This window comes from Mucilaginibacter sp. A5337 (genome assembly GCF_059690695.1).
Window position 1 is genome coordinate 230,686 of the sequence record NZ_JCAWEC010000001.1, and the last position, 57,450, is coordinate 288,135.

The window sequence follows — 57,450 nt, forward strand, 5'->3', positions numbered from 1 at the left end:
TATATAGTTAGCAAGCGCATGGTCTGAAGTTGCAAAAACTGCAAACAGGTTTGGTACGCGGCCTACTACTTTGGTTAATGTATCAAATATTGCCTGATTTTCTGGGGTTACTTGTTCTCTGGTTGGAATTGCGAAAGTTTTCATTTTTGTAATGTTAATTTTTGTTGTTTTGAATTAACAATACAAAGGTGGCAAGTTTAGCGGCCCTGAGGAATGGGCAAATTTCCCGGGTTCTTGTAATTATTTCCCTTCAGCAACTAAAACCTTGTTATTTCTGAAATCAGTAGGCGAAAACGAGGTGTGTTTTTTGAAAAAATTGCTAAAATAAGCCGCATCATCAAAGCCAAGTTCATAAGTAATTTCTTTGGCCGATTTATCGGTATAATACAACAGGCGTTTTGCCTCAATAATCAGGCGTTCCTGTATCACCTGTAAAGGTGTCTTATGGTTATACAAGGCAAAAAGGTTGGAAAGCGTTTTGGGCGATTTATTTAATTGCCGCGCATAATAGGCCACGGTATGGTGTTCACGGTAATTATTCTCCACCAACAGATTAAACTTACGGATAGTACCAAATTTTTCATCGGCCAAAGCTTCGCGTGGGCCACTGTGAGCCTTAGCAAGGCGCGTCACGATAATAATAAGCCGCTTCAACAGCATCCTGAGCATATCTATCTGGATATTATCTGCCGTTTCAAACTCTTCGATGAAAATATCAAGCAGGCGCTGCAATTTAAACTGCATGGTTTCGTCAAGGGTAACAAAAACCTGGTCGGAGCTACCATAAAACAGGAAACCTACGCAACTTACTTCTTCATCATGATCAACAATACAATAAAAATCGCGGTTAAATTGCCAGGCCACTATTTCTTCCGGCCGCTCAAAGCGGAAGGATTGATTAACCATTAAAGGCAGAATGGTATTAGGCAAAAAATCATAATCAATCTCATCAATAGTTACGGTTTGCTTCTCGCCGCGGTTCCAGGCTATAGTCAGGTATTTATGATGACGATCGCGGGTAAAAAACATCCTGTCGAAGTGCCTTTCATTAATAAGCAGCAGCAGATCGCCGCCTGTAGATTGTTCTGTAGCTGATAGTTTCATTTTTGCGCGATAGCAAAGATATTTAGAAAATATGTCACAATAAAGGTCATTACTCCATCATAATTCTTAACAACCGCTTAACATACTTCATCAAACATTCATCCAAAAGATAGAAATTGCCTCTTTAATTGCCCGCTGCCATTGCTTGAGGTGATTACCCCTATTAATTTAAGATGACTATTACCCAATTCCTCGACCGGCATCAGGATGCCGTGCAAATTGTATTATATGCTTTTATCATATGCTCTTTGTGGCTGGTAGAGGTTTGTTTTTCGTCAGGTATAATTTCGGTAAAAAAACGCTGGCAACACAATAAAACCAACCTGCTGTTCATTTTTACAGCCCTCCCTATCCAGCTATTGCTCACCACTATTGTTTTGATCATAGTTGGCTGGACCAACGCACATCATTGGGGGCTGATCAACTATATTCCCGGTCATCACAATAAATGGGTTTATTACATAAGCCTTTTTATGCTGCTTGACCTTTGTGAATACATTTACCATGTGGTAATGCACAAGATAGACCCACTTTGGAAATTCCACCTGGTGCATCACAGCGATCTTCATGTTGACGTTTCAACCACAGTACGTGAGCACCCCGGCGAAACCTGTGTACGTACCTGCTGTTTAATGCTTTGGGTATTTATATGCGGCCCGGCCGTTGGCGTTTTGGTATTAAGGCAAACCTTTCAATCGCTATTTAATATCCTTGCCCATACCGAGTTCAGGTTACCTAAAAAAGTTAATAAAGTAGTTGGCCTGATCTTCATAACGCCTAACCTGCACCACGTACACCATCATTATCAACTGCCCCACACCGACCGCAACTATGGCGATGTGCTAAGCATCTGGGACAGGCTTTTTGGTACTTTTGGCGAGCTTGAACAGGAAAACACCCGCTTTGGCATAGATACCCATATGGATAAAGAAACTACCGGCAAGTTTGTAAATATTCTTAAGATACCGTTTCAGAAGCTGGAGCGGCCGAAAAAGTAAAAGCACTCAGCATCTTATTCGCTTTGGCTCCATTCAGCAATTATTTTATTCCAATTTGGTTCAGCTTGCCCGTGGGATGCATCAAGCATCAAAACATTACCCGCATCACCGGAACAATATAACGCAAACCAAAGGGCATCGCCTAAGCCCTCATTATGCCATGTGGTCGTGATATCATACATTGGTAGATGTCCTTCAACTACACCTACCTTACGAAGAACTATTGTTTCGTCTATATAATCATGTAAAAACTCGCCATAGCTGCCCGTACAACAGGCATAATATACATTATGATTTATCGCGTTGCAGGCTATATCTTCAAATTTTGTTTTATCTTTTTCGTCAACCCTAACAACCAATACCCATTTTTCCCCTGGGATGTTTTTCGTCCAATCCATATCCGGCATGTATTTTTGATAATACAGTTTCCGGTTGTTAATTATCGTTACTTCCTTCATAACCGGGTTGCTCGGGAGTTACCCTTACTCCCCATCCTCTCCAAAATCTTCCATAACGCTAAAATACTCTTCCCATTCAGGGTCGTCGATAACGGTGATATTTATTGGGAGTTCATCAAATTCGGCTAAAGCCTCATTAAGCCTGTCGCCTGCAATATCAATATCAGTGGTATACCAGGCCCACCAGCGTTCATTTTCGCCGGTAAATACAAAAGCCAGGATACTTTGATAATCATCTTCAAGGATATCCACCAATGCATCCTCTATCTGTTCCATCAACAACATTTCATCGGCAGGAGGCAACAACGATGGATCAAATGATTCATAGTTCCAGGTTACATCCATCCGTTGCAGATAAACACCGGTTTCAAAAAAATTTGCCAGGTTGGGCCTGTAGCGCACCAGCAGAGGAATATCATCGTCGGATACGGCTTCTACCGACACCCAGGTATCATCTAAAATCATAGGTTTGTTTTTATAAGGTTTAGCAGGGTAATTTTACAGATAAAATATTATAGCCGAACAACAGGGTTTGCAATGATTTTATTCCTCAATAACAGATCTTTAGTTTCACTCTGCTTTCTGCATATAAAGATAAGCATGCCCGGCAAAATACGGCGCATTTATTCAAAAAATCATTGACAAAGGCGTCCCTGGCTTGGTGAATAAGAGACTTACGAAGTTTTAAACTTCGTAAGTCATAAACATCTCTTTTATTCTATCTCAAACTCTTTTTTCAATTTAATATCAACCGACGAGCTGCCTATCATCACCATAAATTTACCCGGCTCAACCGTCCAGTTCATATTTTTATCTAACAGCGCCAGATCATCGGGGTGCAGGGTAAATTGTACTGTTTTCTTTTCGCCTGGACTAAGGGTAATCCTATCAAAGCCACGCAAATCATATTCATACGTAGTAACGCTGCTTACTTCATCCTTAAGGTAAAGCTGTACCACATCATCGCCTTTGCGCTGCCCGGTATTGGTTACATCAACACTTACCTGTATAAGTCCCTGCGAATTACCTTTTTCGGGCGATACCTGCAGGTTACTGTACTCAAATGTGGTATAGCTTAAACCATAGCCATACGGATATAAGGCACCTTTTACGCTGGTTTTACCCCAGCTGTTTTGCCCGCCCTGTTCGGCCTGTGATGATGGCTTAAAAGGGAAGTTATACTCCAGTTGCCCTGTAGTTTTAGGGAACGTGATCGGCAGCCTGCCACCGGGGTTATTATCACCGAATAAGGTTTCAGCAATCACCTGTCCGCTTTGAACACTGGGGAACCAGGCCTCTAAAATCGCAGGTACATATTTGTTTTCCCAGTTGATGGTTAGCGGCTGTCCGTTGATCATCACCATTACCACTGGTTTACCGGTAGCCTGTAAAGCCTGGATCAGCTTCAATTGCCTGCCCGGCAGATTTAAGCCGGTACGCGATAAACTTTCGCCTACACGGTCAACATCTTCGCCTACCACAGCAATCACAATATCTGATTGTTTGGCCTGCGCCACTGCCGAATCAATGCCGGCCTGCTCCTGCGCAGTTAGCGGTGTTTCAATAATCTCGCTCTCCGGCCAGGTAGCATCAATCATGTCGCAACCTTTAGCATAGCTTACTTTAGCATCGCCGCCAACATAATTTTTAATCCCATCAAACACAGTGGTAACAGGGTTGTGCGATGGGCCGTACCTGCTCACAGCGTAGTTTGTTTCCTTAGCCAGCGGACCGGTAACCAGGATATTAGGATATTTCTTTTTATCCAACGGTAACAGGTTATTAGCGTTTTTCAGCAGCACCATTGATTCACGGTTCATTTTCAGGCTCATTGCCTTATCTGCATCGGTATGCACTATTTTATCGGCCGCTTTAGGGTCTTTAACATAAGGGCTGTCAAATAATCCTAACCTAAACTTCACTTTCAATACCTCGCCAACACGGGTGTCGATGATTTTCATTGAAATACGGTTTTCTTTGATCAGATCGCGCAGGGGCATGATAAAGGTTTGCGGCATGGTAAAATTAGTGCGCACGTTAAGCCCTGCTTCAACAGCCTGCCTTACGGCTTCCTTATAATCGGCCGCAACGTGATGTTTAGAGTAAAGGAACTCAACGGCCTCACTATCGCTCACAACATAGCCATCAAACCCAAACTGCTGACGTAATAACTGCGTTAAAAAGTAATAGCTGCCTGTTATGGGCACACCATCCCAGTCATTGTAACTGCTCATTACGCCCATAGGATGCGCCTCCTGGATCACCCTACGGAACGGATATAAATACAACTGGTGCATTTCCCGTGGAGCCACATGCGGGTCGGTACGGGCACTACCGTCGCGGCCCCCTTTAGGTACGCTGTATACGGCAAAGTGCTTAAGTGTTGAGGCTACACCGCTTTCCTGGATACCCAGCACCATCTGCTTGCCCATTTCGGCAATATGAAACGGATCTTCACCATAACATTCAACCACGCGGCCCCAACGCTGGTCCCGGGCAGGGTCAAGTATAGGAGCGTAAACGTTGGTATAACCCAGGGCTTTGGCTTCGCGGCCAACGGTTTTACCTGCTTCATAAACAAGTTCTTTATCAAAGGTACTGCCGATAGATATCGGCGCAGGCAGCGGTGTAGCCCTGTCATGGTTAAGACCGTGAATGCCCTCGTTGGTAAAATCAACCGGGATACCTAATCTGGTTTCCTCAACAAACCATTTTTGAATGGTATTGATGGCTGCAGCATGCTTGCTAAACGGATATGAATACTGTGTTGGCGCATCGTCTGTATGTGAGGTAAGGTTATTCAGCTCCTCATCAATATTGGCTATCCCATCTTTCCATACTTCGTTTTTCCAGTTGGGTACAGGCATTTCGTCTTTCAGTACCCGTTTGTACCCGTAAAGGGTGGCCATCTGGCAGGTTTTCTCTTCAACAGTCATTTGGCTTACCAGGTCGGCCACACGCTTATCAATGGGTTGCGAGGGATCTTCGAACACATCCATTTTGCCGTTCTTGTTAAAATCTATCCAGCCCTTGTGGTAGATATTTTTTTCCTGCGCCGATGAAGCCAGGCTAAAACTAAGCGACAAAGCAGATGCCACGAACACCCGCGGCAGGTAGTATTTATTTCTCATGAGGGTTGTATTGGAGTTGGTTTTGCCAAATATATAGCTTTAGGCCTAACCAGTACCGTTACAACTATCCACCGAGTAGTATATTTTAACTATATCGTTTGAGTAACATATCAGTTGCATTATTCAGAAACTTTACGCTATTTTTAAACTGTCCATGAGCTTAAAACAACCTGTCACCCTAATTTCGCAAGCGCTTATTCAGGCCGCTATCTGCGTACCTTTCCTGATAATTACATTAATTATTTATGGCATTGCCCGCGAGGGAAACGAGGTAGGCGCAGCAGTTATGTATGCGTTATTTGCTATTCCGGGTTATATAATTGCCGTTTGCAGTTATCTGCTATATAATGTTATCGAAACAAAAATAAAAACTACCTGGAGCATCCTTAAATATGCGGCTCCGTTATTTTTACTGGGAGTTGGCTTGTTAACTATAGTAAACTATAAGGAAAGTGACCGGCAAATATTTCTTGTCATCATAGTCACTATCCTGTTCATCGAACCTGTTAAGATCATTTATAATCGGGTAATGAAAACATTGTAGTCAGCTGTTTAAGAATTGAGTTTAGCCTGCTAATACTTCAATTCTTTTCTGAAAAAACTAACCGCCAAACTATCTACCTGTAAATGGATGGCGTGCCTGTTAACAGAGGGGGCATCGGTAAAATAAATCGGCGCTTCTTTTTTTACGGCATCAATTGCTTCGCCAAGCATAACGTAATGACCTACCTTACCCGGTAGCTCTGTATAAGTTGATTTACTGATTAACTGATGATAATGCCTGGCGTTGGTTTTAACAGGTGCGATACTATCGCTTTGCGAGCCCACGATATATAAAGCGCCTTTAATATCGGCTACCTGCTCCTTGCGGACAAAACCGAAACCCAAAGCAGGCGATATGGAAAAGAAAGCTTTAATTCTTTTATCTTTTAATGGCGGCACGTATTTGGAGTCGGCAATCAGCGTACTATCGTCCAACAGTTTTACCAAACCCGGAAATTCGGGAATCTCCAGTTCTTTGCGCCCTGTAGTTTTATAATAATTACGGGCTTGCTCAAAGTCGAGCTTTGCACCGGCGAGGGCGATCATGGTGTATCCTCCAAAAGAAAAACCTGTTGCCCCTATCTTTTGCTGATCAACAAGCGGGCCAACCGCCGGATCATTTAATAATGCGGTAAGGGCGAAGCTAATATCTAACGGGCGTTCCCAGGGCTTCACAAACTCAAGGGGGATTTTATGATCATAGGTATTACCATAATGATCAACAGCAGCAACTATGCAGCCGCTGTTTGCCAGGGCCTGGGCAAGCCATTCCAAAGTTAGCCTGCCGCCGCCTGTACCATGCGAAAGCAGGATGAGCGGTAACTTATTTACCGGAAGCTTACCATTACGCACGGTTGGCTGACGTAAAAAGGGCGAAAAATGTTTATCAGCAGGTTTTAAAGTATCTGTTGTGGGATACCATATTTCGGTAACCACCGGGCGATTTTTACGGCTGCCATCCTTCAAATTAAAAGTACGTTCGCCGAGGTTTTGGGCCCGGGCTGTTGCAACCGATAGCAGTAAGATGATAGCGATAAGTATTTGTTTGCACATAATGTTTAGCGTTTACTTCACAAAACAAGGCAATTAGCACATCAAAAAGATTGACAATAGTCAATAAATTATTTTTTTGATTTGAGCCGGCTCAGGGTTTCCTGCGAAATGCCAAGGTAGTCGGCCACTATTTTATTGGGTAGCCTTTTGATGATCTCGGGCTGGGTTTGCATGAGGATATTGTACCGGGCTTTTGAATCCATGGTGATGAGGCTTTCTATACGTTGGATGGATGCGATATAATCAAGCTCAAGTCCTAAACGGTACATGGTTTCAAATCCGGGGATCTCCTTTAGCAACAGATCACGATCAGCATAGCTTAGCACCAGTAACTCAGATGGTTCCGGGCTTTGAATAGAAGCGACAGATGGCTCCTTCAATATAAAACTTGGGAATGCGGTACCCATGCGCCCTTCAAATATCAGGAACCGGGTTGATTCGTTACCATCATCATCGGTTAAGAACACCCGCAGGCACCCCTTCACAACAAAATATAAATACTTCGCGACACTTCCTTTTTCAACCAATATCTCATTACGTTTTGTAAAGCGGGATTTAAAACAATTAGCCACCAATTGCTCGTGTTCGGGCGAGAGTACTAATTTATCTCCGATATGTTGTTTTAAAGCGGCATGCATCGATGCAATTTATGCACTTGGCACGGGGTTGACAAATTCCAGATTATTTTAACCAGTGAAGACTTACGAAGTTTTAGAAACTTCGTAAGTCTGGGTCTACAACATATAATGGATAAGCACAGCTGCTGCTAAGTCAGCAGCTTGTTATACAAGCCGTAATTTTCGTTATCGAAGCAAACAAATATCACCTTCTCAACCACTTTATCTTCTGCCAAAAACTCATTAACAGCTTTAACAGCAATTGCCGCGGCCTTATCTTTTGGGAAACGATAAATACCAGTACTGATGTTTGGGAAAGCTATACTATGTACATTGTTTTCGGCAGCAAGCTTCAAACTATTTGAATAAGCTGAACGTAACAGCTCATCTTCTCCCCTTTTACCACTATTGTAAACCGGGCCTACCGTATGGATCACGTATTTTGCTAGCAGTTTACCACACGTAGTTATTACAGCCTCTCCAGTTTTACAACCGCCTTGCCGGGCAACAATCTTTCGGCAATCCTCCAGTATTTCCGGTCCGCCTGCACGATGGATAGCACCATCAACGCCACCACCGCCCATTAACGAGGTATTAGCGGCGTTTACTATGGCATCGGCTTTAATTTTTGTAATATCGCCCTGTACCAACTCAATAATACCCATAGCATTTTGGATTTATAGCTTGTGTAACAAACAGGAAAATGTTTTGCTTTTAAAAATACAGCTGCACCATTTTACGCCAGTAACGGGCTCGGTGGGCTTCTTCATGCCAGATGTATAAACTGTTTTGGATCCCCTTGCTGGCCAGTACTGTGCTCAGGTATTTATTATCCTCTAAAAATGCATCTTCTTCGCCTACGGCCAGTATAATTTGAAGGCGCTTAATCTGAGCAATAATTTCGGGGCTGTGCAGGTTATTCAAAAACTGGTTAGGCATATTAAAGTACACATTCTCATCGCGATAGCCATCCAACAGGTCGCGGAAGTTACCCATAGCCTGTGTAATGTCATAGCGCCCGCTCATACCTACCACTTTAACAAATACCGAAGGATGTTTGAAAGCGATATTTACAGCGTGATAAGCACCCATACTGCACCCTGCCGAAATAATTGAACCATCGGCATTAAGTGTTTTCATTAAAGGCACCACCTCCTGTAAAATGTATTGCTCATAATGCAGGTGCCTTTCCATGCGGTGATAGGGATGGCTATACTCGTTATAAAAGCTTTCGCGATCGATACTGTCAACACAGTAAATTTGCAGATGCCCGGCTTCAATTTTGCTTCGCAAAGCCTCAATTACCTTCCAGTCTTCATAATCATAAAACCGGGCTGTACGAGTGGGAAAAAATAAAATAGAGGCACCTGCGTGGCCAAAAACCAGCAATTCCATATTACGCTGAAGCGACGGACTGAACCACTTGTGGTACTCTCTTTTCATCTTTTAAACCGCTGAAAGATGACAAATGTGTGTAAACCCTATATTAAGCTAATTTGATACTTTGCGGCATTCGCTGTAAAACAGCATTTTTCCACAAAGCGTAACCGGCGCTGCTTAAATGCAAACCATCTTTATCATAATATTCTCGTATTGGTTTACCGGAAGCATCTATCATCTGATTAAATATATTGATGAACTGCCAGTTTTTATGGCGGTGAATTATTTCGTTTTCAATTAAACTGTTGGTATACCTGTATTTTTCAACAATAGGCCAGCGTGCAAAGCTCGGCTTAAGCGAAATATAATAACAGGGAATATTACCAAAAAGCCGCTCAACCTCAACGGTTAGCTGCTTAAAAAATATAAAAACCTCCTCGGGGTTGCGGCCATCGCCCAAATCATTGTCGCCTGCATAAACCACGATAGACTCGGGGTTGTAGGAATGAAGAATACGCTCAAAAAACCAAACGCAGGCGGCCAGCGTTGAGCCGCCAAAGCCCAGGTTAACAGGCTGCATGTCGTCAAAATCAGCATCAAGCGTATTCCATAAACGAATGGATGAGCTTCCATAAAAAATTACCCGCGGCACATAATCAAGCTTAGTTCGCTTAATCTCCAACTGCTTCACATCCTCTTCGTACCAGATCATATTCTATTTTGTAGACCGTATTAATTTAAGGGCTAAAGATAATACAATAGCCCTAACTTAATGTAAGTTGATAAAATAATGGTATTAAAATTGTAAACTTGTTACTCTTCTGCCGCTTCTTCTCCTTTCGTGCCCAGTTCAACAATATCGCCCTTTTTAAAAAGGATGGCCTGCAAAGTGGTACGCCAAACGGGTTTCTTACGCAACAAAAACTCCAGGTCCATACCAAAATGCTTAAACTCTTCCTGTTGGGCATTTTGCATAATAGCTTTTGCCTGTTTATCTTTTTCAACCGAAATGCGTTGTTCGTACCAGTTTATTGCCTCCGCCTCTTCGGTTAATGAAACTATCATTCGGGCAAAGGTGCGGGTTTCGTCCGATAATTCATTTGGGGGTTCGTGATATTGATCAAATGACATACTGCTCTTTTTTAAGGAGATAAATGTAATTTGAACGCTTTTGTTTTAGCCTGTAAGTATTTAGAATTATTATTAAACCACATGCTTCCTGATTTTAACAGTGACCAGTTTTGACGTTGGTGTATTGCTTTGCTCGGCAACGCTGTTGATAGGGATCAGCACGTTGGCTTCCGGATAATAGGTGGCTGTATTCCCTTCGGGGATGTTATAGGGTACCACCACAAATAACCTTGCTACCCGCTCAACCCAATCATCATAATTAAACAAGTCAACTTTTTCCCGGGCCTTAAAGCCGGCCTTTTGCATGTCGTTCTCGTTCATTAATATTACCCGGCGCTCGTTGTGAATGCCCCGATAGCGGTCATCAAGACCATATATAGTGGTATTAAACTGATCATGACTGCGAATGGTTGCCATATGATATTCGTCGGCCGCCAGTTCATGCTTAGGCAGCGGGGCGATGTTAAAAGGTATAATGCTTCCGTTTTTTTCGGTGATAAACTTACCCTCTTGTGCTGCGTTAGGCAGGTAAAAACCGCCGGGCAAACGAACCTTCTGATTATAATCCTCACAACCCGGAATTACCTTGGCTATCACATCGCGCACAGCATCATAGCTTTGGGCATATTTATCCCAGTCGATAACCGAGCGGTTACCAAACGTGGCTTTGGCAAGGTTGCAGACAATCTGGTTCTCGTTCATCAGGTGTTCGGATACCGGCGTCAACATTCCTTTCGACATCTGGACAACCCCCATTGAGTTTTCACAGCTAATGAACTGCTCTTCGCCATTTACAATATCCTTGTCGCTTCGTGATAGTGTTGGCAGTATTAAAGCCTCTTCGCCATGCACCAGGTGACTGCGGTTTAATTTGGTTGACACATGAACCGATAATCTAAGTTTACGCATAGCCTGCGCGGTAAACAGGGTATCCGGCGTAGCCGAAAGAAAGTTACCCCCCATTGCAAAAAACACTTTGAGCTTGCCCTCATCCATAGCTTTGATGGATTCCACAACGTCATACCCATGTCCCCGCGGTGGCTCAAAACCAAAAACTTCTTTGAGCTTATCTAACTGTTTAGGTTTCGGCTTATCCCAAATCATCATAGTGCGGTTACCCTGTACATTGCTATGGCCGCGCACCGGGCACAAACCAGCGCCGGGTTTACCAATGGCGCCTTTAAGCATAACCAGATTCACAATCTCTTTCACAACAGCTACACCGTTTTTATGCTGGGTAATACCCATGGCCCAGCAAATGATGATGCGGCTTTTATTTTTAATCAAATTAACAGCCTGCTCAATTTCAGTTACTGTTAAACCCGCAGCTTTAGCCAGATCATCAACTTCATATTGGTTCAGGCTATCTAAAAACGCAACATAACCTGTGGTGTTCTTTTTAATAAATTCATGATCGAAAACAGTACCCGGGTTTTCCAATTCGGCCTTATACAGCAGCTTTTCCATGGCTTTGAGCAGCGCCATATCACCATTTATTTTCACCTGTAGGTACAAGTCGGCCAGTTGGGTTTTGATACCCAAAAAACCTTTTACTTTTTGTGGATTCTTAAAACCCATTAAACCGGCCTCATGCAGCGGATTTACGGCGATGATCTTCGAACCTTTTTCTTTTGCTTTTTCAAGTGCGCTGAGCATGCGCGGATGATTAGTGCCGGGGTTTTGCCCCATAATGATGATTACATCGGTATCGTAAAAATCATTAAGAGTAACTGTACCCTTACCAATGCCAATGGTATCCGCAAGGCCAACACCGGTACTTTCGTGGCACATGTTGGAGCAATCGGGCATGTTATTGGTGCCAAACTCGCGCACAAACAACTGGTAGGTAAATGAAGCTTCGTTACTGGTACGGCCCGATGTATAAAAGGCAGCTTCATCGGGCGATGCCAACGCGTTAAGCTCCTCTGCTATTTTTTTAAAAGCGAAGTCCCAGCTTACCGGGGTGTAATGTGTAGCACCTTTGGCGAGGTAAACCGGCTGGGCAATGCGCCCTTTTTTCCCAATTTCGTAATCATTAAGTTTGGCAAGATCCGCCACCGAATTTTCGGCGAAGAACTCACCGGTCAATTTTTTGGTGGTGGCTTCCTCAGCAAGGGCTTTGGCTCCATTCTCGCAATACTCGGCTATGGGCGAACGGTCGTCATCGGGGTCGGGCCAGGCACAGCCAGAGCAGTCAAAACCGTTCTTTTTGTTCATGTGAAACAGGCCTTCCATACCCCTTACCAGGCCTGTTTCCTTTAATATATCAACCATAGCAACTGTTACAGCGGGAATACCAGCTGCCCAGTCTTTGGGATGTGTTATTTTCAGGTCGAGCAGTTCTTCGGGGTTTTCAGCTGCAGGTTCCTGTTCTGGTTCCTTGCTCATATCTTTTTAGCTGCTAAAGGATTGGGGTAATTATCGCTCTGATCTTCAGCAACCTCATCCAAACAGGTAAAATCTTTTTCAACCAGTAAATGTAAGCTGCCGTGAGTGCCCTCATAACCTACTTTGTCTTCATCAGCAAAACCGGTAATCATAGTTTTGGGCGCGTACAGTGTTATAGCGTTTTCTTTATAAGTGGCCGACAGTTGCTCATCATCAACCAGCCTTAAAGCGTAAATAAGTTGCTGGCTGCCAAAATCAACCGTTTCCTGCACGTAACCATCTTCGGCCAGTTTAGCTACGTCGGTTTTAGTGAGCCTGTATCGTAGTGAATTACCTTTTATCCTTATTTTCATTGATATCAAATCAGTTTATACTGCCGGTACTGTTGACACAGCATCATCGGCAGGGATCATTACACGTTGTGCACCTGTATAAATATTAAAGCGTTCATCGCGTAAAAATCCTATCAGTGTTATGTTAAACTCGTTTGCCAGCTCTACGGCGAGGCTTGAGGGGGCGCCTACAGCTGCAATAATACTAATGCCTGCCATAGCCGCTTTTTGAATAAGTTCAAAACTGGCCCTGCCGCTCAGTAACAATACCGTTTGTTGCAAAGGAAGCCAATCATAATTCATGGCGGCCCCGATCAACTTATCTAAGGCATTATGCCTTCCTATATCTTCTCTAAGTAACAGCAATTCGCCTACAGGAGTAAATAATGCAGAGGCATGGAGCCCCCCTGTATCATCAAATACACGTTGATGCCTGCGCAATATCTTCGGAAGCTGATTAAGTACAATGCTGTGGATCATGTTGCCATCATCCTCCCTCCCAGCAAAACCATTCACCGTACGTATAGCGCTGATCGATCCCTTACCGCATACACCGCAACTGCTGGTGGTGTAAAAATTGCGTTCGGTATTTTGGAGGTTCGGCAGAACGCCCTCCTCCAGTGTTACCAGTATGGTGTTCTCCTTGTTTTCGGCACAGGCAATAAAGCTATGTTTAGTCGATTTTATCTCATCGGCATTTTTAATAATGCCTTCGGTAAACAAGAAACCGGTTGCCAGTTCGGCGTCGTGCCCGGGAGTACGCATGGTTACTGAGATGTTGCGTACCTCTCTTTGATCGGCCGGACCATATTCCAGCTTAATTTCCAGGGGCTCTTCAATGGCGATACTATCCTCTTCCCTGGCGCTTTGGTTAGCGTTAACTTTTACAACCGGGATATGAATAACTGATGGCGTAGACATATTCAAATATACAACTTAACCGGCGCGTTTGTTTATGCAAGTTTATGCGCGAAAAGCAAGTTCAGGCGTTTGCGTTTGACTTATTTTTGAAGTAAGCGTCCACGTAAGAGCCGTTAACTTAGATCAGAAGGGGGTTAACAGGGTTAACAGAAATCCGGAATACCTTCACACTCTATATTGACAATCAACACCTTAAACAAAACAGGGTATTAACACGTGTGCCCCCCGGCAAAATTAAGCGTCCCGGCTCACGTTACTGGAAAGTAAGCGTGGACGCTTAAACCTGCGTAAGTGGATTTGTTAAATTTAAACCCATTGCTCATTTTGTAAGCTAATTTGAATATTTTTGAGATATGAAGATCAACATACTGGCTTTTGGGGTGACCAGGGAGATATTTGGATGCAGCGAAGTTAGCCTGGAAATGACCAACGATGCTACTATCTCCAATTTAAAATACCTGCTTGAGCAGCAATATCCGCGTTTAAAGCAGCTTTCATCATACATGCTGGCTGTTAACAACGAATACGCCCTGCCCGGTGATACTATTCACGAGCGGGATGAAATTGCGATCATTCCACCCGTAAGCGGGGGGTAGTCAGTTGGCAATTCAGTAGCAGTTATGAGTGGCAGCGGCAGTAGTTGTGTTCAGTCTGCAGGTTTTAGTTAGCTGTTTGCGGCAGCTTTAAGAAGGTACTTTATTACAAATCCATTCAACATAACATAACAATGGCTATCAGAAGCGCTACACTTGCCGATCATTCAGCAATATCAAACCTGCTTACACAATTAGGCTATCCCGGTACCGAGGAGCATTTACCGGAGAACCTTGAACTAATGTTAAGGCAACCTTCATCACGGGTTTTAGTTTATGAAGATGAGGGCCAGGTTGCAGGTTTTATTGCCATCGATTTTTTAACGCAGTTAGTAGTTAAGGGCGATTTTATCCGCATCAGTTGTTTTTCTGTCGATGAAAACATCCGTGGTAAAGGCATTGGTAAAGCGCTTGAGGATTATATCACAGAGCTTGGTAAGCAGCGCAATGCCGACCGCATAGAAGTTCACTGCCATACACGCAGGGTTGATGCGCATCGGTTTTATTACAGGCAGGGTTATACCGAATCGCCCAAGTACCTCATGAAATCGTTAGTGGATAAAATATAGATTTGCATTGCCATGAAAACACAGATCCTCCTATCGGCTCAAACACTGAATATCCAATCATGTATTGATTGGATCATGTCGCCCGAATCCGGGGGGATAGATGTGTTTATTGGCACCGTTCGTAATGCAACCAAGGGGAAAAAAGTTTTAAAACTTGATTTTGAAGCTTATGAGCCAATGGCCATCAGCGAAATGAACAAGATTGCGGCGCAGGCTTTTGAGCGCTGGCCCGTTCAAAAAATACTGATCCACCATCGTACCGGCTTACTGCAGGTTGGCGAAGTACCTGTTGTTATTGCCGTATCGGCAGCGCACCGTGATGCCGCCTTTGACGCCTGCCGGTATATCATTGATACACTTAAACAAACCGTCCCCATCTGGAAAAAAGAAAGCTTTGAGGATGGCGATGTTTGGGTGGCAGCACATCCATAAGATTTCGGATTTGGGATGTTCGATTTGGGATTTTTTTGATTTTACATTTATAATCGCCAGTCATCCTGAACTTGTTTCAGGGTCCCACAAGAAAGGTGGGTGATTTGCTTTGCAAGTGGCTTAGCAAGTGAGGCGCTGAAATAAATTCAGCATGACATGGAGAAGAACCAAGCCAATACACCGCCGATGTTGGTGTTGTCACCAACATCTTCCTTATTTACCACATTTCCTAATCAACCTTATATTCCTCTAATCCCCCCTCCAATGAAAAAACATCTGCTTCAGGTATCATTTTGAGGATCAACTTTACCGCCTCATCACTTCGCTTACCCGATGAGCAATAAAGCACCTTTGTATTGGGACTGGTAAAGTAGGCCAGATATTCCTCTACTTCGTCCAACGGGATATGTGTACCGCCAATGTCATAAGCTTCGCGTTCCTGCAACGTGCGTACATCTATGAGTTCCACAGTATCATCCAAAAGGATCCGCTTCTTTAGCTCATCGGCATTGATAGTTGGAATGGTAATAGTTGTTTTTAGGCGACGGATATGTGTTTTAGTAACCGGCCCGATCTTAAAGATGCGGCTTTGCATACTTTGCGCATCAAAAATCAGCACTTTCCCTGCAAGCAGGTCGCCGGTTTTGGTAAGATATTTAATTACCTCGTTGGCCTGCATGCAGCCGATAATTCCGGCCAAAGTAGGGATCACACCGCCCTCGGTACAGTTAGGGATCTGTGTAGCATCTACTTCGGGAAACAAATCGCGGTAATTGGGCGAATTAGCTCCTTTAGCGTTACTTACATTCCAAACTGCAACCTGTCCTTCAAACTGGTAAATGGCACCGTACACGAGTGGCTTACCCGCCAAAACGCAGGCATCATTAAGCAGATAACGGGTTTCAAAATTATCAGTACCATCCAGTACAATGTCATAGTTACTAAGCACATCCATCACATTATCGGATGTGATTTTAGTGGTATGAGGCACAAGTTTGATACCCGGGTTTTGTGCCTGTAAGCGTGTACAGGCTACTTCAGCCTTATTTTTACCCTCATCGGCAGGGGTGTATAATACCTGGCGGTGCAGGTTACTTATCGATACCTGGTCAAAGTCGGCAATACCTAACGTACCTATACCTGTTGATGCCAGATATTGCGCAGCAGGGCAGCCCAGGCCCCCCGCTCCTACTACCAGTACACGGGCTTGCTGTAATAATTGCTGGGCCTCCTCGCCAAAACCAGGCAGGGCTATCTGGCAGTTATATCGTTGTAAATCCTCATTCATTAGCGGCAACTATTTTATGGTGGATCATTGATTTTACTTTCTCTAATTCTTCGGGCGTGTTCACATTGGTCAGCGCTTCCTGACTTGGGGCATTGAGCAGGGTAATATCACTATTGATCAAAACCTTGCGCGGACATGAATACCCTTGAGCCAGAAACGACAACAACACAGGATAACTTTTAGGTTCCCAGATAGCTATTAAAGGCTCCGGAAAATCAGTTACGGGACTGTGATAAGCCGTAGCCACCGACGAGCTATTACGCCATGCAACTAAATTGCGAAGCGTACTTTCATCCATCAGCGGCAAATCGCAGGCTATAACCAGCCATGCGGCATCGGGCTGTTCACGGAAAGCGGATAGAATAGCTCCATAAGGCCCCAACCCGGTAAATGTATCCTCGATAACCAGATAAGCCGGATCAATTTCCTGCTGCTGTCCCGGCCTGCCGGAAATATAAACCTCTTTACAAAAGTTTTTAAGCAGATCGGCCATATAGTAGCGCTGCTGTTTGCCGTGCCAGTTGGCCGCACCCTTATCAAAACCCATGCGGGTGCTTTTACCGCCTGCTAATACCAATCCGTTTAAAACGGGTTTAGCCTGCTTTAACGCCGCTTCGAAAAACGCAACGATCTTTTCACGGTCATCTATCTTTAAAACAGGGATCTGTTGCCAATTGGGTATAACTTCCTGTATAAAGTCGGGAATTTCGCTTGCGTTATCGGCCAGCAGGAAAAGCTGAACATGATTAAGCTGGTCTGCCCTTTTTTGCAGCGAAGCTTTTTTATTGATGTCGATAATAACTACCTGGGCTTTGGCCTGCTGGTGGTTACCGTTAACCAATACCAAGTCGGCAGATGAAAACTGTTGTTTAAGCTGATAAGGATAAACCGGGTTTTGGTAGTTAAACTGCTTATAGTTGACCTGGTCGGTATAATCGAGTGAGGCTCCGCTCACCAGTCTGCCGGGCAACAAGGTAATATCATCATTATGCGACATATCCACATAAGCGCATTTATAAACCGGCGAAAGTGCCCTGATCACATCATCGGCCAATAATTTGATCACAGTACATGGGCCGCCTAAAATTGCCCATTCATTACGGCCGAAATTGCCGGTTGAGGGCCGGGTCAGTTTAGCGTGTTTTTTATGCGTGCCGGATGGCTGGTTATGATCTTTTAAAGTCACGTTTACCTCCTGTTTTTGAGATCAGTTTGGTTTCCTTTATCACTATATCATGGCTCATGGCCTTACACATATCATAAATGGTAAGCGCCGCTATCGATGCACCTACCAATGCCTCCATCTCCACACCTGTTTTTGCGGTGATGCTGGCAGTACAATCAACCTCTACCTCCTGCTGTTCATTTATCCGGATGGTAACGTTACAGTTATCCAAACCCAGCGGGTGGCAAAGCGGGATCAGGTCGCCGGTTTTTTTTGCCGCCATAATACCGGCAATAATAGCTGTTTGAAAAACAGGGCCTTTTTTGCTCTGCAATTCGTTCCCCGCTAAAAGTTCAAATACTGCTGCCGGCAAAGCAACCACACTGCGTGCAGTAGCGGTGCGGTGTGTAACCTGCTTTTCAGTTACATCAACCATATTCGGGTCGCCTTGTTTGTTTATGTGGGTTAACATTTTTTTACTGTGATTACACTGATTTTTATTATGATTTCACCGATCCCTTGATTTACGATGATTGTTTACTTGATTATATCGACTTGTTCGCTGATTGATTCACTTAAATCAAAAAATCAGTGTAATCAAACAAAGAAAATCGGTGTAATCCCCAAAACTAAAACCTCCAAACCTTAAACACCTCTCCTGCTTTAAATTCATTCCTTTCGAGCGGGAGTTGCAAAAAGGCTTCGGTATCTGCTAAGTTAGCAAAATCGCCTGAACCATTGCCTTCAACAGGCATTGCTATTAGCTGACCCAGCTCGTTACTTTGCAACTTTACCTGCAGATAATATTGCAATGCCGGCTGAAAAGTAAAATCTTTGCCCAGTACAGCATATGTTGGCGGCTTTAAAGGCAAGCCAAGTGTAGCATTAAGCCATAATAAAAAATAGCGGTGCAGGCACATAAATGTGGCTACAGGATTACCGGGAAAAGCAAATACCAATGCACCGGTATCATGCCTGCCAAACCAGAAAGGTTTACCGGGGCGCTGGGCTACTTTATGAAATAGTTTTTCAACCTTTAATTCTTCCAGTGCCTGCGGGATGTAATCAAATTTCCCCATCGAAATACCACCACTCAACAACAGCACATCATAATTATTCAAGCAATGTTGAATCTGCTCCCTGGTAACAGCAGGTTCATCCGGAATATGCAAAATATCAGCATCAATATGGTGCTGTTTTAAAACAGCTTTAACCGTATAGCTGTTTGATTTGCGGATTTGATATGGCAGCGGTGTTTCGTGTACGTCCACCAGTTCATCGCCCGATGAAATCACCACCACCCTGGGCATTTTTTTTACAAGCAGGTGGGTTTTGCCAACCGACGCCGCCACACTGATTATAGCCGGACTTACCGATTGCCCCGATGAAGCAATAACATCATATTGTTTTTTATCAGCGCCCTGTAAATGCAGGTTCTGCCCCTTTTTAATATCCAGGGCATGCAAAGTTGCTATCCCGTCGCTAATCTTCACATCTTCATAACGGATCACAGTGTCAGCCGAAACGGGCATTACAGCGCCTGTCATGATCTCGATACATTCATCTTCCTCATTGATCTGAACCGGCTCATCACCCGCTGCCTGGGTAGCTTTAACGCGGAATACCTGAATACCATTTTCGATGGCAGCATATTTTATAGCTATGCCATCCATAGTTACCCGGTTAAAAGGGGGCAAATCGCGGTCAGCTTTCAGGTCTTCGGCAAGCACATAGCCTAATGCCTGTTCAAACGGTAAGCTTTGGGTTCCATAATTCCTGGTTTGTGCCAGTACCAGTTTTTCTGCTTCTTCAACAGTTGTCATCTTTTTGTTTGATCTTTAAACTATCCGCCAATAGTAGCCATTGATTCATGGATTCCGGTTTTAGCAACCCGCGCGCGCTCGGCTTCCCAGCCATCTGCCGGCCGGTGATTAAAAGCAGTTAACAGGGCGTCCTGCAATGTTTCATCAGTGGCCCCGCTACGTATCAAATCTTTTAGGTTAAGCACGCCATCATCATACAAACAGGTTTTTAACTCGCCCTCGGGTGTTACCCGAATGCGGTTACAACTACCGCAAAACGTACGCGAATAAGCGGCTATGATACCTATAGTTCCTTTATGTCCTGGTATCTGGTAATTGTACGAAGTGGAATAAGCCGGATCATCCAGCTTTTTTATTTGCGGATATTTGCTTTTTATTTCTTCCAAAACACGCACATAGTCCCAGTGCAATCCATCATATACATGTCCATCGCCATTAAAGGGCATTTCTTCAATAAACCTTACGCTTACCGGCAATTCTTTAGCCAGTTCAACCAGTGGAATAATATCCTGTATGTTTTTGCCATCCATTACCACGGCATTGATCTTTACCTCCATATCATGACTTAACATGGCATCCAGGGCAGCCATCACATTGGCAAACTCATCGCGACGGGTGATGGTAAAAAAGCGGCTGGCATCCAGTGTATCCAAACTCAGGTTTACCGATCGTATGCCTATCTTTTTCAATTCGGGTACGTAAGGTGCTATGAGCACTCCGTTGGTTGTCAGGCTCAGTTCTTTTAGGCCATCAAGCCTGGATATGCCTGTAAGCAAAGACATAAGATCTTTACGTACAAAGGGTTCTCCTCCGGTTATCCGAATCTTGTCGATGCCCATTTTTACAAGCAAACGGCAGCTACGCAGCATTTCGTCGTAACTCATGAGTTCGGCACGCGAAAGCCAGTTTAAACCATCTTCCGGCATGCAGTAAAAGCAGCGCAGATTGCACCTGTCTGTCACCGCGAGGCGCATATAACTAATCTTCCGGCCGTGATTATCTGTTAACAAAATATATCCCTTTTTACCTTGTAAATTTAATTAATTAACAGCCATTACAGCTTTAAGTTGATGCATGGCAATTGTAAAAGTAAGCATTACTATGCGGCGGGATGTTTATGAAATGTATTTTTTAGCCCTGCAACCGGCGATTTATCAATCTCTTATTAAACTATAGAGAAAATGCACTGCCAATACCCTGTTCACAAAATCACATAAATAACAAAAAATCAATTTATTACAAATGAACAGAGATAACTAAAACTTTAATTAAGCCGTTACCGTATTAAGACCAGCATCGCCGGAGTGGAATTATAAAAGGGAATCCCCTGAGCCCTGACAATAAAAACACAGGACCGGAAGCGGTATAAATAATGCTGCCCGATCATTGACCGGGCATTATAGTAACAGTTATACTAATACCTCATGTTAAACAGTTTATAAAAAATGACAGGGATCATTATTCTGGCAGCAGGCGCATCAAGCCGTTTTGGCTCACCTAAGCAAAATCTTATTTACCAGGGTAAAACCCTTTTACAACGCGCCATTCAAACTTCCTTAACCTGCCTGCATTGCGAAAAAGTTATCGTTGTACTTGGGGCTAATGAAGGAATAATTCGCCCTAACATAGATGATCAGCTCGTACATGTTATTTATAATCCTAACTGGCAGGAAGGGATGGGCTCATCAATAAAGATAGGTTTAACAGAAATGTTAAGACTCGCCCCCCACATAACCTCAATTATACTAATGCTTTGCGACCAGCCCTTTGTTGATTCATTCCTGATATCACAGCTAATGGAAAAAAAAGAAGTTAACGACTGCGGTATTATTGCCTGCGGCTATCGTGATGTATTGGGTGCACCTGCTTTATTTGATATAAAATATTTCCCGGAGCTACTTAGCCTTGAAGGCCTGGAGGGTGCAAAAAAAGTTATTGAAGCGCATGCCGACGACGTTTTTATACTTCCTTTTCCGCTGGGTGCCATTGATATTGACACCACAGCCGATTTAGAACGGCTTAACCAGGCCGGGTAGGTGGGCTAATTAAGCAGAAGCAACCAACTTATTTACACTGCGGTAAACAAACTCATTAAAGATGTGCCTGCGGGCAAACCTGCCTGGCGAATCGGCATTGATTAGTTTTGTATAAACTGCTTTTGGCACTCCAAAATACTCATATACATTACCATCCAGAAAAGTAACCTTCAGTACCTGTTGTTTATACTCAAAATCAGCTATGTTTGATAATGTAGTGGTGGCAGTATAATCAGACAACGTTTGAGCACGGGTTTCGGGTGCAATACTTACCAAAAAGTGGTAAGCTTCGATAATTGTTTTGCTTTTCTCTTCGGCTTCTATCCTGCTTTCGTCCTGAAACCTGTCGGGATGCCAGGTTTTCATCATGCTTTTATAAACCGTACGCAGTTCACTTAGTTCGGCATTTTCAGTTACGTTCAGGAGTTTCCTGTAGTCGACAATTTTTTTCATTATTTATTTAATTCTTTTTTATTGTCGATGAAGGGATTATACATAAACACCTCCATGAAAATAACGGCGCGAAGGTACGCTTTTTAAATGAGGAAAAACAGAGAGTTTTACTTATTAAAAAATGATGATATTAAGTAAATACTGGCTAAAGATTTTATTAACACAAGTCATTAATACCTACTCCGCCTGCTGCTTTTTTTAACAACACGAATGAATAAAATACAGTGATAATGGTTTAAATTATAAACCGTATTTTTGCGGGCTATGAAGTTTCCAAGATTTGCCGACCTGATACTGTTTGAGAACGATGACGTTATTGTTGTGAACAAACCACCTTTTATAAGTTCACTTGATGAGCGTGGTGAGGGCAGCAGTGAAATCAGCATGTTAAGGTTGGCCAAAGCTTACTGGGACGATGCCCAGATTTGCCACCGCCTGGACAAGGAAACATCGGGCGCGCTCATTTTTGCCAAAAACCCGGAAGCATACCGCTCTGTTTCTATGCAGTTTGAAAAACGTAAGGTTAAAAAAGTATACCATGCCGTTATTGATGGCACACATACTTTTGATAACCTGCTTGTTGATTTGCCAATATTAAATGTTGGCAAAGGCAGTGTAACCATTAGCCGGCAGGAAGGTAAACGTGCCGAAACCTGGTTTCAGTCATTAAAGTATTATAAACATTACACTTTGGTTGAATGCCGTCCGGTAACAGGCCGTATGCACCAGATCAGGATCCACCTCGCCACGCAAAGGGCTTCAATAGCAGGAGATGAAATGTATAAGGGCGAGCCTGTTTTTCTTTCAAAAATAAAGCGTAAATACCATTTAGGTAAAGACCAGGAAGAGCTGCCCATTATGAAGCGTTTTGCACTTCATGCTTATGAAGTAACATTCCGTATTAACCCCGAAACTGAAGTTACCATCCATGCCCCATATCCTAAAGACTTTGAAACGCTTTTAAAGCTACTTGATAAGTTTGACAGTTAAAATTAAATGTATAAAGTGTTTGATATTTACATACGCCAACGTATTTTTATGCCAAATGGCTTCTCTCTTTAAAAAGTTCGCTCTCTGCATTTTACTGGTGGTGTTTGTTGTAAGCCGTTCAGATGCATCTGCATATACCTATCTGTCTGAAGATAGCCTTGTTAACTTTATTAAAATAAAAGACAGAAACCTGCAGGACAAGAAAATAGTTGAATATATCAAACTCCGTTTTCAGCAGGGACCGGAAAATACTATTCCCGAGGGCAGAACGGAAGTGTACCAGAAACTGGATAAATACAAGGTTGATGACCGGGAGGCTTTAAAATTTTTTATTGAAAGTACCGTACAAAGACGGTTATCGAAACTACCCGAAGCAGAAACGGCCATGGTAAAAGCCATTGATCAGGCATCAAAAAGCAAAGCCGATTTTCTGATTTATTCATTCATCAGCCACCTTGCTTTCATACAAACAGACCGGGGCAACCCAATTGGCGCCATCTATAGCTACGGGCTGGCCCAAAAGCAAGCATTAAAACTTAACGAGCCACTATTACAGGTATATCTTAACATCAATATATCCGATCTGTATTATAAACTCAACCTGTACAGCCAGTCGTTATATTACCTTAACCTTGCATTTCATATCAAGGAAGAAAATAAAATCAAGGACGACAGGTTTTATACTATAATAAGCTATAACAAAGCCGAAAACTTTTTCAGGAGAAGAAACCTCGACTCACTGCAACGATGCCATGACGAGTTGATGGGGCCTAACAACAAAAGTTATAAACTATTTACCTACCAAAACCGCACGGCTTACTATATATCTATATTACAACATAAGTATAGCGATGCCATAACGCAGATCAAGGAGTTGCAAACTAATAAAAAGTACGTACACAATGACCTTGAGCGGCAAAACCTGGCCGATGCATTTTACCTGAACGGGCAGCCAGATTCGGCGAGTTCGATAGCTTACCAATTGCTCGCCATCCCCTATTCAGCCAATCACCCCGAAATAAAGCATCACCTTTACGAATTGCTTGGAAAAATAGCCCGCGACAGGGGCGATTATAAACTGGCTGCCGAAAACTTTGACCTTGCTTTAAAACAATCAGAAGAAAGCCTTAATAATACCACACAGGTAGGCAATGTGTCTGCACAGATAAAAATCGACAAAATTGAAAACACATTTACAGATACTGCCGAAAAGTATAGGCGCGAACGCCTTATTTTGATCCTCATCAGTATTACCACTGTTTTCATGTTCGCTGTTATAGCGCTGTTATATCGTAGCGCCAGGCAAAAACGTCATTACGAAAAATTGTTATACGACACCAAAAAGCGGGAGCTTGCCTTTATCAACTCACATGAAGTGCGTAAACACCTTACAAACATATTAGGCCTTGTGGAACTGATGAGCGAAACCAAAGATAAAAAACAGGAGTTTCTGCAGGTTGAAAAGCATCTTTACGATTCGGCCACCAGGCTTGACGAGGCTATTAAGAACATCTCTGAAAAATTAAGCGACTAAAATCCGTATCAATAAATTTATCTTAGCCATATCTGGCGTAAATGAGTGAATTAGGTTAAATTACAATGCCAAATTCAGCCCCGTATAAGCTTATTTACATTATTGATAAAAAACACCTCTCATTTATTTCAAAAAATATAAAATTGTTAAAAACGCAGTTTTACAGTTTCTTTTTTACGGGTTTACGGCCATAATTAACACGTTATTGAAAAAAAATGTAAAATTTCTTAACATTTGTAATGATTTTTGTAAAAAAAATTTAAATTCGCCTTAATAATTATTGAGATTAATACAAAAACTATAATTAGAACCCCAACTTTACAAATTAATTAAAAAATGGCAACGAAACTCGAGTACATTTGGCTTGATGGCTACAAACCAACACAAAGCCTGCGCAGCAAAACAAAAATCGTTAAAGAATTTAGCGGAAAAGTAGAAGATTTAGATAACTGGAGCTTTGACGGTTCTTCAACTGAGCAGGCACCAGGTGGTTCATCAGATTGTATCTTAAAGCCAGTTTTTGTTGTTCCTGATCCACAAAGAAAAAGCGCTTACCTAGTAATGTGCGAAGTATTAAGCGCTGATGGCAAACCACACGAATCAAATGGTCGTGCTACTATCGCTGACGATGATAATGATTTCTGGTTTGGTTTTGAGCAGGAGTATTTCCTGTGGGATCCATCAACCAGCAAACCGCTTGGTTTCCCTGCAGCTGGTTACCCAGCACCACAAGGCCCTTACTACTGTTCAGTAGGTGCTAAAAATGCTTTCGGCCGCGAAATTGTTGAAGAGCACTTAGATGCATGTTTAGAAGCAGGCTTAAACGTTGAAGGTATCAACGCTGAGGTTGCTGCCGGTCAGTGGGAGTTCCAGATTTTTGCAAAAGGCGCTAAAGAAGCCGGTGATCAGATCTGGGTTGCACGTTATTTATTGGAAAGAATTGGTGAAAAATACGGAGTTGCTATTAACTGGCATTGCAAACCGCTTGGTCAATTAGACTGGAACGGTTCTGGTATGCACGCAAACTTCTCAAATACTACTTTGCGTACTGCTAACAGCAAAGAAATTTTCACAGCTATCTGCGAATCTTTCCGCCCTGCAGTTGCTGAGTGTATCGCTGTTTACGGTGCTGATAACGATCAACGCTTAACCGGTAAACACGAAACCGCTTCAATTCATGACTTTAGCTATGGTGTATCTGACCGTGGTGCTTCTATCCGTATCCCTCTGTACGCTGTTGATCACAACTGGAGTGGTTACCTGGAAGATCGTCGCCCTAACTCAGCTGCCGATCCATACAAAGTTGCCGCAGTTATCATCAAAACTGTAAAATCAGCTAAGCTTTAATGCCCTGAATAAAATAGTTATTTGTTTTATCCCCCGGTTTTAACAAACCGGGGGATTTTTTTTGGGGGTTTAGATGTAGAGACGCGCCACATGCGTCTCTACATCTAAACTTTATACTAATTTTAGATTTTCAGAATATCTTGTTTTCAAACGGCTACAACAAAGCGTAGCCCGTTAGGCATTTAAAGGTTCCAGAGTTCGGCAATATCGGTTAACTTCACCGCAACATTATCAGAATTCATTGATGTAGCCCATTAAATCCGTCTTAAAAAGGGAAAAACATCATTAGTTAAATGATTATCTGGCAACATTATTTAAATATTGCATATAATCGCCATCGATAATCTGCCGATAAGTAATTACAGGCAAATTATAAACATACATCCAGCAATTGATATTACCGCTATCAGTAATAATATCTGCCTGCTTTCTCGTATATTCCTGCGGATGATTGTATAACTCTCCTATTCCCTCATAATCATCAACTACTTTTAAAATGGTTTCAGGATCATCCATCATAAAAATACTGCCGTGAACAAAGTGTTCCTCTGTGTTATCGATCAAAGCACCGGGGTATTCGCCAATATCGTAAAGCCGGCCTTTGATCTTACCTTTACTTATAAATTTACAATGTTTATTCAAGTAATCTGCAAACTCATTACCGGGCTGCAGCAATGTGCCATAAACAAATAAAAACTGGTGTATTGCTTCCATATAAATAGCTCAAACAAAGGTAAAAGCAATTGCGTATTAAACACGTAAAGGCTATTTTTTTATAGTTTAAGCCATAATAACTATCTTGCCATACCTTAACCGGCCATACTTTATACCATGAACACAGAAGAGATCAAAGCATATATTGAACAGAATAACATCCAGAAAATCAAATTCGCATTTGCCGACATTGACGGCATTTTGCGCGGTAAAGTGATCCACCCTAAAAAGTTTATTGATGGGCTACAAAGCGGTTACGGTTTTTGCGATGTTGTTTTCGGCTGGGACAGTAACGATGTTTGCTACGATAATGTGCAGCTTACCGGTTGGCAAAGTGGTTACCCCGATAAGCTTTGCCGTATCGATCTGTCAACACTCCGCAATGTGCCCTGGCAGGATGATATCCCGTTTTTCCTGGCCGATTTCAGTAAGCCGGACGGTAATGATTTGCCGGCTTGTCCGCGTAGCCTCCTCAAACATATCAAGGCCCAATGTGATGAGATGGGTTATCATGCCGAATTTGCGCAGGAGTTTGAATGGTTCAATTTTAAGGAAACGCCGCAAACCCTTGCTGATAAAAAATTCACCAATATTGAGCCGCTCACACCCGGTATGTTTGGCTACTCGATATTGCGCACATCCGAAAACAGCGATTTTTATTACGATCTGTTTAACCTGCTTACTAAATTTAATATACCGATAGAAGGGTTACACACCGAAACCGGTCCGGGAGTATACGAAGCTGCCATATTACATGACGAGGTTTTAGCTGCCGCTGACAAAGCAACGCTATTTAAAACCGCTGTTAAAGAAATTGCTTATAAACACGGTATCATGGCATCGTTTATGGCCAAATGGACCGAAACGCTGCCCGGTTGCAGCGGCCACATCCATCAAAGCCTGTGGACTAAAGACCAATCAAAAAACCTGTTTTACGATGCTAACGACGTAAATAAAATGAGCGAGTTACACAAGCAATACCTCGCTGGTCAGCTATATTGCATGCCTCACTTATTGCCGATGTATGCACCAACCATCAACAGCTACAAACGCCTTGTTGAAGGTGCCTGGGCCCCCACCACCATTACATGGGGTGTTGAAAACCGTACTACTGCGTTACGTGTTATTAATACCACCGAAAACTATACGCGTCTGGAAACCCGCATCCCAGGATCTGACACCAACCCATACCTGGCCATGGCTGCGGCACTGGCTTCAGGCCTGTACGGCATTGAAAATAAACTGGAACTAAACATTGAACCTACCATAGGCAATGGCTATCAAGACAAACGTAACGGCGTATTGTGGCCAAATCTGCACGCAGCGGCTACCGCGATGCAAAACTCCGATATTGCAAAAGAACTCTTCGGCGAAGGTTTTGTTGACCACTTTACCCAAACCCGTCTGTGGGAATACCGCCAATTTGCCAAAAGCGTAACCGACTGGGAATTGAAAAGGTATTTTGAGATAATATAATTTTTTTCTTCTTCATGTCATTGTAGTAACCATCAGGTAAGGCCCTAAAAAAAGTAATGACGTGTAAACTATGTTTTAGCTATGCCGCGCGGGGCAGCGTTAGGGATAGTAGCGTAAAGCCCACAGCGCGGGTTGGATTTGCGGGCCGGAAAGGCGAGGACTTGCAGCGGATAGCCCGGGCCGCAGGCAACGCCCATATTGAAAAACATGATTAATATTCAAGCACTTACAACCACATCCTTATAATAAGAAACGACAAAGCAATCCCGTAGTTATACATATCCGATATGCATTGGCTACGAGATTGCCACGCTTCGCTTATAATGACATGGTTTTAATATCTATTCCAACAAACAATTATAATATATTTGTACCCTTAATTATAAACCGAATGCTGCCATTGGCGTAACTTTGCCGGCAGATATATACAAATGGACTATTCTTTTATTATCCGCAAGGCCTGGGAGGGATATGATGCATCAAAAATCATTCGCGATATCGAAGATATCAGCGCTATGGTTTCAACCAATCATGTGTACCGTATTACGTTCGACGATGACGATATAATCATAGCCAAACTATCATACTTTGGCATATTTGAACACTTTAAAGAAGACCACCGCATTATTCAAACTTTAGCAATTAACCTGCTTTACCCGTTTGAGAATTTCCTGGCCCGTTCTTTACAAAAAAACAACCGTGTTTACATTTACCATCATAAACACGGCAAAACTGATGCCTGGGTGGTATTTTACAACCCTACCCGCATATTACAGCGACTGCCACGCCGTTTAGAGGAAAACCATATTAAAAAGCTTGGCCAGCAGGTTGGCAAGTTTCATAAAGCCTGTTCAAGGGTTAAAAATGTGCTGCCTAAATCGTCAAAAACTTTACGCACCGATATTTCGGCGCTATTACAGCAAATTGAGGCCGATCCCACGCAATTTGGCACAGGTATGCAAGCCGATTTTCTGAAATATCATTGTGAAACCTTCCTTAAAAACCGCTCTAAATACAATATGAGCTCGTTCGAGATCATCCCGGTATTTATAGACTGGAATATTGGCAATTTTTCGGTAACTCCTAACCTGGAATTGTACTCGCGCTGGGATTACGACTGGTTCAGGATGAGCTATCGCCTGCTTGATTTTTATTTCTTTAGTCGTGTAGTGTCTGATATCGGCGACCGCACTGTGTTCAGCTATGTGATCAACACTATGATGGAAGACCGTTTCATCATGTTTTTAAAGGAATATCACAAAGTAAACCCGCTAACTGCAGATGAGATCCGCTTTTTGAAGGAAGCATACCGCTTTTTTATCCTGAATTATGTAATTAAGGACGGCAAGCACTTTTTTAGCGAACAATACGCCAAAAAACTGCAAGCCGAGGCATTTGACATTTACTTACCATCAGTAGACCGGGATTTTGATGCCGAAAAAATCATTGAGGCTTTAAAATTAAAATAGGTTAGCTATCTTTCGGGCTCATTTTATTGCAGAACCCTAAAAACAGATAAGCATGACCAGAATAGACAACTTTAAATCCATAATTGATAAATACGAAGTTGTTTTTTTTGATGCTTTTGGGGTTTTGAAAAATTATGGAGGCTTACTTCCGGGTATTGAGCGAACTTTTGCCTATTTGCAGGAGCAAGGCAAGGAGTATTATATTGTAACCAACGATGCCTCGCGAAGCCCGGTGCAGCTGGCCGAATCCTATACAAGCAAAGGTTTAATGGCCATAACGCCCGACAGGATCATATCGTCGGGCATGCTTACCAAAGAGTATCTTGACCTCAAGGTAAATGATGGCATTGTGGCTTATCTCGGCACGCCTGATTCTGCACACTATATTGATAGCTCAGGCCTGCATACCCTGCCGATAAGCGAAGTAAATGAAAGCAATATCGACAGGGTTAACGCGCTGGTATTTTTGGATGACGAGGGCTTTGACTGGGGCCGCGATCTTAACAAATCGGTTAACCTGATGCGTAAGCGCACCATCCCGGCCATTGTAGCCAATACCGATCAGGCCTATCCCCTAACCAAGCACGATGTATCGATAGCTATTGGCGGTTTGGCCAGCATGATCGAAAAAATAGTGGGCAAGGCATTTATCCGTTTCGGTAAACCAGATTCTCAAATGTTCATGTTTGCCTATGATCTGCTTCGCGAACGCAGACCTATCAGCAAAAAAGACATTGTAATGGTGGGTGATACCCTGCAAACAGATATTTTGGGTGGCAATAAATTCGGGTTGGATACTGTATTGGTATTATCCGGAAATACGCAGGCCAAAGATGCTGAAAACCGCATTACATCAACAGGTATTGTACCAACGTACATCTGCGATTCGGCGGTAGTTGAACCTGGAGGGTTAGGGTTTTAAACGCCCGTAATCACGTCAACTAATATATATCAAGTATAAAACAAAAACGACCGTCTCAACAGTAGCGGTCGTTTTTGTTTTATATCTTTTTGGGGAGATATCTCGCTCAAAATTAATGGTGATGACCATTATCGTGGCCACGGTGCTCAACCACACGGGTACGTTTTACTACAGTTTTATGCGGCTTTTGATAATGATTTACTACGCGGGTACGGTTAACAACACGTGTGCGGTTTACCACCCGGGTACGATAATTATCACGAACTATCACGTTTCGGGTACCGCGATAACGGGCGTAAGTATCACGATCATGAGCAAAATAGGTGTATGGTCTTGGACGATTTACGGCTACCTTATAACCTGTCGCAATACTGTAAGTTGAATAACGCGGCGGTAAAGAACGTCTCCAAACCCAGTTTCCGCCATCTAAATAAATATATTGGTGAGTTGGTACGTAGTAATAGCTTTCTACATCGGGTAAATAATAATAGTTAACGCCTGCGTATTCGGCAGGTGGGTTCCATAAACCAACGTTTACATTTACATTAACCTGTGCATTTGCATTTGTAACCGAAGCTGCAAGTGCAAAACATCCTGCAAGCATTCCTAAAATTAACTTTTTCATGGTGTCTGTATAAATATGCAGCACATACTCAATTTCTGTGCCTATACATCAGTAGACAGGAACATTTATCAATGGTTTAATTTTTAAATATCACAAGCCTTTTCATTTAAACAAAATACTATTGGTATTGGATTTTTTTTGGATTTACTACTTTTTACCATAAAAACTTTAATATGAAGCAACAGCCGTTATAGTTAACAAACCAGGTTGATTATGTGTAGCAAACTGTAAACCTGATGTTTTCTACCGTATAAGTATATTATTGCATCTTTACCGTTGTTTTTAAAAGCAAAATGGTGCCGATACTGTATTAATCTTTATATATTTGGTTTTTATAGCTCAGTAATTCATAGCTGAATTTTTATTTTTATGACAGTTCTCTCAGACGGGGTAGCCGAAAAGTACGAGTTGGTGATAGGCCTCGAAGTACACGCACAGCTATCTACATCAAGTAAGGTATTCTCGGCAGATTCAGCTGCCTTTGGTGCCGAACCTAACCGCCATGTTAGCGCGGTATCGCTGGGGCATCCCGGCACCTTGCCCTTCATCAATAAAAAAGCGGTTGAATATGCCGTTAAAATGGGCCTGGCCTGTAATTGCACCATCAACCTTAATAATAGCTTCGCCCGTAAAAATTATTTTTATGCCGATTTGCCTAAAGGTTACCAGATTAGCCAGGATCAGGCACCCATATGCCTTAAAGGCTATGTGCCGGTGAAACTGGCCGACGGTACTGAAAAAAATATCGCCCTGCACCACATTCATATGGAAGAAGATGCCGGAAAAAGCATGCATGATCAGCATCATGCCGATTCACTGATCGACCTGAACCGTGCGGGCGTGCCACTGGTTGAGATTGTATCAGAGCCCGATATGCGCAGCGCCGAAGAAGCCGGCCAGTTCCTGACTGAAATGCGTAAAATTTTGCGCTACCTTGATATTTGCGACGGTAATATGGAAGAAGGCAGTATGCGCTGCGATGCCAATATCTCGGTAAGGCTTAAAGGTGCAACCGCTTACGGTAACCGCTGCGAGGTAAAAAACCTTAACTCCATCCGCAACGTACAGCGCGCCATTGAGCACGAGTTTGTACGCCAGGTAAACATCATTGAGGCAGGCGGCCATATCGACCAAAACACATTAAATTTCAATGCCGATACTGGCGAAACCTCGGTACTGCGCTCAAAAGAAATGGCTAACGATTATCGGTATTTCCCCGAACCGGACCTGCCGCCATTAAAGCTAACCAACGAATATGTAGAAAACATTCGGAAAGGTTTACCTGCGTTGCCTGCACAATTGTATCATAAATACACCGAGCAATTGGGCTTAACTGCCTATGATGCGTCGGTAATTACTGCCGATAGGGATACCGCCTTTTATTTTGAGGCGCTGATAAAACATACCGATCATTATAAGGCCGCTGCCAACTGGCTTATGGGTGCTATACGCTCATACCTTAATGACCATAACCAAACCATTGGTAACTTTGCTGTTACGCCGCAAAACCTTGCCGCCCTCATCAAACTAATTGACACCGGGGTGATAAATAATTCTGTAGCTTCGCACAAATTATTCCCTGCCATGGTCAAAGAACCTGGTAAAAAACCGGATGATCTGGCTAAAGAATTGAACCTATTGATCAGTGCCGACGGCGATGATGTAACCCGTTTTATAAAGGATGCTATCGCCAAATATCCTGATAAGGTTAAGGAATACCAAAAGGGAAAAAAGGGCGTTTTAGGCCTGTTTATGGGCGAGATCATGAAAAGCTCAAAAGGCAAGATCGACCCGCAGAAAACTAACCAGCTATTGATAAAGGAATTAGAAGCTAAATAGATGAAAGTTAAAAATATGGCTGCTGCCGGCGCACTGTTGATGCTTAGCGCAGGTATGTACTCTTGTAAAAACCAATCGCAGTTCAGCGTTTCAGGAACTATCAAAAATCCGGGTGCACTTAAAGCTGTTTATTTGATTGAAGCCGATAGCTCGGGCTTAAAAGTTGTTGACTCAACCTCATTGAGCGAGGGCGGCAAATTTGAGTTTAAACATGTGGCACTTTACCCAAACCTGTTTAAGCTTCGTGTAGGCAGTACCGGCCCGCAGGGCAGCGAAATGCAGGGCGAAAACCTGTACGATTTCATTGCTAAAAATGGGGATGATATTGAGTTTGAAACCGACAATAACGATAAAAATCACGAGTATACTATTAAGGGCTCAGATGATTCGGATAAAATAAAAGAGTTTAACCGCATCAGTAACCTTTATGGTGATAAAAACGCCAAACTTTTTGCCGAGTACCAGGAAAAGTCACACGGCGAGCGAAACGATTCATTGTTGAAAATATACATGCCTATATTTTTAAAGAATGTAAGTGAAAGCGGCGAAGCAGTTTTAAAATTTGTGAACGACAACAAGAAGTCGCTTGCCGGTTTTTACGCGGCAACCACCCTTGATCCTACCAAATACGAAGCTCAGCTTATCAAATTTGCGGATGATATCCGGGGCGATTTTAAAGATAACCCTACCGTACAAAAATTCATTGCACAGATGGATAAGGCAAAGCCAATTTCATTAGGTCATAAAGCTCCTGAGTTTACAGTTAACGGTATTGATGGCAAGTCGATCAAATTATCTGACTATAAAGGTAAATATGTGATGATTGACTTTTGGGCTTCGTGGTGCCAGCCTTGCCGGCAGGAAAATCCTAATGTGGTTAAACAATACAATACATTTAAAGATAAAGGCTTTAATATTTTAGGTGTTTCGCTTGATAAAGATAAAGCGCCATGGCAAAAAGCTATCAGCGATGACAAGCTTACCTGGGCCCATGGATCAGATTTAAATGGCTTTGAAGGCCCCACAGAAAGGCTTTATCATATCGAGGCTATCCCCTCAAATTTCATTATTGATCCGCAGGGAAATATCGTTGCCAAGAACATTACAGGCGCCGATCTTGAAGCTTTTTTAAATAAAACATTTAAATAGCCTCAACTTACGGTTAATATAAGGTAACGTTTAACAATTTGTTAATATTAGCTTAACCATTAGCTGTTGTAAAGCGTATACTTTTATACAAAAAAATTAACGCAACATGAGCAGCACCGCGAAACAGAAAATACTTATTGTTGATGATGAACCGGATATTTTAGAACTGATTGAGTATAACCTGAAAAAAGAGGGTTACCAGGTGTTTTTAGCACGCAACGGCCAGGAAGCTGTTGCCGAAGCAAAGAAAGCCCTGCCTGATTTGATTGTACTGGATATCATGATGCCTAAAATGGACGGAATTGAAGCATGCCGCATTATGCGTACCATGCCCGAATTTAAAAATACCTTTATGGTGTTTTTAACTGCCCGCAGCGAAGAGTATTCGGAAATTGCAGGGTTTAATGTAGGTGCCGATGATTATATTGCAAAGCCTATAAAACCACGCGCATTGGTTAGCCGCATTAATGCCATATTACGCCGTAATGCCCCTGCTGAAGACGTAATTGATAATAAACTGGAAATTGGCGATTTGGTTATCGATCGCGAAGCTTACCTGGTTTACAAAAACGGAGTTAAGGTGGTATTAGCTAAAAAGGAATTTGAACTGCTATACCTGCTGGCTTCAAAACCCGGCAAAGTTTACACCCGCGAGGTGATCCTTAAAAACATCTGGGAAGATTCGGTAGTGGTTACCAACCGTACTATCGACGTACACATCCGTAAACTGCGCGAAAAACTGGGCGACGATTGTGTTGCTACTGTAAAAGGTGTAGGCTATAAATTTGAGGCGTAAGTCGCCCCCCGGCCCCCTGAAGGGGGAGGTTATATAATATTAAAAAAGCGACTGGGTACCCAATCGCTTTTTTTGTGCCCAAGTGTTTTGCATTACTTTGAGGCAGCAGTAGCTTTCTTTTTAACTGCCGTCGCTGCTTTAGCTGTTTTCGCGGCCACGGCCTTTTTAGTTTCTGTAGCCTCTGTTTTTGCTTTAGCTGTGATGACTTTTGCCTTGGTAGCTGCCTTGGCCTTAACATCGGCAACTTCTTTCTTTGCAGCAACTGCTTCGTTCTTCACTTTGGAAGTAATGGCTTTAGCCTTGGTTTCGGCCTTAGCCTTAACATCCGCTACTGCTGTTTTTGCTTTTGCGGTTACCTCATCAGCTTTTTTGATAACCGTTTTTTTGGTTGCTGCCGCTTTTTTTGTGGCGGTTACTTTTTTAGCGGTTACTTTTTCCTTTATATCTTCAAATTTTTCTTCGGCTGCTTCTTTTACGTCTTCGGCTGTGTCTTTTGTGCCTTCCCAAAGGCTTTCAATTGTTTCTTTAACCTTCTCGAAAAATCCCTTTTCTTCAGGTTGGGTTGAATTGTCACTCATGATGTTTTTTATAGATAGGTAAACAGATTATTATTAATTAACCTTTTAACCTCAAAAAGTTTAGGTTTGTTTTAAATCTGCTTAACAAACACATCATAGCAGGAAAACGTTGGGAATGGGAATCATGTTGCTTTTAACTTACCATTCTGCAAGCCATATAAACTATCTACAGTTTTCAACGTGATTTCATCAAGCCTTTGTTTCAAAAGCGGTCTAATTTCAATATAGATATCCCGCTTAACCCATTGGTGTATGGTTTGAAGTGTTTCTGTCTTATCACCCAGGTGTTCGTAAAATGCTACTCCCGCAGCATTCCACAGGTCTTCAGATTTTTGCCTGAAACACCATTCGGCAAAGTCGTAGTTCTTTTTGAGTTGTGAAGTGTCGTTATTACGATGTGCAGCAACAGTTGAGGGCAATAACTCCATGAAAACACCCAAAATAGACGTTTCAGGATCTTCAAACTCTCTCTTTGATCCAGGGAGGCATTCAATTGCTCTTTTTCGCCAGGCGCTCATAATAGCTCGTACCGCCTTATTGCTTTTTGAAATAGATAAAAGGCGGAAGCTTACCAAACAAGAACTTCGTAACATCGCAAAGCCACATTTGCTGATTAACGATTTGGCCTTCATATTCTTTCAACAAATAAATACCACCGCCGACATGATCTTTGTAATCTTCAATGAGCTGAAGTTCGGAACTTCCACCAAAAGGCTCTTCGGCTAATATAAGTTCAACTATTTTGCTGCCCTCTCCCACATGATCAAGCATGGTGTCGGCACCTTCAACCATTTCAAGATCGGCTTTTACACCCTGCCAATCGGGTAGGTCAATGTACCAGCGGCCGGTGTCTTCCTTTACAAATTTATAAGTATTAACTGCGGTTGTCATTGCACTAATATAAAACAAAAAGTCCTGCCTTTTAGGCAGGACTTCTCTTATAAAAGGCATTTAATTATTTAACAACTGAAAACTTATAAAGCGACTGTGTTTTATAAGTATCACCCGGTTTTAACTCGGTTGAAGGGAATTGAGGCTGATTTGGAGAATCAGGGAAATGCTGGGTTTCCATAGCAAATGATGTACGGTATTCATCTTTAATACCACGTTTCATCACGTTTTTAGCCTGCATAAAGTTCCCGCTGTAAAACTGTAAACCTGGCTCTTCGGTAAATACCTCCATTTTGATACCGCTTTTATCGCCGATAACTGTTGCTATTGGAGTGCTCAGGTCATGTTTGTTCAGCACAAAGTTATGGTCATAACCTTTGCCATCTTTTAGCTGAACATTATCTTCATTAATGCGTTTGCCAATGGTTTCCGGCTTGGTGAAATCAAACGGGGTACCTGTTACTTTTTCAAGCTTACCAGTAGGGATCAGGCCTGCATCAACCGGCAGATAGTTGTCGGCATCTATCTGCACCACGTGATCAAGGATAGTACCACTGCCCTCGCCATTCAGGTTAAAGAAAGCGTGGTTGGTAAGGTTAACAACTGTTTTTTTATCGGTTGTAGCCTCGTACTGGCATTTAAATGAGTCATCATCAGTTAGGCTGTAAGTGACTTTAACATTAAGGTTACCCGGGAAACCTTCTTCCATATCTTTTGAAAGATAAGTAAGCTCTACAGTTGATGAATCGATCATTTTGCCATCCCATACCACTTCCTGGAAACCATGTTTACCGCCATGCAGCGTGTTTGGTGTATTGTTTATTGACGATTGGTAATCTTTGCCATCAATTTTAAAATGACCTTTGGCAATACGGTTTCCGTAACGGCCAATGGTTGCGCCATAATAACGCTCGGTTGATTTTTCAAAGCCATCCACATCATCAAAGCCCAAAACAACGTCGGTCAGCTTTCCATTTTTATCAGGAACAGATAAACTTACAACTCTCCCACCGTAGTTGGTAATAGTAGCTGTTAAGCCGTTTTTGTTTTTAAGGGTAAATAAATGGGTTTGTTTTCCATCAATTGTTTTTTCGAATGCCGATGCAGTTGTTTTGGTGCTATCCGCCATAGTAGTGTTTTTCTGTGAGGTTGAATTTTGATTACAAGCAGCCAAATATAGGCTGCAAGCAGGTAAAATTGTTAAAGAAATACCTTTAATTAAGTTTCTCATAAATAGCTTGGTTATAGTTTGGTTTAAAAATAGCGTTTTTTCATTATCCCCTCTCTTTATAATGGATCTCACTCAAACCCCGCAGTTTTTCAGCCGCAAATTCGGCAGTAATATCACGCTGTGGATTGGCCAGCATTTCATAGCCTACCATGAATTTTTTTACTGTAGCCGAGCGTAGCAACGGCGGATAAAAATGCATATGCCAGTGCCAGTAAGGATGCTCTCCCGAGTTAACCGGCGATTGGTGCATACCTGCTGAATATGGGAACGAGGTTTCAAACATATTGTCGTACCTGATGGTCAGCCTTCTGATGGCGTCGGCAAGGGCGTGTTTTTCCTCTTCGGTAAAATAAAGGATACTGGTTACATGTCTTTTGCTGACGATCATGGTTTCATAAGGCCAAACCGCCCAAAATGGCACTAATACAACAAAATGGTCGTTTTCAAAAACGATGCGGTCCTGTTTTTTAAGTTCGAGTGCCAGATAGTCGGCCAGCAGACTTGTGCCCTTTTGCTCAAAATGAAGCTTTTGTTGCTGGGTTTCTTTGGCCACTTCAACCGGCAGGCTGTTTTGTGCCCAGATCTGGCCATGGGGGTGCGGGTTGCTGCAACCCATGATATCGCCTTTGTTTTCAAAGATCTGGATATGCTTGATCCATGGATACGAGGCCAGGTCTTCAAATTCTGATTGCCATACATCAACCACTTTGCTGATCTCTTTGGTGGTCATCTGTGGTAGGGTAAGGTCATGCCTTGGCGAAAAGCTGATCACCCTGCAAATACCTTTTTGGCTGTTAGCCACCAGTAGTTCATCTTCGTTTAAACCTCCTTCAGGAGTGTTAAGCAATAGCGATGAATAATCATTGGTAAAAACAAAGCTGCCTTTATAGTCGGGGTTTTCGCTGCCATCGGCACGTTTGTTTGTAGGGCAAAGGTAGCAAGCCGGATCATACTGAGGTCGGTCATCGGCTTGTGTAGCTTCGACTTTCCCTTGCCATGGGCGTTTTGTACGATGCGGCGATACCAGGATCCAGTCGCCCGTTAAAATGTTTAACCTACTGTGAGGATGCTCTTTAAGATCAAAATTAGTGTCCATTAGTTTAAAATCAGGTAATAATTGGCTTAATACATGTAAGGTAGACAGTTATACCTTAGCGATTTCAAAGGTGGCAAAAATAAATGTAAACCATACATTTAAAACACGTTTTTCTGAATAAATACTTATCGTAGAAAGATTGATAGGATTTGTAGAAAAGGAGGAATGAACGCCGGATCGATTACCTATGATTCAGACACATTTTTTTAATTTTATTATTAATAAAAAAATGTCATTTCGACGAGCCAGAAGTGGGTTTGTGCGCTGAGGTGAGGAGAAATCTTCTACACCTTGCTTTTACAGGTATAGTTGTAGAGTCTGATGTTGCCTTTCAGACTTACGAAGTTTTAAAAACTTCGTAAGTCTTTATCAAGGTATGAATTGAGAGTTATTTTATAAAGGTCTTTGCCTTTACCAGCACATTATCCAACCCACTAACATCGCTGCCGCCTGCGGTAGCAAAAAACGGCTGACCGCCGCCACCGCCTTTAACCTCTTTGGCAAGTTCTTTAATGATATTGCCGGCATGCAGGCCTTTTTCCTTCACCAGGTTTTCGGCAATCATTACGGTAATACTTGGCTTACCATCAAAATCAGCAACCAGCACCAGGAACAGGTTTGAAACTATATCCTTTAGCTGGTAAGCCAGGCTTTTAACTGCATCAGCATTAGGCAGGGCTACTTTTTGAGCTATGAAATTGATGTCGCCAATAGCTTCTGCTTTTTCAGCCAGCTCGGTTTTTAAGCCCGATGATTTTTCGAGGATCGATTTTTCGATCTCTTTTTTCAGTTTGGCATTTTCGTCCAGTAAACCTTCAATGCTTTTTGACAGGTCTTTTGGATTTTTAAGCAGCTCTTTTAACTGATTAACCAAGGCGTTTTGGGTAACGATGTATTTTTCGGCAGCAACACCGGTAATGGCCTCAATACGGCGAACACCGGCAGCAACTGCACTTTCAGCAATAATTTTAAAAAAACCGATTTGCCCGGTAGCTTTCACGTGCGTACCACCGCAAAGCTCCTTACTGAAGTTATCATCAAAAGTGATCACTCGTACATACTCGCCATATTTTTCACCAAACAGGGCGGTTACACCACTGGTAATGGCTTCGGCATATAATACGCTGCGTTCTTCTTTAAGCGGAATATTTTCGCGTACTTTTTGGTTTACGATAGCCTCTATCTGCGCCAGCTCCTCATCGGTAACTTTAGCAAAATGCGAAAAATCGAACCTCAGGTAATCTGCATTAACCAACGAACCTTTTTGGTTTACGTGCGTGCCCAACACCTGTTTCATAGCAGCATGCAGCAAGTGCGTGGCCGAGTGGTTGCTGTTAGTCTGGCTGCGTAAAGCCGGATCAACAATGGCAGTTAAGGCGTCGTCAATATCTTGGGGCAACTTATCTGTAAAGTGAACTATCAGCCCGTTCTCCTTTTTTGTATCCGTAACCAGGATGATTTCCCCATCAGGAAAAACCAGCTCGCCCTTATCCCCTACCTGGCCACCACTTTCGGCGTAGAAAGGCGTTTTATCCAGCACCAGTTGATATTGCTCCTTGCCCTTAGCAGTTACCTTACGGTATTTTACTATGTGGGCAATGGTTTCGGTTTCATCGTAACCGGTAAACTCAACCGATTCATCATCTTTTAGTACGATCCAATCGCCGGTATCAGTGGCTGTTGCAGCGCGGGAACGTTCTTTTTGCAGCCGGAGCAAATTTTCAAAGCCCTGAACATCTACAGTCGCACCATGTTCACGCGCCATTAATTCTGTTAAATCAAGCGGAAAACCATAAGTGTCAGACAACTCAAATGCTATTTTTGCGCCTACTTGATCAAATTTCTCAGGATGCGCCATTGCTTTGGCCCTCCAAACATAATCCTCAAAAATTTCGATACCCTTTTCTAAAGTCCTCAAGAAAGAAACTTCCTCTTCCGAAATTACCTTTTGCACAAAGTCTTTCTGCTCAAAAAGATTATTGAAAACTCCCTTGAACTGTTCAGCCAGCAAAGGCACTAACTGATTAAAGAAAGGCTCTTTAAAACCTAAAGTTTGATAGCTATAACGCACAGCCCTGCGCAAGATCCTGCGGATTACATAACCGGCCTTATTACTCGCCGGCAGCTGTCCATCAGCAATAGCAAAGCTTATAGCGCGAATATGATCGGCCAGTACACGCATAGCTACGGCATCATTCCAGTCAGCATCACCAAGTTTAGCAGCACTGTTATATTTTTTGCCCGATTTTTCGGCAATGAATTGGATCATTGGTTGAAAAACGTCGGTATCATAGTTGGATGTTTTGCCTTGAAGCACACGTACCAAACGCTCAAAACCCATACCGGTATCCACATGTTTATTAGGCAGCGGTTGTAATGCCCCACCTTTAAGGCGGTTAAACTGCATAAACACGTTATTCCAGATTTCAATAACCTGGTCATGGTCGGCATTTACTAATGTGGCTCCGCTTACTTCAGCACGCTCGTTATCCGGGCGGCTGTCGAAGTGAATTTCCGAGCAAGGACCGCATGGGCCGGTTTCACCCATTTCCCAAAAGTTGTCTTTTTTGTTGCCGCGAAGGATGTGGTCTTCAGCTACATACTGTTTCCATAGTTCGTAGGTTTCGGTATCGGCTTCAAGGCCCTCTTTTTCGTCGCCTTCAAAATAGGTAACGTACAGGCGGTCTTTGGGCAGCTTATACACTTCGGTAAGCAGTTCCCAGCTCCAGGCTATGGCCTCTTTTTTAAAGTAGTCGCCAAAGCTCCAGTTGCCCAGCATTTCAAACATGGTGTGGTGATAGGTATCGATACCCACCTCTTCCAGATCGTTATGCTTGCCGGATACACGTAAACAACGCTGAGTATCCGCCACGCGCGCGGCTTTGGGCGCCGCCTCGCCTAAAAATATATCTTTAAACTGGTTCATCCCCGCGTTGGTGAACATCAGGGTTGGATCGTTTTTAATCACAATTGGTGCCGAAGGAACTATAGTATGTCCCTTTGAAACAAAAAAATCAAGAAAAGCCTGTCGTATTTCAGTAGCAGTCATAGGGAGCAAAGATAGGATTTTCAATTATTTCGGATATCGGATTTTCGATTTCGGATTTATTTATTAATTGTAACGGATTTAACTCCCGTTCATCGATACATATTAATGCAATTCACCTTATTTGCTTTAAATTTGTGCATGGAAACTTTAAGAGTAGATATTCAAAACGAACAGGAGAAAAGAGTACTCCTTGCATTTCTTGACAGCTTGGATTATAACTACCGTATTGATAACGAAAGCGACGCCGTGCTTGAACAGCAAGCTAAAGACCTTGCCAGCCGCAAAGCCGATTTTTTAGCAGGCAAAGCCTCTTCCCTGCCCTGGAGCGAAACCAAATAAAACATTAGCACGCCGGTTTCTTGACATCGGCCAGAGGCCGTGAAATAGCTGACACCCGGCTGGTGCCGGGCGACAGCAAAACCTGCAGAAATTAGAGGCTAATACAAAATTCCGATTTCGAAATTCCCAATTCCGAAATCAAATAGATACATTTGTATTATGCCTTATAAAGAACGTGAAATAAGCAAGATGTACTACACCATGGGCGAGGTATCGGCCATGTTTGATGTAAATCAATCGCTTATACGTTTTTACGAAAAGGAGTTCGATGTACTGCAGCCCAAGAAAAACAAAAAGGGCAACCGCTATTTTACCCCCGAGGATATTGAAAATTTCAAGATCATCTTCCACCTAATCCGCGATAAAGGCTACACCCTGAACGGCGCCAAAGAGCACCTTAAAAACAATATGGGTGATACCAAGGATAATCAGCGCGTTATCGATTCGCTCGAAAACCTCAAAAAATTCCTGCTCGAGGTACGCGACCAGTTGTAATTTTCCACATAAAAACTATCTTTATTTTTATAACCAATTTGGTTAACCTATAAACCATGCTGTCACCTGCAATAACAATTCCGGAATTAAGATATGATCGCTAATCATAAGGGCGAGGTCCCGGTTGTTATTTTACTACTTCCGTTTTTATTAGGTATAAGCATTGGTCTTAGCTTCAGTTCGGGCATGTATTTAATGCCATTAGCTGTTGGGTTTACAAGCCTGCTATTCCTGTTCCTCCTGCTCAATTTTTATTATGCCCGCTTTAAAGTTTACAAAAAGCAATGGTTAGGCGGAATAATCATTCACTTGTTGCTGTTGCTTGCCGGCTGGATAGCTGCTATCAACAATAACGAACTCAATAATCCCATCCATTTCTCCAAACTCCCTGCACAAACACAGCTTGTGCGCATTAATAACGAGCCCCAGCTTAAAAATGGGTTAATCCGTTTTACCGCCAGCGTAATTGCAAACATTAATCAAAAACAGCCGGTTGCGGCAACAGGCACATTGATGATCACTATAAAAGACAGTGCCGCAATGCAATTAAACTATGGCGATGAACTATTGATTCCCGGTAAGTACTCCCCCATTGATCCGCCTTTTAACCCTGCCGAGTTTAACTATAAAAAGTACCTGGCACATCAAAATATTTACTATCAGGAGTTTTTATATCCCGGGCAATATCATTTGGTACAATCAAATACAGGCAACCTTTTCATAGCTAACGCATTGACATTAAGGCGGCAAATGGTTCAGAAACTAAAACAGCAGCTCCATGATCCAAACGCTATTGCAGTAGCCTCTACCCTTATATTAGGCTACAAAGCCGATTTAAGCGAAGATGTGCTGCAGGCTTATTCAAAAACGGGCACTATACATGTATTATCTGTTTCGGGCGCACACGTGGCTATCATTTGGGCTTTACTGACATTTATGCTGGGCTTCCTGAACAGGGTCAAACATGGCCGGCTTATTAAAGCTATCATCATCATTCCTGTCATTTGGTATTATGCTATGCTTACCGGATTTTCACCAGCCGTTTGCAGAGCAGCAGTGATGATCAGCACAGTTATCGTTGGCAAAACGTACAGTAGGTATATCAACAATTTAAATATCCTGGCAGTATCGGCGTTTATACTATTGTTATATAATCCGTTGCTGATAACCGATGTTGGCTTTCAACTGTCATATCTTGCTGTTGCGGGGCTTGTTGTTTTACAGCCTGTGGTTTATACATGGTTTACGATTAACAATAAATGGGTTGACAAACTCTGGGCCTTATGTTCAGTATCGATAGCTGCACAGGTTATTACCTTTCCACTGAGCGCTTTTTATTTTCACCAGTTCCCTGTTTATTTCCTATTTAGTAACCTGTTTATTGTTATTCCTACTGCTGTTATCATGTACAGCGGGATTTCTTATCTTTTGCTACCACAAATTCCCTATATATCCACTGCTCTTGCCTGGATCCTTGAAAAGTCGATCCTGTTGATGAACTATGTGCTGGCCTGGGTTGAGCATTTACCCTTTGCAAGCATTAATAAAATATGGCTTACCGCAACCGAATATCTGCTGCTTTATGCCATTATTATATGTGCGTTTTACTTTTTGTACGATAGAAAAACCTGGCTGTTACGAACGTCGATTGCACTCACACTTTTGTTAGCAGTAAGCATCAGCATAAAACAATATAGATCATACAACACCAACAGCATAGCCTTTTTAAACCTGCGTAAAAACACCGGGATAGTATTTAAAAATGGTAATCATGCTATTGTATTAAGTAATCTGGCTGATACCGATAAAAACTACAATTATTCGATCCGGCCATATCTTGATAGCTGTAAAATAAGTGACGTTGCTTTATATCAACCCAATCAGGATATCCAATCGGGCTTTTTGCGAAAACAGGATAATTTTATCCAATTCCGAACCCAGTCTATAATTATCGTAAACAAGGATTATACGGATACCATATCCCTGAAAAAACGAAAAACTGATTATCTGTATATTACCGGCAATCCTAAAATTCAGCTTGCTATTGTTAATAAAAATCACGAATATCATACCATAATTATTGATGCCACAAACACCCCTAAAACCGTACAGCTTATTGTGGATCAGGCCCATGCCCTGCATACAAATTATGTGGTTTTAAAACGTAACAAATCGTTCGTGGCAGCATCTAATTGAAAAACATATTAAACTACATACCTTAAAATTTGTCTTTTAATTAATAAAAGTCAATTTTGTATTAAATCAAACTCAAAACATGAACATTAAAATTTTCAACGTTGCCTTAGGCCTTGCCCTTACCGCAACAGCTATCAGCGCAAATGCTCAAAAAGCTTACAAAGAGGGTGTGGTAACTATCTCAACTGCTATGCAGGGACAACAGGTTGAAGCTAAAAGTTATTTCCGTGCCGATTCTGCCGCTATGCAATTTACTACCGGCCCGGCTACTATTAAAATATTAACTGATGCTGATGGTAAATCATTGGTTGTAATGGTTGATGTACCTGTTGCATCTATCAAAAAAGCAGCAGTTGCAACTCCTGATGAGGTTGACCAGGCCATGGCGTCGTTGCCTACCCTTACTTTTGCTCCGGGCACCGAAACCAAAGTAATTTCGGGCTTTAACTGCAAAAAAGTAGTAGCTACAGATGCAAAAGCTAACAAAACTTATGATATCTGGGTAACTAACGATGTTACTGTACCTGTAACTGCTATTGCTAAATACTACCGTAGTGTTGGTGGCTTCCCGGTACAATACACCTCATTTTCACAAGGCCAAAGCACTGAGGTTACCGTTAAAAGCATAACTGAGCAAAAAAATCCGGCAGGCACATTTGGTATCCCCGCTGATTTTGAAAAGATTACCCTGGATGACCTGAAAGCTATGAGTGGCGGCAGGTAATCAAAATATTTCATTAACAATTCATTAAAGGTTCCTTAACATTGTAGCAAAATACTATTTTTGTTACCCCAATGTTAAGGAACCTTTTTAGCTTTTTCAGATTTTTCGTCTTTTGGCTCGTCTTCTTCGCTATCACGAGGGCTACGTTTGAGATCTATTTTCTGCACAAGCTAAACGGCGCCAAAATTGGCGAAATCCTGCAAACTTTTTTCTGGGGTTTAAGGCTTGATATTTCGGCAACTGCCTATATCTGTATCATTCCAATTCTTGTATTTGCCATTAACTGGTTTATTCCCAGCGTCCAAATAAAGCCCATCTGGCTCAAATCATATGTTTGGTTCTGTCTTTTTTGCATCTCTTTAAACACCGTACTCAACTTCAATATTTTCCGCGAGTGGGGCACAAAAGTTAGCTTCCGGGTATTTACTTCATTTTATCACGCTCCTTCAGAAGCCATAGCATCAAGTGGTTCATCGCCTGTTGGTAAATGTATTTTTATTGGACTTGCATTATTGGCAACAGGTGGCATATTGTCACATTTTATTATCAACTACCAATTTAAAAAGCCTTATGCCCGGCCAAGCCTCAAAGTTTCGCTTACTACATTATTGCTATTTGTGAATTTTGTGCTGATGCGGGGCGGTTTGCAAGCTAAGCCGGTAAGCCAGAACTCTGCTTATTTTTCCGAAAAACAGATTCTGAACCAAAGTGCCCTCAATACCGAATGGAACCTGTTTAATAACGTATTTGAAAATTTGCGACCGCTTTATAACCCTTATTTGTATGACCGTCCGGATGAAGCTGCAAAAACTGTTGAAGAATTATACAACGTTAAAAACAATTCAACAGAACAAATCCTTACCACCAGCCGTCCCAATGTGGTAATTATCCAAATGGAAAGCTATACTGCCGACCTGATCGAATCATTAGGCGGGGATAAAGGCGTGGCTCCAAACTTTGAAAAATTCATTAATAACGGCCTGTTCTTTAATAACATTTATGCCGCCGGCGATCGTACCGATAAAGGTATTGTGGCCCTCATGAGCGGCTTCCCGTCGCAGGCTATCCGTACCATTATCAGCGATACCGTTAAACATAAAAAACTTCCGGCTATATCGACATCGTTTAAAGACGCAGGCTATGAAACGGCCTATTTTTATGGCGGTAAAAGTAATTACATGAACTTTGATAAGTTCATGACTTCGCATAATATCGATCATATTGTTGATGAAGCCAGCTTTGACAATAGTCATGTAAAAACACAATGGGGCGTTTATGATGATGACCTGCTTACCCAAAATTTGCAATATTCGGCCAGGCAGAAGCAGCCTTTCTTCAATTATGTGCAAACATCAAGCAATCATGAGCCATTTACGTTACCGGTAAAGCACCACTTTGCCGATGACGCCACCGGTGACCCCGCTAACAAATTCAGGAGCACGGCCTATTTCACTGATTCATGTCTCAACGCCTATTTTGAACATGCTAAAAAGCAAAGCTGGTATAAAAACACGCTGTTTATTTTAGTAGCCGATCACGGTCACCGCCTACCCCGTAATACCGCTGAAGCTTACGATCCGGCCAAATACCACATTCCATTGTTGTTTTTTGGAGAAGTGATCAAACCAGAATACCGCGGCAAAAAGATCAGTAAACTTGGCGGGCAAACTGATCTTGCAGCGACGCTGCTGTCGCAATTGGACATGCCGCACAACCAGTTTAAATGGTCGAAAGATTTATTAAACCCCGCCACTAAAGACTTTGCTTTTTTTGATTGGGATAACGGTTTCGGTTTTATGCAACCGGGACAGGCTGTATCATATGATAACTCCGGCCGTACTATGATCTACAACAGCAAGCCAAATGCCGATGAAAAAAACACCGAAGCTGCACTTACCTATGGTAAGGCTTATTTGCAGCAGGTGTTTACGGAGTATATGGGGTATTGAGTGGTAATTAGGAGATTTCAGTATATTTAAAAATATGACTACTGTAAACTATCAATATATCACAGACAATACCGGTAAAAGGCTGTTTGTAATTATACCCATAGCCGACTATGAAAAACTCATGACGAAGCTGGACGAATTGGAAGATATCCGGTTATATGATGAGGCAAAAGCCACCAATGAATCATCCATAACGGCAGAGGAGGTATTCAGAATTATTGATAGTAATCGAAATAACAAATAATCACAAGTCCTCAGCCCACAATCAACCGCACAAGACTTGCGCTATGATGGATTTGGGTCATCGAAAAAACATTTACGATTAACAAAAAAGACGCATACAATGCGTCTCTACAAAGTCATTTCCAAAAAATCAGCGAAATCAACGTAATCAAAAAAATCAACGGTCGATTTCCCTACCCAACTGCTCAACCCATTGATTAAACAGCTTGGTTTCAAATTCAACCGCTTTTTGAGCGTGCAGTTCCCATTGCGGCGAGAAATGCTGCAATTGGTTAATCATCTCTTCCAGGTGGCCTTCTTCTTCTAAAATAATCGATTTTACGTTTACTTTACTGCCTGCCTCATCAAGGGCATCCTGATAAATAGGGTAAAGTTCATCAGCACGGACTTCAATGGCATAAGTAACCAGCAGGTAGGCTGCAAACCGCAACTCTGCACCTTTCAGGTTCAGTTCTGTTTTTAAATAACGGCAAACATCAACATCCAGCTGGTTTAAGTAGTATTTGCTTGAGCCAGGAGCCAACAGGTATTCAGCTGCATAAGTTGGCAGCGTTACACCAGTTTTTTCCAATTGTTTTTTGAGGTAGAAGGCATGACGGTGCTCTTCTGCAGCGTGCTTCAATATGATGTAAGTAACGGTAAGCGGGTCTTCGCTTGCTGAAATTTTGCGCGCGCCGGTATTTTCCATCAATGACAATGTATTTAACCAGCGTGAGTGCAGTTCATTATCGGCTATTATAGTAGGTAGTATTTTGTTCAGCATAATTTATAATTCTTCAAGAGCTTGCTCAATTTTGCCGTAAACATAATTGAGTTGCTCATTAGTAATGCAATATGGCGGTAAAATATAAATAACGTTCCCTAAGGGGCGCAATATGATCCCCGCGGCTAAAAAATAATGGTACAACTTATCCCTCAACGAGCTGAAATAAGATGTATTATCACCCGTTTCCCATTCCATAGCTACTATCGTGCCCGTTTGCCTTACAGTTTTTATTTTAGGGTGATTGCGGATCTTATCAGCAAAAGCCGTATGGGCAGCTTTGATCCTGGCAATGTTCTCCGTTGTTTCGGGCTGTTGAAACAGATCAAGACTGGCCAGCGCCGAAGCACAAGCTATCGGGTTAGCCGTAAATGAATGCCCGTGGAAAAGAGTCTTCAATTTATCGTCGGATAAAAAGGCGTCATAAATTTGCTGTGTACAGGTAGTTAAGCCTAAAGCCATGGTACCGCCGGTAAGCCCTTTTGAGAAACACATGATATCCGGCTCTATATCCACATGATTTGTAGCGAAAGGTTTACCTGTACGCCCGAAACCCGTAAACACCTCGTCAGCAATCAGCATCACCTCTTCCTCACGGCAATGAGTCATCAGCTCATTTAAATATTCAGCCTCATACATGATCATGCCTGCTGAACCCTGCACCAGTGGCTCAAAAATAAAGCAGGCGGTTTGAGATTTGAGAGCTGAGATCTGAGATTTGAGACTTTCGATATTTTCCTTGTTGGGTATATCGATGAACTCCACCTCAAATAATAAGCTATCAAAAGCTTTGGTAAATGCGCTTCTGCCGCTTACCGCCATTGCACCAAAGGTATCGCCATGGTAAGCGTTATTAAAAGCGATGATCTTAGTACGCTGATCGCCTTTATTAAGCCAGTATTGCAGGCACATTTTTATGGCTACTTCAACAGCGGTTGAACCATTATCTGAGTAAAAAGCTTTCTTTTGATTTGGTGGCAAAATTGCCAGCAGGCGTTCGGCCAGTTCAACGGCCCCCTCGTGGGTAAAACCGGCAAATATCACGTGCTCCAGTTTATGAAGCTGCTCTGATACCTTCTTCGCAATGTAGGGATGAGCATGCCCGTGGATATTTACCCACCATGATGATACCGCGTCAATGTATTGTTTGCCTTCTTCGTCAAATAGCAGCGCCCCTTCCCCGCGCACAATACCTATCGGTGGCTGCGCGGTTTTCATTTGGGTATAAGGATGCCATATTACCTGTAAATCCCTTTCGGTAAGGTTCATAGTTCGTTTTGCAAAAGTTCAACCACACGTTTATCTGTCGGAAATTCAAAATCGGCAGTGCTTAACGCGGTAAGCGGTACCCATCTAAAAGCCTGCAGCACTTCTCCTTCCCCATCAAAATCAAAAGCTACAGTTTTGATATTTAAATTAACCGGTGTAAGGCTTTTCACCATATAATACACACTGATAACCTGCGAATTATTAAAGGCCGATTTTACCGCAAAATCGGTAGTATAAAAATGACTCACCACCTCAACTTCCAGGTTACACTCTTCCATAAACTCACGTTTAAGGCCATCAATCAGGCCTTCACCCAGTTCAAGGCCACCACCCGGAAATTTTGAAAAGCGTATACCATATTCCTGTTCGTCGCTTATCAGCACTTCATCATCATCATTCAGCAGCAGGCCGTAAACCCTTACATTAAAATATTCCATTATTCAAAGTGTTTTTTATTACGTACAACCTTTTCCAATGTCCAGGCTATGGTTTCGGTTTGTGCTTCCGACCGGATAGGGCAATTGGGCATGCTACAGTAGTGGCAGCAATCAGGCAAACAAGGATCGGCATGAATAAAAAGCTCTGTTTTAATACCCATATCCTTGTTGATCATCTTATCAACCATTGATATTTCGGTGTGTACAGTGTTCAAGTCAAAATAACTTGGAAGGGTCATATGGCAATCGATATGCAGTTCATGCCCATATTTCTGCGCACGAAGGTTATGCACATCAATCCAGGCCTCACGACGTTTTTCGCTTAAAACGTGTATAATATCAGTCACCACCTGAAAATCGGCCTCATCCATTAATCCCCCTACCGATTTACGCACCAATTTATAACTGCTGTAAACTATATATAGGCCCACCAATATGGAGAGCACGCTATCCAACCATAAAATTCTTGTAAATTCAATCAATAATAAACCAACCACCAGGCCACCACTTGTAACTGTATCGGCCAGTAAATGGCGGCCGTCGGCATCAAGTGTTATAGAACGAAGCTCTTTGCCTTTACGGATCATGTAATAGCCCAGGGCACCATTAATAGCACCGGTAATACCTATTATAATAGCACCGGTAAATAAATCATGGATGATATTAGGAAAGAACAGGCTATAAACTGATTTTACAATAATGATACACCCGGCGATACCAATCAGCGATCCTTCAATAAAAACAGAAAAGAACTCCACCTTACCGTGTCCGTAAGGGTGGTTTTCGTCACGCGGAAGGGCCGACAGGTAGATGCTGTAAAAAGCAAATGAACTTGCTATTACGTTTACGATGCTTTCGGCAGCATCGGTTAATACAAAATTGGAAGCTGTTAAAAAGTAGGCGCCAAATTTCGCCAGCATCAGCACTATCCCCGTTATCAGCGAAATTAAGATGATCCTTTTTTGTTGATTCAAAGCAAGGTGGTATTAGGCCGCAAATTTAAAAAATAACAACCGTAAGTAGCAGTAAAGTTATTTTCTATATTTGCCGCGATAACACAATTTATATGAGCGCATTAAGTACCCGGATACAAAACCTATCCGAATCTGCAACAATTAAAATGGCCAAACTGGGCCGTGAACTTGCCGCTAAAGGTGTCGACGTGATCAGCCTTAGCTTTGGCGAACCTGATTTTCATACCCCTGAACACATCAAGGAAGCTGCCAAGCAGGCCATGGACAAGAATTTCACCTACTACACACCTGTAGCAGGCTACCCTGACCTTCGTAAAGCCGTTGTTACAAAGCTGAAGAACGAGAACAATCTTGATTATGATGCTACCGACATAGTTGTTTCAACAGGTGCCAAACAGGCTATCGCTAACGCGGTATTGTGTTTGGTTAACCCCGGCGAAGAGGTGATCATCCCTACTCCTTACTGGGTTTCATATAGCGAAGTGGTTAAGCTTGCCGAAGGAAAAAGCGTTTTCATCAACACTACTGTTGATACCAACTTTAAAATTACCCCTGAACAGTTGGAGGCCGCAATTACTCCGCAAACTAAATTGTTCATGTTTTCATCACCTTGCAATCCTACAGGAAGCGTTTACAGCAAAGATGAGCTTGAAGGTTTAGCTAAAGTATTTGAAAAATATCCACAGGTTTATATCCTGAGCGACGAGATTTACGAGCATATCAACTTTGTTGACAAGCATGAATCTATCGCACAATTTGATTATATCAAAGATCGCGTGGTGATCATCAACGGTTGGTCTAAAGCTTTTGCTATGACCGGTTGGAGGATTGGTTACACTGCCAGCACCAAAGAACTTGCCGCTGCTTTTGATAAAATGCAGGGCCAGGTAACTTCAGGTACCTGTTCTATCACCCAGCGTGCTGGTATTGCCGCTTACGAAGGTGGCTTGGAAAGCGTACTTGAAATGCGTGCTGCATTTAAAAAACGCCGCGATATCGTTTACAAATTATTGAGCGAGATTGATGGTATTAAAGTAAACCTGCCCGATGGTGCATTCTACTTTTTCCCTAACGTAACTTCGTTCTTCGGTAAAAGCTATGAAGGTCGTGTGATCAATGATTCAGACGATTTAAGCTTATACCTGCTTGAAGAAGGCCACGTTGCCACTGTAGGCGGTGATTCATTCGGCGATCCGTCTTCTATCCGCTTATCATACGCTGCTGCTGAAGATAAACTGATTGAAGCCATGAGAAGATTAAAAGAAGCACTGGGTAAACTGGCGTAATCTGAACCGGGAATTTGTCTGAACCCGAATTTATAGAATTAAAGAATTAACAGAATGCTAAGCAATTCAAAAAATTCTTTTATTCGTTTAATTCGAGTTCAGACAACAAATCCGGTAAATCTCCTAAATCCCGATTCAGAAATAAAAAAATCCCCTTACCGTTGGCAAGAGGATTTTTTGGTGTAATTTATTAGCGTTCAAGATACTTCTGATTTTTTATAATCAGGGCAATCCTGAAATCCTAAAAATCATGGTCCTATTAGCTTACAACCCAAAGCCATACGCTAAACGTACGCCTACTAAACCATAGTTATTGCTTTGGCCCGAAAAGTTTTCATAACGTACACCAATATCCCATGATTTAGTTGCATAGCCCAAACCCGGAGAAAGGATAAGTTTAGTGTCTTTCTCCCCCCCTGCTACCGGTGGGTGAACTTCAAATCCGGCACCTGCCTCACCTGAAAAATAAAATCCATCACCAACAAACGCTTTGATACCGGCTTTTACAGGGATCATACCTAATGATCTGCCTTTAACAGTTACTGTGGTTGTTGATGTTGCATCAGAAAAACTTGAACTATAGGTTTTACCAAAAAAGTTGTAATAACCAGAAGTCAAGGTAAGGGCTACATTGTTATTTACGCCGTATTGCAAACGTGCAGTACCGCCTAATTCAAAATTTGAAATGTCATGTGCATTGCCAGTAGGAATACCTGCTTCTAAACCAATTCCAAAACGAAGCGCGTTAGCGGGTGTAGTTTGAGCTTTTACATTTGTTCCGATAAAGATAGCTGCCGCAGTAAACGCCGAAGCTATCATTTTAGTCATTGTTTTCATAGTTGTGTTTTTTAGTCAAATTCTACAATGTTCATTTTTAATTTTTCATTGTATTAACCCCTACTTAACAAATACTTTGCCAGTATTGGCATCATTGACCATTGCAGATATTGTTTTAACTACTAAAACAAATGCGATTAATCCAATCCTCAGTGACTTAATAATTGAAAATCAGCACTGTTTTAAGGAATAAAAACCTCCATAAACACCGCGAATTTATCGGGGCACATTATTAGAAATCCGTTAAAAACTGCCCTGCTTATACCTCAAAAGTGTATACAAACACGAAATTTCGACGCCGTAAACAGTTGAATTACGAAGTATACGAGCGTACCAAAACCGATGTAAAACAAAAAAAGAGGTGCTTACGCTCCTCTTTTTACAAAATTCAAACAATATGATTATGCCTCCGGCCCATGCTTTTTAGGGTCATAATTTTTTTCAAGCTCAGCCAGTTTTTCTTTACCGTAGGCCATTTTGGTGATCAGGTAAAACAAAACCGGTACTATAAATATAGCTAACGACGTAGCGGTAAGCATCCCTCCAAACACCGTCCAGCCTATGGTTTTACGTGCTTCAGCACCAGCGCCCGATGCTATCATCAGTGGCACTACACCTAATATAAAAGCCATCGATGTCATGATGATCGGCCTTAAACGTAAACGTACTGCCTCAAGTGTAGCCTTCTCCAGTTCCATACCTGCATCCACACGTTCTTTGGCAAACTCCACAATCAGGATGGCGTTTTTGGCTGCCAAACCTATCAACGTTATCAAACCGATCTGGGCATAAACGTTATTGGTCAAGCCATCAAAAAAAGACAGGAATAAGATGGCGCCAAAAGCGCCCAACGGTACCGATAATAGCACAGAGAACGGTACCGACCAGCTTTCGTACAAAGCGGCCAGGAACAGGAATACGAAACCTATTGACAATGCAAAGATGTATACCGTTTTTGAACCGGATAATAATTCCTCACGGCTCAGGCCCGAAAACTCGTAACCGTAACCTTGCGGCAGTACCTGTGCAGCTGTTTCTTTCAAAGCGGTAATGGCGTCACCACTACTATATCCCGGCTTGGTACTACCGTTAATCTCGGCCGAACGGAACAGGTTATAGTGCGATATCAATGGCGAGTTCTCAATTACCTTATAGGATGTAAGTGTGCTCAACGGCACCATGGCCCCCGATGAATTACGCACAAAATATTGCCCTATGTTTTGTACGTTGGTACGATAGCTTGTATCGGCCTGGGCCACCACCCTGAAGTTACGGCCATAAATGGTAAAGTCATTGATATAGGTACTGCCCAAATAAGTTTGCAGCGCGTTGTTCACATCAGATATGGCCACGCCGAGCTTTTTAGATTTTTCCCTGTCGATAGTTAACTGGTAAGCTGGTGTACTGGCGGTAAAGAACGAGAAGGCCCTTGCTATCTCTTTACGCTGGTTGATTGCGCCAAGGAAGGTTCGGAGCGTTTTCTCAAATACCTTGATATCGCCTCCGGCTTGTTTCTCTTCCAATATAAACGAGAAACCACCTGTACTACCTAAACCCGGGATTGCCGGTGGTTGAATTACCACCACGTTAGCCTCCTTGTACTTACCGAGCTTTTGGTTTAACCTTGCAACGAGGGCTGTTATCTGCTGCGATTTCTCCTTACGTTCATCCCAAGGTTTAAGCTGCACAAATATGGTTGCACTGTTTGATTTACTTGCGAAGCTGATAGCATTCAAACCACCCAATGCCGCGTAGTGAGCTATCTCGGGTACGCTATCAAGTGTCCTCATCATATTATGTAACACATCAACAGTACGACCGGTTGACGATGCCTCGGGTAAATCAAAAGTGATATACACACGGCCATCATCTTCCAGCGGAATAAAGCCCGATGGCTTGCTTCTAAATAAAAGTATCGCACCTATAATGATACACACCAGTAAAATGATCACATACTTCGAGTTCTTAATACTTTTATCAACTGTGTTCCTGTATTTACCGGTTACGCGGGTAAACCAGGTATTGAATTTAAAGAAGAACTTATTTAAGCCGCCCGAGTTTTCATCTATCTTATGCGGTTTCAATAAAAGCGTACACAATGCAGGCGTTAATGACAGCGCCACAAAAGCCGAAATCAATACAGATATGGCGATGGTGATCGCAAATTGTTGATACAATCGCCCTACTATACCCGGCACAAAGCCTACCGGCACAAACACCGCCGCAAGGATCAGCGCAATAGCTATTACCGGTGCCGAGATATCGGCCATAGCGTGCTGGGTGGCTTCTTTAGGCGTCATGCCCTCTTCATCCATGTAATGCTGCACAGCTTCCACCACCACAATAGCGTCATCCACCACAATACCGATGGCGAGTACGAAACCAAACAGTGTTAACGTATTAATGGTAAAATTGAGCGGAATAAAGAAGATGAACGTACCAATAATAGATACCGGAATAGCCAGTACTGGAATAAGGGTGGTACGCCAGCTTTGTAAAAACAGGAATACTACCAAAATAACCAAAGCCAGGGCAATAACCAATGTATCAATCACCTCGCTTACTGATACCTTTACCACGGTTATAGCTTCAAAAGGTACAACATAGTCTATATCTTTAGGAAAGCTCTTTTTAAGCTCCTCCATGGTGGCATAAACATTATCGGCAGTTTCAAGCGAGTTACTGTTCGGGGCCTGGTATACCAGCAGATATGAAGCACGTTTACCATCAACAAATGAATTACCGGAGTAGTTGAATTTTCCCAGATCAATCCGGGCAACATCTTTAAGGTGCACTACGCCACCATTGTTAGGCTGGGTTTTAACAACCACGTTACCAAACTCTTCCGGCTTTTCTAAACGACCTTTTACAATTACCGAATATTCAAATGTTTGTCCCTTTAATTGTGGCGTAGCACCTACCGTACCGGCTGCCACCTGCGCGTTTTGCTCCTGCAGGGCACTGGTTACGTCGGCAGCGCTCATGCCTAAAGCAGCAAGCTTATCAGGGTTAAGCCAGATCCGCATGCTAAAGTCGTCGGCCCGTGTAACAACGTCGCCCACACCTTTGGTACGCAAAATAGCGTCCTTTATAAATACGTTGGTATAGTTATCGGTAAAAGTAACATCGTGGGTGCCTTTGGGGCTAAACATAGCCACCAGCATCAGGATACTTGGGTTACGTTTACGTACCACCATACCCAAACGCTGTACTTCCTGCGGCAAGGTTGGCAGGGCAATGCCCACGCGGTTCTGCACATCGAGCGCCGCGATATTGATATCAGTGCCAACGTCAAAGTTAACGGTCATGCTCATTTGCCCGTTGCTGCTACTGTTACTTTGCAGGTAGGTCATGCCCGGTACACCGTTTACCTGCACCTCAACCGGCGTGGCTACGGTTTGCTCAACCGTTAGCGCGTCAGCACCAACGTAGTTACCGCTAACAGAAACGGTTGGCGGGGTAATATCGGGGTACTGGCCTATTGGCAGGCTGGATATTGACAGTATCCCCACTATCAATATCACCAGGGATATTACAATGGCGGTAACGGGTCGTTTTATAAAAGTATCTGCGATCATTCTTTCTTTATATTAAGTTTTCCGGGGTAGATGTGCCCCTTCTTCGGCTTAAAATTTTCCTGTTGATATAAATCTATTTTTTAGGCGCTGCTCCGGCCGGCGCGGCTGTTCCGGTAGTTACCCTGCCGCCATCGCGCAAACGCTGAAAACCGTCGGTAATCACTTTATCTCCTTGTTTTATACCATCCATCACCACTACATCGCTGTTAATACGCGGTCCTAATTTCACTTTCACCTGT

58 protein-coding genes (2 of these 58 cut by a window edge) are annotated in these 57,450 nt (G+C 42.6%); 22 read left to right on the forward strand and 36 right to left on the reverse strand.

The annotated features are described in order from the left end of the window. Positions 1–144: the 5' portion of a carboxymuconolactone decarboxylase family protein gene (locus AC59JO_RS01025; protein WP_497302811.1), read on the reverse strand. 396 nt of this gene lie to the left of the window's left edge; the window shows 144 of its 540 coding nt (coding positions 1–144); the start codon lies at positions 142–144; its stop codon lies beyond the left edge, outside the window. A gap of 96 nt (positions 145–240) precedes the next feature. Then, positions 241–1,104, reverse strand: a complete 864-nt coding sequence (locus AC59JO_RS01030; RefSeq protein WP_497302812.1) for a helix-turn-helix domain-containing protein — start codon at positions 1,102–1,104, stop codon at positions 241–243. A gap of 173 nt (positions 1,105–1,277) precedes the next feature. Between AC59JO_RS01030 and AC59JO_RS01035 the strand changes: the two genes are divergently transcribed. Next, on the forward strand, positions 1,278–2,102 hold the full coding sequence (locus AC59JO_RS01035; RefSeq protein WP_497302813.1) for a sterol desaturase family protein: 825 nt from the start codon (positions 1,278–1,280) through the stop codon (positions 2,100–2,102). 14 nt (positions 2,103–2,116) lie between these two features. On the opposite strand, the gene AC59JO_RS01040 is transcribed toward AC59JO_RS01035, so the two are convergent. The 3 genes from AC59JO_RS01040 to AC59JO_RS01050 all read right to left on the reverse strand — a co-directional run bounded on the left by AC59JO_RS01040 (position 2,117) and on the right by AC59JO_RS01050 (position 5,691). Next, a complete protein-coding gene (locus tag AC59JO_RS01040; protein WP_497302814.1) occupies positions 2,117–2,560 on the reverse strand; it encodes a DUF7684 family protein in 444 nt (147 codons plus the stop codon). 24 nt (positions 2,561–2,584) lie between these two features. Further along, complete coding sequence (locus AC59JO_RS01045; RefSeq protein WP_413668778.1) at positions 2,585–3,025, reverse strand: DUF695 domain-containing protein; 441 nt, start codon at positions 3,023–3,025, stop codon at positions 2,585–2,587. A 248-nt stretch (positions 3,026–3,273) separates the two neighbouring features. Further along, complete coding sequence (locus tag AC59JO_RS01050; RefSeq protein ID WP_413668779.1) at positions 3,274–5,691, reverse strand: glycoside hydrolase family 3 N-terminal domain-containing protein; 2,418 nt, start codon at positions 5,689–5,691, stop codon at positions 3,274–3,276. Positions 5,692–5,845: 154 nt separating this feature from the next. On the opposite strand from AC59JO_RS01050, the gene AC59JO_RS01055 reads away from it, so the two are divergent. Further along, entirely contained in the window at positions 5,846–6,235 is a 390-nt protein-coding gene (locus AC59JO_RS01055) for a hypothetical protein (protein ID WP_413668780.1), read from the forward strand. Positions 6,236–6,264: 29 nt separating this feature from the next. Here the strand turns inward: AC59JO_RS01055 and AC59JO_RS01060 are convergent, their stop codons facing one another. The 9 genes from AC59JO_RS01060 to fdhD all read right to left on the reverse strand — a co-directional run bounded on the left by AC59JO_RS01060 (position 6,265) and on the right by fdhD (position 14,056). Continuing rightward, positions 6,265–7,287: an alpha/beta hydrolase family protein gene (locus AC59JO_RS01060; protein ID WP_497302815.1), complete on the reverse strand. Its 1,023-nt coding sequence runs from the start codon at positions 7,285–7,287 to the stop codon at positions 6,265–6,267. A gap of 68 nt (positions 7,288–7,355) precedes the next feature. Further along, on the reverse strand, positions 7,356–7,925 hold the full coding sequence (locus AC59JO_RS01065) for a Crp/Fnr family transcriptional regulator (protein WP_413668782.1): 570 nt from the start codon (positions 7,923–7,925) through the stop codon (positions 7,356–7,358). 128 nt (positions 7,926–8,053) lie between these two features. Next, positions 8,054–8,569 carry an O-acetyl-ADP-ribose deacetylase gene (locus AC59JO_RS01070; protein ID WP_497302816.1) on the reverse strand — a complete coding sequence of 172 codons (516 nt, stop codon included), beginning with the start codon at positions 8,567–8,569 and terminating at the stop codon, positions 8,054–8,056. A 49-nt stretch (positions 8,570–8,618) separates the two neighbouring features. Then, positions 8,619–9,347 carry an esterase family protein gene (locus AC59JO_RS01075; protein WP_413668784.1) on the reverse strand — a complete coding sequence of 243 codons (729 nt, stop codon included), beginning with the start codon at positions 9,345–9,347 and terminating at the stop codon, positions 8,619–8,621. 43 nt (positions 9,348–9,390) lie between these two features. After that, on the reverse strand, positions 9,391–9,996 hold the full coding sequence (locus AC59JO_RS01080) for a GDSL-type esterase/lipase family protein (protein WP_413668785.1): 606 nt from the start codon (positions 9,994–9,996) through the stop codon (positions 9,391–9,393). Between the two features lie 101 nt (positions 9,997–10,097). Beyond that, positions 10,098–10,415 (reverse strand): ferritin family protein, encoded by a 318-nt coding sequence (locus AC59JO_RS01085; RefSeq protein ID WP_413668786.1) that lies wholly within the window; start codon positions 10,413–10,415, stop codon positions 10,098–10,100. Between the two features lie 72 nt (positions 10,416–10,487). Further along, a complete protein-coding gene (locus AC59JO_RS01090) occupies positions 10,488–12,803 on the reverse strand; it encodes an FdhF/YdeP family oxidoreductase (protein ID WP_497302818.1) in 2,316 nt (771 codons plus the stop codon). After that, the gene (locus AC59JO_RS01095) at positions 12,800–13,156 is read right to left on the reverse strand and encodes a DUF7009 family protein (RefSeq protein ID WP_497302820.1); all 357 of its coding nucleotides are present in this window, start codon (positions 13,154–13,156) and stop codon (positions 12,800–12,802) included. The genes AC59JO_RS01090 and AC59JO_RS01095 overlap by 4 nt, the downstream gene beginning before the upstream one ends. A gap of 15 nt (positions 13,157–13,171) precedes the next feature. Further along, positions 13,172–14,056 (reverse strand): formate dehydrogenase accessory sulfurtransferase FdhD, encoded by an 885-nt coding sequence (gene fdhD, locus AC59JO_RS01100; RefSeq protein ID WP_497302822.1) that lies wholly within the window; start codon positions 14,054–14,056, stop codon positions 13,172–13,174. 353 nt (positions 14,057–14,409) lie between these two features. Here fdhD and AC59JO_RS01105 point away from each other — a divergent pair, with 353 nt between their 5' ends. The 3 genes from AC59JO_RS01105 (at position 14,410) to AC59JO_RS01115 (ending at position 15,650) form a co-directional block, all read left to right on the forward strand. After that, positions 14,410–14,652 carry a MoaD/ThiS family protein gene (locus AC59JO_RS01105; protein ID WP_497302824.1) on the forward strand — a complete coding sequence of 81 codons (243 nt, stop codon included), beginning with the start codon at positions 14,410–14,412 and terminating at the stop codon, positions 14,650–14,652. A gap of 131 nt (positions 14,653–14,783) precedes the next feature. Then, complete coding sequence (locus AC59JO_RS01110; RefSeq protein ID WP_497302826.1) at positions 14,784–15,218, forward strand: GNAT family N-acetyltransferase; 435 nt, start codon at positions 14,784–14,786, stop codon at positions 15,216–15,218. Positions 15,219–15,230: 12 nt separating this feature from the next. Next, entirely contained in the window at positions 15,231–15,650 is a 420-nt protein-coding gene (locus tag AC59JO_RS01115) for a molybdenum cofactor biosynthesis protein MoaE (RefSeq protein ID WP_497302828.1), read from the forward strand. Positions 15,651–15,879: 229 nt separating this feature from the next. Here AC59JO_RS01115 and AC59JO_RS01120 read toward each other — a convergent pair whose 3' ends face one another. From AC59JO_RS01120 to moaA, 5 genes are all read right to left on the reverse strand, one after another. Next, positions 15,880–16,938, reverse strand: coding sequence for a ThiF family adenylyltransferase (locus AC59JO_RS01120; RefSeq protein WP_413668792.1), 1,059 nt, complete (start codon positions 16,936–16,938; stop codon positions 15,880–15,882). Continuing rightward, positions 16,931–18,124 (reverse strand): NTP transferase domain-containing protein, encoded by a 1,194-nt coding sequence (locus AC59JO_RS01125; protein ID WP_497302830.1) that lies wholly within the window; start codon positions 18,122–18,124, stop codon positions 16,931–16,933. The genes AC59JO_RS01120 and AC59JO_RS01125 overlap by 8 nt, the downstream gene beginning before the upstream one ends. Continuing rightward, positions 18,105–18,575, reverse strand: coding sequence for a cyclic pyranopterin monophosphate synthase MoaC (moaC, locus tag AC59JO_RS01130; RefSeq protein ID WP_413668794.1), 471 nt, complete (start codon positions 18,573–18,575; stop codon positions 18,105–18,107). Before moaC ends, AC59JO_RS01125 begins: the two co-directional genes overlap by 20 nt. Positions 18,576–18,732: 157 nt before the next feature. Then, positions 18,733–19,926, reverse strand: a complete 1,194-nt coding sequence (locus tag AC59JO_RS01135; RefSeq protein WP_497302832.1) for a molybdopterin molybdotransferase MoeA — start codon at positions 19,924–19,926, stop codon at positions 18,733–18,735. A 20-nt stretch (positions 19,927–19,946) separates the two neighbouring features. Beyond that, positions 19,947–20,936, reverse strand: coding sequence for a GTP 3',8-cyclase MoaA (gene moaA, locus AC59JO_RS01140; RefSeq protein ID WP_497302834.1), 990 nt, complete (start codon positions 20,934–20,936; stop codon positions 19,947–19,949). A gap of 435 nt (positions 20,937–21,371) precedes the next feature. On the opposite strand from moaA, the gene AC59JO_RS01145 reads away from it, so the two are divergent. After that, positions 21,372–21,962, forward strand: a complete 591-nt coding sequence (locus tag AC59JO_RS01145; protein ID WP_413668797.1) for a nucleotidyltransferase family protein — start codon at positions 21,372–21,374, stop codon at positions 21,960–21,962. Positions 21,963–21,971: 9 nt separating this feature from the next. Here AC59JO_RS01145 and AC59JO_RS01150 read toward each other — a convergent pair whose 3' ends face one another. Continuing rightward, a complete protein-coding gene (locus tag AC59JO_RS01150) occupies positions 21,972–22,415 on the reverse strand; it encodes a KTSC domain-containing protein (protein WP_413668798.1) in 444 nt (147 codons plus the stop codon). Positions 22,416–22,679: 264 nt separating this feature from the next. On the opposite strand from AC59JO_RS01150, the gene AC59JO_RS01155 reads away from it, so the two are divergent. The 3 genes from AC59JO_RS01155 (at position 22,680) to AC59JO_RS01165 (ending at position 26,286) form a co-directional block, all read left to right on the forward strand. Beyond that, positions 22,680–23,405, forward strand: coding sequence for an RluA family pseudouridine synthase (locus tag AC59JO_RS01155; RefSeq protein WP_091210734.1), 726 nt, complete (start codon positions 22,680–22,682; stop codon positions 23,403–23,405). A 55-nt stretch (positions 23,406–23,460) separates the two neighbouring features. Beyond that, positions 23,461–24,939: an ATP-binding protein gene (locus tag AC59JO_RS01160; protein WP_413668799.1), complete on the forward strand. Its 1,479-nt coding sequence runs from the start codon at positions 23,461–23,463 to the stop codon at positions 24,937–24,939. A 336-nt stretch (positions 24,940–25,275) separates the two neighbouring features. Beyond that, the gene (locus tag AC59JO_RS01165; protein WP_091210736.1) at positions 25,276–26,286 is read left to right on the forward strand and encodes a glutamine synthetase beta-grasp domain-containing protein; all 1,011 of its coding nucleotides are present in this window, start codon (positions 25,276–25,278) and stop codon (positions 26,284–26,286) included. A 297-nt stretch (positions 26,287–26,583) separates the two neighbouring features. On the opposite strand, the gene AC59JO_RS01170 is transcribed toward AC59JO_RS01165, so the two are convergent. Continuing rightward, positions 26,584–27,000, reverse strand: a complete 417-nt coding sequence (locus AC59JO_RS01170; RefSeq protein ID WP_413668800.1) for a gamma-glutamylcyclotransferase family protein — start codon at positions 26,998–27,000, stop codon at positions 26,584–26,586. Between the two features lie 117 nt (positions 27,001–27,117). Here AC59JO_RS01170 and AC59JO_RS01175 point away from each other — a divergent pair, with 117 nt between their 5' ends. Beyond that, the gene (locus AC59JO_RS01175; protein ID WP_413668801.1) at positions 27,118–28,476 is read left to right on the forward strand and encodes a glutamine synthetase family protein; all 1,359 of its coding nucleotides are present in this window, start codon (positions 27,118–27,120) and stop codon (positions 28,474–28,476) included. A 68-nt stretch (positions 28,477–28,544) separates the two neighbouring features. On the opposite strand, the gene AC59JO_RS01180 is transcribed toward AC59JO_RS01175, so the two are convergent. Continuing rightward, a complete protein-coding gene (locus AC59JO_RS01180; protein WP_413668802.1) occupies positions 28,545–28,685 on the reverse strand; it encodes a hypothetical protein in 141 nt (46 codons plus the stop codon). Between the two features lie 222 nt (positions 28,686–28,907). Here AC59JO_RS01180 and AC59JO_RS01185 point away from each other — a divergent pair, with 222 nt between their 5' ends. Then, positions 28,908–29,945, forward strand: coding sequence for a hypothetical protein (locus tag AC59JO_RS01185; protein WP_413668803.1), 1,038 nt, complete (start codon positions 28,908–28,910; stop codon positions 29,943–29,945). A 52-nt stretch (positions 29,946–29,997) separates the two neighbouring features. Further along, positions 29,998–30,867, forward strand: coding sequence for an HAD-IIA family hydrolase (locus AC59JO_RS01190; protein WP_413668804.1), 870 nt, complete (start codon positions 29,998–30,000; stop codon positions 30,865–30,867). Positions 30,868–30,979: 112 nt separating this feature from the next. Here the strand turns inward: AC59JO_RS01190 and AC59JO_RS01195 are convergent, their stop codons facing one another. After that, positions 30,980–31,492 carry a hypothetical protein gene (locus tag AC59JO_RS01195; protein ID WP_497302839.1) on the reverse strand — a complete coding sequence of 171 codons (513 nt, stop codon included), beginning with the start codon at positions 31,490–31,492 and terminating at the stop codon, positions 30,980–30,982. Positions 31,493–31,861: 369 nt separating this feature from the next. On the opposite strand from AC59JO_RS01195, the gene gatB reads away from it, so the two are divergent. The 3 genes from gatB (at position 31,862) to AC59JO_RS01210 (ending at position 35,276) form a co-directional block, all read left to right on the forward strand. Next, positions 31,862–33,331 carry an Asp-tRNA(Asn)/Glu-tRNA(Gln) amidotransferase subunit GatB gene (gatB, locus tag AC59JO_RS01200; protein WP_497302841.1) on the forward strand — a complete coding sequence of 490 codons (1,470 nt, stop codon included), beginning with the start codon at positions 31,862–31,864 and terminating at the stop codon, positions 33,329–33,331. Continuing rightward, positions 33,332–34,480 (forward strand): redoxin domain-containing protein, encoded by a 1,149-nt coding sequence (locus tag AC59JO_RS01205; protein ID WP_497302843.1) that lies wholly within the window; start codon positions 33,332–33,334, stop codon positions 34,478–34,480. It abuts the gene before it with no gap. A gap of 106 nt (positions 34,481–34,586) precedes the next feature. Next, on the forward strand, positions 34,587–35,276 hold the full coding sequence (locus AC59JO_RS01210) for a response regulator transcription factor (RefSeq protein ID WP_022831601.1): 690 nt from the start codon (positions 34,587–34,589) through the stop codon (positions 35,274–35,276). A gap of 92 nt (positions 35,277–35,368) precedes the next feature. Here the strand turns inward: AC59JO_RS01210 and AC59JO_RS01215 are convergent, their stop codons facing one another. The 6 genes from AC59JO_RS01215 to alaS form a co-directional block, all read right to left on the reverse strand. After that, complete coding sequence (locus tag AC59JO_RS01215; RefSeq protein WP_497302846.1) at positions 35,369–35,854, reverse strand: hypothetical protein; 486 nt, start codon at positions 35,852–35,854, stop codon at positions 35,369–35,371. A gap of 122 nt (positions 35,855–35,976) precedes the next feature. Beyond that, complete coding sequence (locus tag AC59JO_RS01220) at positions 35,977–36,372, reverse strand: DUF7674 family protein (protein ID WP_413668809.1); 396 nt, start codon at positions 36,370–36,372, stop codon at positions 35,977–35,979. Positions 36,373–36,388: 16 nt separating this feature from the next. After that, positions 36,389–36,745 carry a DUF6717 family protein gene (locus AC59JO_RS01225; RefSeq protein ID WP_497302848.1) on the reverse strand — a complete coding sequence of 119 codons (357 nt, stop codon included), beginning with the start codon at positions 36,743–36,745 and terminating at the stop codon, positions 36,389–36,391. Between the two features lie 64 nt (positions 36,746–36,809). Then, a complete protein-coding gene (locus AC59JO_RS01230; RefSeq protein ID WP_413668811.1) occupies positions 36,810–37,874 on the reverse strand; it encodes an aldose epimerase family protein in 1,065 nt (354 codons plus the stop codon). A gap of 145 nt (positions 37,875–38,019) precedes the next feature. Continuing rightward, the gene (locus AC59JO_RS01235; RefSeq protein ID WP_497302850.1) at positions 38,020–39,072 is read right to left on the reverse strand and encodes a UDP-glucose--hexose-1-phosphate uridylyltransferase; all 1,053 of its coding nucleotides are present in this window, start codon (positions 39,070–39,072) and stop codon (positions 38,020–38,022) included. 388 nt (positions 39,073–39,460) lie between these two features. After that, complete coding sequence (gene alaS, locus AC59JO_RS01240; RefSeq protein WP_497302852.1) at positions 39,461–42,121, reverse strand: alanine--tRNA ligase; 2,661 nt, start codon at positions 42,119–42,121, stop codon at positions 39,461–39,463. Between the two features lie 138 nt (positions 42,122–42,259). Between alaS and AC59JO_RS01245 the strand changes: the two genes are divergently transcribed. The 6 genes from AC59JO_RS01245 to AC59JO_RS01270 all read left to right on the forward strand — a co-directional run bounded on the left by AC59JO_RS01245 (position 42,260) and on the right by AC59JO_RS01270 (position 48,068). Continuing rightward, positions 42,260–42,460, forward strand: coding sequence for a hypothetical protein (locus AC59JO_RS01245; RefSeq protein WP_413668814.1), 201 nt, complete (start codon positions 42,260–42,262; stop codon positions 42,458–42,460). 159 nt (positions 42,461–42,619) lie between these two features. Continuing rightward, positions 42,620–42,955 (forward strand): MerR family transcriptional regulator, encoded by a 336-nt coding sequence (locus AC59JO_RS01250; RefSeq protein WP_114940357.1) that lies wholly within the window; start codon positions 42,620–42,622, stop codon positions 42,953–42,955. Between the two features lie 93 nt (positions 42,956–43,048). Next, complete coding sequence (locus tag AC59JO_RS01255) at positions 43,049–45,151, forward strand: ComEC/Rec2 family competence protein (protein WP_497302854.1); 2,103 nt, start codon at positions 43,049–43,051, stop codon at positions 45,149–45,151. Between the two features lie 79 nt (positions 45,152–45,230). After that, positions 45,231–45,875, forward strand: a complete 645-nt coding sequence (locus AC59JO_RS01260; protein ID WP_413318087.1) for a hypothetical protein — start codon at positions 45,231–45,233, stop codon at positions 45,873–45,875. A 71-nt stretch (positions 45,876–45,946) separates the two neighbouring features. Next, the gene (locus tag AC59JO_RS01265; protein ID WP_413668816.1) at positions 45,947–47,824 is read left to right on the forward strand and encodes an LTA synthase family protein; all 1,878 of its coding nucleotides are present in this window, start codon (positions 45,947–45,949) and stop codon (positions 47,822–47,824) included. 34 nt (positions 47,825–47,858) lie between these two features. Beyond that, complete coding sequence (locus tag AC59JO_RS01270; RefSeq protein ID WP_413668817.1) at positions 47,859–48,068, forward strand: RelB antitoxin-like protein; 210 nt, start codon at positions 47,859–47,861, stop codon at positions 48,066–48,068. Between the two features lie 156 nt (positions 48,069–48,224). Here the strand turns inward: AC59JO_RS01270 and AC59JO_RS01275 are convergent, their stop codons facing one another. Genes AC59JO_RS01275 through AC59JO_RS01290 form a run of 4 tightly spaced genes read right to left on the reverse strand, consistent with a single transcriptional unit; the run spans position 48,225 to position 51,510 of the window. Beyond that, positions 48,225–48,830, reverse strand: a complete 606-nt coding sequence (locus AC59JO_RS01275) for a hypothetical protein (RefSeq protein ID WP_413668818.1) — start codon at positions 48,828–48,830, stop codon at positions 48,225–48,227. 3 nt (positions 48,831–48,833) lie between these two features. Then, on the reverse strand, positions 48,834–50,099 hold the full coding sequence (bioA, locus tag AC59JO_RS01280; protein WP_413668819.1) for an adenosylmethionine--8-amino-7-oxononanoate transaminase: 1,266 nt from the start codon (positions 50,097–50,099) through the stop codon (positions 48,834–48,836). Then, complete coding sequence (locus tag AC59JO_RS01285) at positions 50,096–50,536, reverse strand: NUDIX domain-containing protein (RefSeq protein WP_413668820.1); 441 nt, start codon at positions 50,534–50,536, stop codon at positions 50,096–50,098. The genes bioA and AC59JO_RS01285 overlap by 4 nt, the downstream gene beginning before the upstream one ends. Beyond that, positions 50,536–51,510 carry a cation diffusion facilitator family transporter gene (locus tag AC59JO_RS01290; protein WP_413668821.1) on the reverse strand — a complete coding sequence of 325 codons (975 nt, stop codon included), beginning with the start codon at positions 51,508–51,510 and terminating at the stop codon, positions 50,536–50,538. The genes AC59JO_RS01285 and AC59JO_RS01290 overlap by 1 nt, the downstream gene beginning before the upstream one ends. A gap of 92 nt (positions 51,511–51,602) precedes the next feature. Here AC59JO_RS01290 and AC59JO_RS01295 point away from each other — a divergent pair, with 92 nt between their 5' ends. Further along, the gene (locus AC59JO_RS01295) at positions 51,603–52,796 is read left to right on the forward strand and encodes a pyridoxal phosphate-dependent aminotransferase (protein WP_497302858.1); all 1,194 of its coding nucleotides are present in this window, start codon (positions 51,603–51,605) and stop codon (positions 52,794–52,796) included. Between the two features lie 264 nt (positions 52,797–53,060). On the opposite strand, the gene AC59JO_RS01300 is transcribed toward AC59JO_RS01295, so the two are convergent. The 3 genes from AC59JO_RS01300 to AC59JO_RS01310 form a co-directional block, all read right to left on the reverse strand. After that, a complete protein-coding gene (locus AC59JO_RS01300) occupies positions 53,061–53,633 on the reverse strand; it encodes a hypothetical protein (protein WP_497302860.1) in 573 nt (190 codons plus the stop codon). Positions 53,634–54,034: 401 nt separating this feature from the next. Next, positions 54,035–57,211 carry an efflux RND transporter permease subunit gene (locus tag AC59JO_RS01305; protein ID WP_413668824.1) on the reverse strand — a complete coding sequence of 1,059 codons (3,177 nt, stop codon included), beginning with the start codon at positions 57,209–57,211 and terminating at the stop codon, positions 54,035–54,037. 73 nt (positions 57,212–57,284) lie between these two features. Further along, positions 57,285–57,450 carry the final stretch of an efflux RND transporter periplasmic adaptor subunit gene (locus AC59JO_RS01310; protein ID WP_497302862.1) on the reverse strand. Its footprint extends 1,010 nt past the window's final position, so the window shows 166 of its 1,176 coding nt (coding positions 1,011–1,176); its start codon lies beyond the right edge, outside the window; the stop codon is at positions 57,285–57,287.

Excerpts from the sequence above, each read along its gene's own strand:
- AC59JO_RS01030 (WP_497302812.1), bottom strand. The coding sequence starts at position 1,104 with ATGAAACTATCAGCTACAGAACAATCTACAGGCGGCGATCTGCTGCTG.
- AC59JO_RS01035 (WP_497302813.1), top strand. The coding sequence starts at position 1,278 with ATGACTATTACCCAATTCCTCGACCGGCATCAGGATGCCGTGCAAATT.
- AC59JO_RS01040 (WP_497302814.1), bottom strand. The coding sequence starts at position 2,560 with ATGAAGGAAGTAACGATAATTAACAACCGGAAACTGTATTATCAAAAA.
- AC59JO_RS01045 (WP_413668778.1), bottom strand. The coding sequence starts at position 3,025 with ATGATTTTAGATGATACCTGGGTGTCGGTAGAAGCCGTATCCGACGAT.
- AC59JO_RS01050 (WP_413668779.1), bottom strand. The coding sequence starts at position 5,691 with ATGAGAAATAAATACTACCTGCCGCGGGTGTTCGTGGCATCTGCTTTG.
- AC59JO_RS01055 (WP_413668780.1), top strand. The coding sequence starts at position 5,846 with ATGAGCTTAAAACAACCTGTCACCCTAATTTCGCAAGCGCTTATTCAG.
- AC59JO_RS01060 (WP_497302815.1), bottom strand. The coding sequence starts at position 7,287 with ATGTGCAAACAAATACTTATCGCTATCATCTTACTGCTATCGGTTGCA.
- AC59JO_RS01065 (WP_413668782.1), bottom strand. The coding sequence starts at position 7,925 with ATGCATGCCGCTTTAAAACAACATATCGGAGATAAATTAGTACTCTCG.
- AC59JO_RS01070 (WP_497302816.1), bottom strand. The coding sequence starts at position 8,569 with ATGGGTATTATTGAGTTGGTACAGGGCGATATTACAAAAATTAAAGCC.
- AC59JO_RS01075 (WP_413668784.1), bottom strand. The coding sequence starts at position 9,347 with ATGAAAAGAGAGTACCACAAGTGGTTCAGTCCGTCGCTTCAGCGTAAT.
- AC59JO_RS01080 (WP_413668785.1), bottom strand. The coding sequence starts at position 9,996 with ATGATCTGGTACGAAGAGGATGTGAAGCAGTTGGAGATTAAGCGAACT.
- AC59JO_RS01085 (WP_413668786.1), bottom strand. The coding sequence starts at position 10,415 with ATGTCATTTGATCAATATCACGAACCCCCAAATGAATTATCGGACGAA.
- AC59JO_RS01090 (WP_497302818.1), bottom strand. The coding sequence starts at position 12,803 with ATGAGCAAGGAACCAGAACAGGAACCTGCAGCTGAAAACCCCGAAGAA.
- AC59JO_RS01095 (WP_497302820.1), bottom strand. The coding sequence starts at position 13,156 with ATGAAAATAAGGATAAAAGGTAATTCACTACGATACAGGCTCACTAAA.
- fdhD (WP_497302822.1), bottom strand. The coding sequence starts at position 14,056 with ATGTCTACGCCATCAGTTATTCATATCCCGGTTGTAAAAGTTAACGCT.
- AC59JO_RS01105 (WP_497302824.1), top strand. The coding sequence starts at position 14,410 with ATGAAGATCAACATACTGGCTTTTGGGGTGACCAGGGAGATATTTGGA.
- AC59JO_RS01110 (WP_497302826.1), top strand. The coding sequence starts at position 14,784 with ATGGCTATCAGAAGCGCTACACTTGCCGATCATTCAGCAATATCAAAC.
- AC59JO_RS01115 (WP_497302828.1), top strand. The coding sequence starts at position 15,231 with ATGAAAACACAGATCCTCCTATCGGCTCAAACACTGAATATCCAATCA.
- AC59JO_RS01120 (WP_413668792.1), bottom strand. The coding sequence starts at position 16,938 with ATGAATGAGGATTTACAACGATATAACTGCCAGATAGCCCTGCCTGGT.
- moaC (WP_413668794.1), bottom strand. The coding sequence starts at position 18,575 with ATGTTAACCCACATAAACAAACAAGGCGACCCGAATATGGTTGATGTA.
- AC59JO_RS01135 (WP_497302832.1), bottom strand. The coding sequence starts at position 19,926 with ATGACAACTGTTGAAGAAGCAGAAAAACTGGTACTGGCACAAACCAGG.
- AC59JO_RS01145 (WP_413668797.1), top strand. The coding sequence starts at position 21,372 with ATGACAGGGATCATTATTCTGGCAGCAGGCGCATCAAGCCGTTTTGGC.
- AC59JO_RS01150 (WP_413668798.1), bottom strand. The coding sequence starts at position 22,415 with ATGAAAAAAATTGTCGACTACAGGAAACTCCTGAACGTAACTGAAAAT.
- AC59JO_RS01155 (WP_091210734.1), top strand. The coding sequence starts at position 22,680 with ATGAAGTTTCCAAGATTTGCCGACCTGATACTGTTTGAGAACGATGAC.
- AC59JO_RS01160 (WP_413668799.1), top strand. The coding sequence starts at position 23,461 with ATGGCTTCTCTCTTTAAAAAGTTCGCTCTCTGCATTTTACTGGTGGTG.
- AC59JO_RS01165 (WP_091210736.1), top strand. The coding sequence starts at position 25,276 with ATGGCAACGAAACTCGAGTACATTTGGCTTGATGGCTACAAACCAACA.
- AC59JO_RS01170 (WP_413668800.1), bottom strand. The coding sequence starts at position 27,000 with ATGGAAGCAATACACCAGTTTTTATTTGTTTATGGCACATTGCTGCAG.
- AC59JO_RS01175 (WP_413668801.1), top strand. The coding sequence starts at position 27,118 with ATGAACACAGAAGAGATCAAAGCATATATTGAACAGAATAACATCCAG.
- AC59JO_RS01180 (WP_413668802.1), bottom strand. The coding sequence starts at position 28,685 with ATGTTTTTCAATATGGGCGTTGCCTGCGGCCCGGGCTATCCGCTGCAA.
- AC59JO_RS01185 (WP_413668803.1), top strand. The coding sequence starts at position 28,908 with ATGGACTATTCTTTTATTATCCGCAAGGCCTGGGAGGGATATGATGCA.
- AC59JO_RS01190 (WP_413668804.1), top strand. The coding sequence starts at position 29,998 with ATGACCAGAATAGACAACTTTAAATCCATAATTGATAAATACGAAGTT.
- AC59JO_RS01195 (WP_497302839.1), bottom strand. The coding sequence starts at position 31,492 with ATGAAAAAGTTAATTTTAGGAATGCTTGCAGGATGTTTTGCACTTGCA.
- gatB (WP_497302841.1), top strand. The coding sequence starts at position 31,862 with ATGACAGTTCTCTCAGACGGGGTAGCCGAAAAGTACGAGTTGGTGATA.
- AC59JO_RS01205 (WP_497302843.1), top strand. The coding sequence starts at position 33,332 with ATGAAAGTTAAAAATATGGCTGCTGCCGGCGCACTGTTGATGCTTAGC.
- AC59JO_RS01210 (WP_022831601.1), top strand. The coding sequence starts at position 34,587 with ATGAGCAGCACCGCGAAACAGAAAATACTTATTGTTGATGATGAACCG.
- AC59JO_RS01215 (WP_497302846.1), bottom strand. The coding sequence starts at position 35,854 with ATGAGTGACAATTCAACCCAACCTGAAGAAAAGGGATTTTTCGAGAAG.
- AC59JO_RS01220 (WP_413668809.1), bottom strand. The coding sequence starts at position 36,372 with ATGAGCGCCTGGCGAAAAAGAGCAATTGAATGCCTCCCTGGATCAAAG.
- AC59JO_RS01225 (WP_497302848.1), bottom strand. The coding sequence starts at position 36,745 with ATGACAACCGCAGTTAATACTTATAAATTTGTAAAGGAAGACACCGGC.
- AC59JO_RS01230 (WP_413668811.1), bottom strand. The coding sequence starts at position 37,874 with ATGGCGGATAGCACCAAAACAACTGCATCGGCATTCGAAAAAACAATT.
- AC59JO_RS01235 (WP_497302850.1), bottom strand. The coding sequence starts at position 39,072 with ATGGACACTAATTTTGATCTTAAAGAGCATCCTCACAGTAGGTTAAAC.
- alaS (WP_497302852.1), bottom strand. The coding sequence starts at position 42,121 with ATGACTGCTACTGAAATACGACAGGCTTTTCTTGATTTTTTTGTTTCA.
- AC59JO_RS01245 (WP_413668814.1), top strand. The coding sequence starts at position 42,260 with ATGGAAACTTTAAGAGTAGATATTCAAAACGAACAGGAGAAAAGAGTA.
- AC59JO_RS01250 (WP_114940357.1), top strand. The coding sequence starts at position 42,620 with ATGCCTTATAAAGAACGTGAAATAAGCAAGATGTACTACACCATGGGC.
- AC59JO_RS01255 (WP_497302854.1), top strand. The coding sequence starts at position 43,049 with ATGATCGCTAATCATAAGGGCGAGGTCCCGGTTGTTATTTTACTACTT.
- AC59JO_RS01260 (WP_413318087.1), top strand. The coding sequence starts at position 45,231 with ATGAACATTAAAATTTTCAACGTTGCCTTAGGCCTTGCCCTTACCGCA.
- AC59JO_RS01265 (WP_413668816.1), top strand. The coding sequence starts at position 45,947 with ATGTTAAGGAACCTTTTTAGCTTTTTCAGATTTTTCGTCTTTTGGCTC.
- AC59JO_RS01270 (WP_413668817.1), top strand. The coding sequence starts at position 47,859 with ATGACTACTGTAAACTATCAATATATCACAGACAATACCGGTAAAAGG.
- AC59JO_RS01275 (WP_413668818.1), bottom strand. The coding sequence starts at position 48,830 with ATGCTGAACAAAATACTACCTACTATAATAGCCGATAATGAACTGCAC.
- bioA (WP_413668819.1), bottom strand. The coding sequence starts at position 50,099 with ATGAACCTTACCGAAAGGGATTTACAGGTAATATGGCATCCTTATACC.
- AC59JO_RS01285 (WP_413668820.1), bottom strand. The coding sequence starts at position 50,536 with ATGGAATATTTTAATGTAAGGGTTTACGGCCTGCTGCTGAATGATGAT.
- AC59JO_RS01295 (WP_497302858.1), top strand. The coding sequence starts at position 51,603 with ATGAGCGCATTAAGTACCCGGATACAAAACCTATCCGAATCTGCAACA.
- AC59JO_RS01300 (WP_497302860.1), bottom strand. The coding sequence starts at position 53,633 with ATGAAAACAATGACTAAAATGATAGCTTCGGCGTTTACTGCGGCAGCT.
- AC59JO_RS01305 (WP_413668824.1), bottom strand. The coding sequence starts at position 57,211 with ATGATCGCAGATACTTTTATAAAACGACCCGTTACCGCCATTGTAATA.